The 45,430-nt window shown below is 60.0% G+C and carries 43 protein-coding genes and 1 tRNA gene; 25 read left to right on the forward strand and 19 right to left on the reverse strand.

What is annotated here, in order from left to right; translation table 11 throughout:
- Positions 1-823: 823 nt before the first annotated feature.
- Together LPA46_RS17110 and LPA46_RS17115 are read left to right on the forward strand one after the other, a co-directional pair.
- Positions 824-1,369, forward strand: a complete 546-nt coding sequence (locus LPA46_RS17110) for a hypothetical protein (protein WP_230893561.1) — start codon at positions 824-826, stop codon at positions 1,367-1,369.
- Positions 1,370-1,467: 98 nt separating this feature from the next.
- Positions 1,468-2,028 (forward strand): hypothetical protein, encoded by a 561-nt coding sequence (locus tag LPA46_RS17115; RefSeq protein WP_230893562.1) that lies wholly within the window; start codon positions 1,468-1,470, stop codon positions 2,026-2,028.
- A 10-nt stretch (positions 2,029-2,038) separates the two neighbouring features.
- On the opposite strand, the gene LPA46_RS17120 is transcribed toward LPA46_RS17115, so the two are convergent.
- Complete coding sequence (locus LPA46_RS17120; protein ID WP_230893563.1) at positions 2,039-3,214, reverse strand: MFS transporter; 1,176 nt, start codon at positions 3,212-3,214, stop codon at positions 2,039-2,041.
- 150 nt (positions 3,215-3,364) lie between these two features.
- Between LPA46_RS17120 and sod the strand changes: the two genes are divergently transcribed.
- Entirely contained in the window at positions 3,365-3,967 is a 603-nt protein-coding gene (sod, locus tag LPA46_RS17125; RefSeq protein ID WP_230888759.1) for a superoxide dismutase, read from the forward strand.
- A gap of 28 nt (positions 3,968-3,995) precedes the next feature.
- Here the strand turns inward: sod and LPA46_RS17130 are convergent, their stop codons facing one another.
- Complete coding sequence (locus LPA46_RS17130) at positions 3,996-4,451, reverse strand: DUF7522 family protein (RefSeq protein WP_230893564.1); 456 nt, start codon at positions 4,449-4,451, stop codon at positions 3,996-3,998.
- Positions 4,452-4,552: 101 nt separating this feature from the next.
- Between LPA46_RS17130 and LPA46_RS17135 the strand changes: the two genes are divergently transcribed.
- Positions 4,553-4,822, forward strand: coding sequence for a DUF5827 family protein (locus LPA46_RS17135; RefSeq protein WP_230893565.1), 270 nt, complete (start codon positions 4,553-4,555; stop codon positions 4,820-4,822).
- On the opposite strand, the gene LPA46_RS17140 is transcribed toward LPA46_RS17135, so the two are convergent.
- Together LPA46_RS17140 and LPA46_RS17145 are read right to left on the reverse strand one after the other, a co-directional pair.
- Positions 4,823-5,398 carry an MBL fold metallo-hydrolase gene (locus LPA46_RS17140; protein WP_230893566.1) on the reverse strand — a complete coding sequence of 192 codons (576 nt, stop codon included), beginning with the start codon at positions 5,396-5,398 and terminating at the stop codon, positions 4,823-4,825.
- Between the two features lie 75 nt (positions 5,399-5,473).
- Positions 5,474-5,812, reverse strand: a complete 339-nt coding sequence (locus LPA46_RS17145) for a cupin domain-containing protein (RefSeq protein WP_230893567.1) — start codon at positions 5,810-5,812, stop codon at positions 5,474-5,476.
- An 88-nt stretch (positions 5,813-5,900) separates the two neighbouring features.
- On the opposite strand from LPA46_RS17145, the gene thyX reads away from it, so the two are divergent.
- The 5 genes from thyX (at position 5,901) to LPA46_RS17170 (ending at position 11,055) form a co-directional block, all read left to right on the forward strand.
- Positions 5,901-6,644 carry an FAD-dependent thymidylate synthase gene (gene thyX, locus LPA46_RS17150; RefSeq protein ID WP_230893568.1) on the forward strand — a complete coding sequence of 248 codons (744 nt, stop codon included), beginning with the start codon at positions 5,901-5,903 and terminating at the stop codon, positions 6,642-6,644.
- Between the two features lie 209 nt (positions 6,645-6,853).
- Positions 6,854-7,828, forward strand: coding sequence for a transcription initiation factor IIB (locus tag LPA46_RS17155; RefSeq protein WP_230888765.1), 975 nt, complete (start codon positions 6,854-6,856; stop codon positions 7,826-7,828).
- A 130-nt stretch (positions 7,829-7,958) separates the two neighbouring features.
- Positions 7,959-8,033: transfer RNA gene (locus LPA46_RS17160), tRNA-Glu, on the forward strand.
- A gap of 206 nt (positions 8,034-8,239) precedes the next feature.
- The gene (locus LPA46_RS17165) at positions 8,240-8,440 is read left to right on the forward strand and encodes a DUF7835 family putative zinc beta-ribbon protein (protein WP_230893569.1); all 201 of its coding nucleotides are present in this window, start codon (positions 8,240-8,242) and stop codon (positions 8,438-8,440) included.
- Between the two features lie 170 nt (positions 8,441-8,610).
- Complete coding sequence (locus tag LPA46_RS17170) at positions 8,611-11,055, forward strand: PAS domain-containing sensor histidine kinase (protein ID WP_230893570.1); 2,445 nt, start codon at positions 8,611-8,613, stop codon at positions 11,053-11,055.
- Between the two features lie 42 nt (positions 11,056-11,097).
- Here LPA46_RS17170 and LPA46_RS17175 read toward each other — a convergent pair whose 3' ends face one another.
- On the reverse strand, positions 11,098-11,913 hold the full coding sequence (locus LPA46_RS17175; RefSeq protein WP_230893571.1) for a hypothetical protein: 816 nt from the start codon (positions 11,911-11,913) through the stop codon (positions 11,098-11,100).
- Between the two features lie 173 nt (positions 11,914-12,086).
- On the opposite strand from LPA46_RS17175, the gene LPA46_RS17180 reads away from it, so the two are divergent.
- On the forward strand, positions 12,087-12,986 hold the full coding sequence (locus tag LPA46_RS17180; protein ID WP_230893572.1) for an alpha/beta fold hydrolase: 900 nt from the start codon (positions 12,087-12,089) through the stop codon (positions 12,984-12,986).
- A 109-nt stretch (positions 12,987-13,095) separates the two neighbouring features.
- On the opposite strand, the gene LPA46_RS17185 is transcribed toward LPA46_RS17180, so the two are convergent.
- From LPA46_RS17185 to LPA46_RS17205, 5 genes are read right to left on the reverse strand one after another with little or no spacing between them, the layout of a single operon-like run.
- On the reverse strand, positions 13,096-13,857 hold the full coding sequence (locus LPA46_RS17185) for an ABC transporter ATP-binding protein (protein ID WP_230893573.1): 762 nt from the start codon (positions 13,855-13,857) through the stop codon (positions 13,096-13,098).
- Positions 13,858-13,859: 2 nt separating this feature from the next.
- Complete coding sequence (locus LPA46_RS17190; RefSeq protein WP_330166351.1) at positions 13,860-14,669, reverse strand: ABC transporter ATP-binding protein; 810 nt, start codon at positions 14,667-14,669, stop codon at positions 13,860-13,862.
- Positions 14,670-14,685: 16 nt separating this feature from the next.
- Entirely contained in the window at positions 14,686-15,873 is a 1,188-nt protein-coding gene (locus LPA46_RS17195) for a branched-chain amino acid ABC transporter permease (protein WP_230893575.1), read from the reverse strand.
- Between the two features lies 1 nt (position 15,874).
- Positions 15,875-16,810, reverse strand: a complete 936-nt coding sequence (locus LPA46_RS17200; RefSeq protein WP_230893576.1) for a branched-chain amino acid ABC transporter permease — start codon at positions 16,808-16,810, stop codon at positions 15,875-15,877.
- 8 nt (positions 16,811-16,818) lie between these two features.
- Positions 16,819-18,114, reverse strand: coding sequence for an ABC transporter substrate-binding protein (locus tag LPA46_RS17205; protein ID WP_230893577.1), 1,296 nt, complete (start codon positions 18,112-18,114; stop codon positions 16,819-16,821).
- Positions 18,115-18,285: 171 nt separating this feature from the next.
- Here LPA46_RS17205 and LPA46_RS17210 point away from each other — a divergent pair, with 171 nt between their 5' ends.
- Complete coding sequence (locus tag LPA46_RS17210; protein ID WP_230893578.1) at positions 18,286-19,116, forward strand: proline dehydrogenase family protein; 831 nt, start codon at positions 18,286-18,288, stop codon at positions 19,114-19,116.
- Positions 19,117-19,213: 97 nt separating this feature from the next.
- On the opposite strand, the gene LPA46_RS17215 is transcribed toward LPA46_RS17210, so the two are convergent.
- Entirely contained in the window at positions 19,214-19,678 is a 465-nt protein-coding gene (locus LPA46_RS17215; protein ID WP_230893579.1) for a GNAT family N-acetyltransferase, read from the reverse strand.
- Positions 19,679-19,844: 166 nt separating this feature from the next.
- Here LPA46_RS17215 and LPA46_RS17220 point away from each other — a divergent pair, with 166 nt between their 5' ends.
- On the forward strand, positions 19,845-20,063 hold the full coding sequence (locus LPA46_RS17220; protein ID WP_230893580.1) for a hypothetical protein: 219 nt from the start codon (positions 19,845-19,847) through the stop codon (positions 20,061-20,063).
- Between the two features lie 26 nt (positions 20,064-20,089).
- Here the strand turns inward: LPA46_RS17220 and LPA46_RS17225 are convergent, their stop codons facing one another.
- The gene (locus LPA46_RS17225; protein ID WP_230893581.1) at positions 20,090-20,812 is read right to left on the reverse strand and encodes a helix-turn-helix domain-containing protein; all 723 of its coding nucleotides are present in this window, start codon (positions 20,810-20,812) and stop codon (positions 20,090-20,092) included.
- Positions 20,813-20,972: 160 nt separating this feature from the next.
- Between LPA46_RS17225 and LPA46_RS17230 the strand changes: the two genes are divergently transcribed.
- Positions 20,973-22,490 carry an aldehyde dehydrogenase family protein gene (locus LPA46_RS17230; protein ID WP_230893582.1) on the forward strand — a complete coding sequence of 506 codons (1,518 nt, stop codon included), beginning with the start codon at positions 20,973-20,975 and terminating at the stop codon, positions 22,488-22,490.
- Between the two features lie 42 nt (positions 22,491-22,532).
- On the opposite strand, the gene LPA46_RS17235 is transcribed toward LPA46_RS17230, so the two are convergent.
- Entirely contained in the window at positions 22,533-24,971 is a 2,439-nt protein-coding gene (locus LPA46_RS17235; RefSeq protein ID WP_230893583.1) for a GAF domain-containing protein, read from the reverse strand.
- Positions 24,972-25,146: 175 nt separating this feature from the next.
- Between LPA46_RS17235 and LPA46_RS17240 the strand changes: the two genes are divergently transcribed.
- On the forward strand, positions 25,147-26,178 hold the full coding sequence (locus LPA46_RS17240) for a ferredoxin--NADP reductase (protein WP_230893584.1): 1,032 nt from the start codon (positions 25,147-25,149) through the stop codon (positions 26,176-26,178).
- A 33-nt stretch (positions 26,179-26,211) separates the two neighbouring features.
- Here LPA46_RS17240 and LPA46_RS17245 read toward each other — a convergent pair whose 3' ends face one another.
- Positions 26,212-26,646 (reverse strand): universal stress protein, encoded by a 435-nt coding sequence (locus tag LPA46_RS17245; protein WP_230893585.1) that lies wholly within the window; start codon positions 26,644-26,646, stop codon positions 26,212-26,214.
- Positions 26,647-26,851: 205 nt separating this feature from the next.
- On the reverse strand, positions 26,852-27,253 hold the full coding sequence (locus LPA46_RS17250; RefSeq protein ID WP_230893586.1) for a hypothetical protein: 402 nt from the start codon (positions 27,251-27,253) through the stop codon (positions 26,852-26,854).
- Positions 27,254-27,649: 396 nt separating this feature from the next.
- On the opposite strand from LPA46_RS17250, the gene LPA46_RS17255 reads away from it, so the two are divergent.
- Positions 27,650-28,024 (forward strand): DUF7522 family protein, encoded by a 375-nt coding sequence (locus LPA46_RS17255; RefSeq protein WP_230893587.1) that lies wholly within the window; start codon positions 27,650-27,652, stop codon positions 28,022-28,024.
- A gap of 12 nt (positions 28,025-28,036) precedes the next feature.
- Here LPA46_RS17255 and LPA46_RS17260 read toward each other — a convergent pair whose 3' ends face one another.
- On the reverse strand, positions 28,037-28,339 hold the full coding sequence (locus LPA46_RS17260; RefSeq protein WP_230893588.1) for a PadR family transcriptional regulator: 303 nt from the start codon (positions 28,337-28,339) through the stop codon (positions 28,037-28,039).
- 270 nt (positions 28,340-28,609) lie between these two features.
- On the opposite strand from LPA46_RS17260, the gene LPA46_RS17265 reads away from it, so the two are divergent.
- From LPA46_RS17265 to LPA46_RS17305, 10 genes are all read left to right on the forward strand, one after another.
- Entirely contained in the window at positions 28,610-29,080 is a 471-nt protein-coding gene (locus LPA46_RS17265; protein WP_230893589.1) for a pilin, read from the forward strand.
- 44 nt (positions 29,081-29,124) lie between these two features.
- A complete protein-coding gene (locus LPA46_RS17270; protein ID WP_230893590.1) occupies positions 29,125-30,885 on the forward strand; it encodes a hypothetical protein in 1,761 nt (586 codons plus the stop codon).
- Between the two features lie 125 nt (positions 30,886-31,010).
- Positions 31,011-32,204: an ABC transporter permease gene (locus LPA46_RS17275; protein ID WP_230893591.1), complete on the forward strand. Its 1,194-nt coding sequence runs from the start codon at positions 31,011-31,013 to the stop codon at positions 32,202-32,204.
- Between the two features lie 6 nt (positions 32,205-32,210).
- Entirely contained in the window at positions 32,211-35,456 is a 3,246-nt protein-coding gene (locus LPA46_RS17280; protein WP_230893592.1) for a VirB4 family type IV secretion system protein, read from the forward strand.
- On the forward strand, positions 35,446-36,582 hold the full coding sequence (locus LPA46_RS17285; protein ID WP_230893593.1) for a hypothetical protein: 1,137 nt from the start codon (positions 35,446-35,448) through the stop codon (positions 36,580-36,582). Before LPA46_RS17280 ends, LPA46_RS17285 begins: the two co-directional genes overlap by 11 nt.
- Entirely contained in the window at positions 36,560-39,622 is a 3,063-nt protein-coding gene (locus LPA46_RS17290) for a type IV secretory system conjugative DNA transfer family protein (RefSeq protein WP_230893594.1), read from the forward strand. Before LPA46_RS17285 ends, LPA46_RS17290 begins: the two co-directional genes overlap by 23 nt.
- Before the next feature lie 635 nt (positions 39,623-40,257).
- Positions 40,258-40,386 carry a hypothetical protein gene (locus LPA46_RS18910; protein WP_269073751.1) on the forward strand — a complete coding sequence of 43 codons (129 nt, stop codon included), beginning with the start codon at positions 40,258-40,260 and terminating at the stop codon, positions 40,384-40,386.
- Between the two features lie 134 nt (positions 40,387-40,520).
- The gene (locus tag LPA46_RS17295) at positions 40,521-40,658 is read left to right on the forward strand and encodes a hypothetical protein (protein ID WP_230893595.1); all 138 of its coding nucleotides are present in this window, start codon (positions 40,521-40,523) and stop codon (positions 40,656-40,658) included.
- Positions 40,655-41,974 (forward strand): transposase, encoded by a 1,320-nt coding sequence (locus LPA46_RS17300; RefSeq protein ID WP_230893596.1) that lies wholly within the window; start codon positions 40,655-40,657, stop codon positions 41,972-41,974. The genes LPA46_RS17295 and LPA46_RS17300 overlap by 4 nt, the downstream gene beginning before the upstream one ends.
- A 141-nt stretch (positions 41,975-42,115) precedes the next feature.
- Positions 42,116-42,487: a hypothetical protein gene (locus LPA46_RS17305; protein ID WP_230893597.1), complete on the forward strand. Its 372-nt coding sequence runs from the start codon at positions 42,116-42,118 to the stop codon at positions 42,485-42,487.
- A gap of 177 nt (positions 42,488-42,664) precedes the next feature.
- Here LPA46_RS17305 and LPA46_RS17310 read toward each other — a convergent pair whose 3' ends face one another.
- The 3 genes from LPA46_RS17310 to LPA46_RS17320 are packed head-to-tail and all read right to left on the reverse strand — an operon-like array spanning position 42,665 to position 45,300.
- A complete protein-coding gene (locus tag LPA46_RS17310) occupies positions 42,665-44,773 on the reverse strand; it encodes a type B DNA-directed DNA polymerase (RefSeq protein ID WP_230893598.1) in 2,109 nt (702 codons plus the stop codon).
- On the reverse strand, positions 44,757-45,023 hold the full coding sequence (locus tag LPA46_RS17315; protein ID WP_230893599.1) for a hypothetical protein: 267 nt from the start codon (positions 45,021-45,023) through the stop codon (positions 44,757-44,759). The genes LPA46_RS17310 and LPA46_RS17315 overlap by 17 nt, the downstream gene beginning before the upstream one ends.
- Before the next feature lies 1 nt (position 45,024).
- Positions 45,025-45,300: a hypothetical protein gene (locus LPA46_RS17320; RefSeq protein ID WP_230893600.1), complete on the reverse strand. Its 276-nt coding sequence runs from the start codon at positions 45,298-45,300 to the stop codon at positions 45,025-45,027.
- Positions 45,301-45,430 lie beyond the last annotated feature (130 nt).

The following is a 45,430-nucleotide window of genomic DNA, read 5'->3' on the forward strand; positions in this document are numbered from 1 at the left end:
CCTCGTCAAGGCAGTTGACGAGGAAGTTAAGGAGCTGGTCCTCGTGAATCTCACTGTCTGCTTGCTGGGTCGTAGACACACCTTCAGCAAGCAGACGTTCTAACTAAGCGGCTTTGTGATGTACTGATACTGGGATGGCCGCCGGTCTATTTTCCATTTCTACCGGTCTGTTCGTTATTCCCGGTATCGGGCTGAGTCTCAGTGGCTATCTCTGGTTCCGTCAGCGGGAGATGCGGTATCCACTTGCACTGTTGGTTGGGCTACTGGCTGTCGGTCTCTTATACGTCGTCCGTCAGCGATTAGACGTTATTATTCAAATTCCGCTCTTTGCGATTGTCGTTGTGGCCGTCTTCGTTCTGCCAGTTGTCGTAGTTCTCTGGGTTACTCACCATAGTCATCTGTAATTAGATACTTGTAGGTGGACCACTATGTAGGATTAATGTCACGAAAAGGGGTGGTTTTTCGACTCAACCTCATCATCTGGCTTCTATCCATCCTTATCGCGATGGAACTATGGCCAGTTCTACGCACGGGAAGGGGAATCGTAGTCATCTTAATCGTGACGCTGGCCGCCATTCTCTATTGGGGCCTTTATAAAATAGATTGACAGTCCATCCATCGACCGAGGGGCTGTTCCACGCCAAATACAGTTTGTGAGCACCTGCCTCGATGTGGTGCGTTGTTTCTGGAAGTACAGTTGCACCACCACTCAGTACAGATCTCCACAAGACACTTCCCCCAGTCGTTATTTTATTTTGAAGTGATCCGGAGAAGTATTGTATTGGCTGTTTCCGGGGTGATTCTACTATTGATCGCGGTTCGTATGGGAGGGCTCTCAACGGGCTATGGGCTCGGTCGAGCATCGGTACTTCTCCGCGTCGGAATAGCATACGCTGCACTCGGCATACTAACCGGCATCTTGCGTCCGACCACGGTACGAAAGCGGGTGTTGAACGCGATAGCGACGCTCGCCGTCGTCTTCGTCACCGGTGTCATAGTCATGTATCTCGATTTAGGAGTGTACCCGCCCGAATATGGCACGCCCCTGACTCTCCGCCGGCTGGTCGGCACACAGATGGAACTACTGCTCGTCACGCTCCCGGTTCCAGCAGGCTACCTCGCAGGACTCCTCGTGCGAGAACGAACAAATCTCGAAGCGGCAGGCCTCTTGCTCACCGCAATGGTCGTCGGGTTCGCTGGTGGAACGTGGATTTCGTTAGCCCGAGGGAGTGCCCCCGGCTTCACCCATTTCATATTCGCTGGAGCAATCCTCGCAACCACCGCATTCGCACTCCTCCCCCTAGTTGTGATGGCATGGCTCGATCGAGACAACCACAACATTTTGCGGCGCAATACGACGGGTGACTAGCAGTGGCAGCGAATCACGCGCAGCGCTGGCCAATTCTGCTAGTCGGTATCGGCCTCGCGATGGTGGTTTTCGGTGCACAAGCCACGCACTTTGCGAATTTGATCGAGTTCACGTACAGCGTGGAGGCGACAACACAGGCCGCAGCAACCGAAGCCGCCAACGCCTCAGACTCCGGTGTCGATGTCATCTACCACTTCACAGACCTTCCAGCAACCGCACAAGACGCCTTCCGCCAAGCACTCGAAGCCCCGGACAACAAAACCACGATTCGAGGCCTGGAACACCAAGTCACGGAATTAACGAGCGCAAGTGATACCACCGCACAGCCCGGGTACGGCCGCTACTACGTCGAGTATCAGGGAAGCTACTACGAATTCACGATTCGACAGCCGATGAATGTTGCCGCGTTGTCGTCGTTGCTCGGATATGCGTTCGCTGTCTTCGGAGTTCTCGTCGGGGTCTGGGGGAGTTTCGAACACGGGTCGACGACCCGTGCCCTACTCGCACACGTGAGTGGGGTCGTTTCCTTCCTTGTGGTGTACGGTGTGACCGGCTGGTGGGGGCTCAATACATTCCTGTCCCTCGTCGTTGTCGGCGCTGTTTGTACGTACCTCCCAGCGGCCGGTGTGTGGTCGGTTTATGGGACACTTCGTTCCTGAGTCCGCATATCTACGTACGTGAGGCCTGCCGGGCGACCTGCGTCCAGACGACGATTGCCCCGATTGCCGTGACGGCGGCAGCGAGCGTCCACGCGACGTCGTAACTGAAGCCGTCGACGACGAACCCGAACAGCGGCGGCGCGGTGATGCCGCCGAGGTTCAGCATGGTCTGACCGCCCGCGGTGGCAGCACCAACTTCGTCGTCGTCGACAATTGTGGTCATCGTCGCGTAGTAGACGCCGGGGAACCCGAGAATGAACAGCCCCAGAAGCGCGAACGCGACGGCCGACGTCCACGGCGTCTCTGCGATGGTGACGCCGAGGAAGCAGACGGCCGCAAGGACGCCTTGCGCGGTCAGTACGAGCGCGGGGCCGCGGGCGGGCGAGCCACCGAGCCGGTCGGAGAGTGCGCCACCGACGAGCCGGCCGATGCTGCCCGCGACCTGGACGCCCGCGAGGACGGCGCCCGCGAAGCCGGCGGCGACGGCGATGGATTCAGTCATGTGGAGGACGACGTAGCCGGTCGTCGTGAACACCGTCGCGCCGAGGAACAGGCCGGCGACGATGAGCCCTCGGTACGCGGGGTCGTCGAGGAGTCCGCGGACGTCCGGCATCGAGAGTGTTCCGGAGCCGGTCGTTCCCTCGTAGCCGGCGGCGAACGCGGCGGCGATGACGACGGCGATGCCGGCGATGACGAGGAAGCCTGCGCGCCAGCCGAAGCGGGTGGCGGCGATGCCTGTGACGAGGAGTGCGCCGAGGCCGGAGCCGCCGGTAACGCCGACCTGTTTGACGTTCATCGCGAGGTTGCGGCTGCCCTTCGGGGAGACGGCGACGATGGCGCGGTTGGTTGCGGGCATCGCGGTGGCGTACGCGAATCCGAGGACGACGAGCGCGGCGAGCAACAGTGGGAATGTCGGCGCGTACGCGACGCCGATGCATCCGACGGCCATGCCGAGCAGCCCGACGATCATCACGGGTCGTTCGCCGTAGCCGTCGACCGCGGCTCCCGTTCCGAAGAGGAGGACGGTGTAGCCGAGCATGATGGCAGTGACGACCGTGCCGGTGAGCGCGCGGGAGATGTCGAAGTCGCTGCGGACGAAGGCTGTCGAAGCGAAGATGGCGTAGAATGCGAGGCTCGCGGTGAACTGCCAGCCGGTCACGAGGCCGACGCCGCGCCATGAACGCATACGCGTTCGTCGCAGCTCCGGACGTATGTGAGTAACCATCCAAACTGCGGGCAAGCGGCGTCATTCGCCGGTTTTCGTGGTAGGTGCTAGCAAAGATGCCACAAACGTTTAACACGAACCGCTACGATGGTTCTGGCGGGTGACCGCACCATGAGTGACTACGAACTTCCACCGCTTCCGTACGACTACGACGCACTCGAACCGCACATCTCCGAACAAGTAATGACGTGGCATCACGACACGCACCACCAGGGCTACGTCAACGGCTGGAACTCCGCCGAGGAAACCCTCGAAGCAAATCGTGAAGAGGGCGACTTCTCGTCGTCGCCGGGCGCTATCGGGAACGTGACCCACAACGGCTCCGGGCACATCCTGCACTCCATCTTCTGGAACAACATGAGCCCGAACGGCGGCGGTGAACCCGCCGGCGCGCTCGCCGCGCAAATCGAGGAGGACTTCGGGTCCTACGACGCCTGGAAGGGCGAATTCGAGGCCGCAGCCTCCGCTGCCGGTGGCTGGGCGCTGCTGGTCTACGACAGCCACTCCGAGCAGCTGCGCAACGTTGTCGTCGACAAGCACGACAAGGGCGCGCTCTGGGGGTCGCATCCGATTCTGGCGCTGGACGTCTGGGAGCACTCGTACTACTACGACTACGGTCCCGCCCGCGGCGACTTCATCGAGAACTTCTTCGAGGTCGTCGACTGGGACGACGTCGCGGACCGCTACGAGGACGTCGCTGCGCGCTTCGAGTAGCGTCACACATCCGCCGTTTTCTTTCGCGTCAGTCGTCGTCGGGAGCCACGGGTGCGAACGCACCGGCACCGTACTCGTCGGCGAGGTCGTGGACGATGTCGGTGAGCGCGCCGAAATCGTAGCCGGTGTCGTTCGAGTCGATGCCGACGACGACGCCGACCTGGGCGTCGTCGTCCGTGACGAACGTCCGGAACAGCTCCCACGTGTCGAACCCGCGGTGCGTGTACCGGAACTCCGAGTAGTGGAGGAGGTTGTACGTCTGGCGCGTGACGAAGCCGTAGCGTTCGTTGTCCAGATGTTTCTCGACGGCGACGTCTTCGATGCGTTCGGCGACGTCCTCGCGGAGGTACAGCGGCTGTTGAGTGCGTTGGTCGAGTACCCAGACGTCTCGGAGGGTGTCGCCGAGTGCGTCGCGGAGGGCGTCGACTAGCGCGGCCTTCCCTTCATCGAGAGCCGACTGTGACTGCGTGGCGTACGTTGTCATACGGACCGCTCGTCCGTGGTTGCGCCCGACGCTCAGATAAGCGTTCCCCACGGTCGATTCGCCACCGGGGGTTTTTTCGTCGCGACGCACGCACGTCGAGTATGCCCGTTCCGAAGGACGACTTCGAGACCTTCCACCCGTGTGACTTCTACACGCCGGCGGAGCTCCTCGACGAGGACAAGATGTACACCGTCTACGAGATTGCACGCCTCCTCCAGGACTTAGAGCCCGACGCGGAACTAGACCCGAACACGGAGAACGTGCTTCTCGACTGGGCGATTCCGTGGATTATGAACCACAGCGACGACCTCGTCGTCGCCGAACCCCGCGAGGAGGAAGAACCCGGCTACTACGGAATCGATACCGAATAACTACTGCTGTCGCGCGGCTTTTGCGGCGAGTTCGATGTTCTCGATTGCGCCAGTCGTGACGCTTGGACCGTGGCCTGCGTGCATCACGTCGAGGTCGTCGACGACATCGAGCACGCGGTCGATGCTTCGTAGGAGTGTGTCACGGTCGCCACCCTCCAGATCGGTGCGGCCGAACGCGCCATTCGCGAACACGAGGTCCGCCGCGAACAACACGCTCGCGTCCTGCGAGTAGAAGACCAAGTGATGTGGCTCGTGACCGGGCGTATGTAGGGCCTCGTAATCGTGGTCGCCGATAGCGACGGTGTCGCCGTCCGCGACTTCGTGGTCCACGCCGTCGTCGCTGGTGTCGAAGCCCCAGGCGTCGACGTCGAAGGCGGCTTTGACGTCATTGAGGTTGCCGATGTGGTCGGGGTGGGGGTGCGTAAGGAGTACTGCGTCGAGGTCGTCGACGTGTTCGCGGACGGCACTGACAACGTCGAAGTTCGCGCCCGGGTCCACGAGCACTGTGCGGTCGCCCTCCACGAGGAAGGCGTTGCTCGTGAACGCGTCGACGCCGGCAGCGAGATTGGTGGCCATACACTGGCTACGCTGTCCGACACTTAGGGGTTGGCGGGACGTGAACGCGAGGAGAAGCGCCTGCGGTGGCTGTCGCTAGCGTGGTGCGCCGACGAGCACGAGCTCGGAGTAGTGGTCGCGGTTGCGAATCTGACGAGTCTCCTCTGGGTCAATGCGGATGGCTTCGCGTTCGTCCAGGGAAACAGTCGCGTCCCCGAACTCCACGTCGACACCGCCCTCGACGACGTAGTAGACTTCCTCTTGGCCGGAGTCGAGGTGGTCGTGTTCCATGCCCTCGGCGTTGGGTTCCATCGTGAACAGCGTGAACGCCACCTCCTCGGTGTCGAGGGCGTCTTTCATTCGGAACATCTTCGCGCGCGCTTCGTCCGGCAGCGCCGATTCGGCGTCAGCTATCGTCGCCTTCTGGTACGGCATACCCGGAACTGGGGCAGGCCGGTACTTCTGGTTAGTGGCCGTTGGGTTCGGAGCGCTTTTGTCGCCGGCGCGAGCATCCACGTTCAACATGCGAGTGCGTCTTCTCAACGCGACCGACGACCCGGAAGAACTCATCTGCCGGGGCGCGCGCAACGACTACATGAGCGGCTGGGTTGCCGAACAGGACTTCGAGGAAGTGATGGAGGGCGTCGAGGGTGATGATATTGAAGAGCAGAAAGCGAACTTCCTCGCGAAGCTCCTCAAGCGCGGGCACTACGGGCCCTTCGAGCACCCGAGCGCGACGTTCGCCATCGAGGGGATGAGTCGGTCGTGTATGGCGCAGCTCACTCGGCACCGTCACGCGAGTTTCGACGTACAGTCGATGCGATACGTCGCTTTCGACGAGGTTGATCCCGCGGACGTCGAGGAGGGTGAGATGGTGGTGACGCCGCCGTCGGCGACCGACCCGGATTGGATTGGCCGTAATCAGAAGAACGCGGAGGTCGACGAGGAGACTATCGAGCAGCGCGAGGAGATTTTCCAGCAGTCCGTCCGGCAGTCCGTCGAGGATTACCAGGAGTTACTGGAACTCGGGATGCCGCCCGAGGACGCACGGTTCGTCCTGCCGATTGGGACTGAAGTGAACGTCGTCGTTACGTTGAATCCGCGGTCGTTGATGCACATCGCGGACATGCGAGCGGCCGCGGACGCCCAGTGGGAGATTCGGGACCTTACCGAGCAGCTGTTGGACCTCGCTGCGGAGTGGTGTCCGCATACGTTCGACTACTACGAAGCGGAGATGAAACACCGGAAGAACCGCCTCGCACCTTAATTGTCGGTTAGTCGCGGTCGGTATTTTCTCTGGCGTTGTCGCTGTGGTGTGTTCGCTGCCCGAAAATTTGCTGGGTATAAAAACCACTCGGAAATATCGATTGTAGCACTTAAGAGTGGCGCAAACTTTAAGTACTAGGGTCCCTTACCTATAGTTATACTGGGTGCCCGGGAGCCCACTGCGGACAACATCCCGGAACGGAATTCAACATGAGTACGAAGACAATCCAACAGTACAGCGGAACGGCACAACACGAGACAGACACGACTGAAACCGAACACGAGCAGACCCACACCTGCCCCGAATGTGGCGGGTCCCTCCAACAGGACGAGACCCACGGTGAGACCATCTGTGTCGACTGTGGCCTCGTCGTCGAAGAAGACGACATCGACCGCGGCCCCGAATGGCGCGCATTCGACTCCAGCGAGCAAGACGAGAAATCCCGCGTCGGCGCCCCCACGACGAAGCTGATGCACGACAAGGGACTGTCGACGAACATCGGCTGGCAGGACAAAGACGCCTACGGCAACAGCCTCTCGTCCAGTCAGCGCCAGAAAATGCAGCGCCTGCGCAAGTGGAACGAGCGCTTCCGCACCCGCGACAGCAAGGAGCGCAACCTCAAGCAGGCGCTCGCAGAAATCGAACGCATGGGGAGCGCGCTCGGGCTGCCCGAGAACGTCCGTGAGACCGCCTCGGTCATCTACCGCCGCGCCCTCAGCGAAGACCTGCTCCCCGGCCGTAGCATCGAAGGCGTCGCATCCGCGGCGCTGTACGCCGCCGGCCGCCAGGCCAACCACCCGCGCAGCATCAAAGAGGTCGCAAACGTCAGCCGCGTCGACGACATGGAGTTCAAACGGACGTACCGCTACATCGTCCGCGAACTCGGCCTCGCCGTCAAGCCCGCCGACCCCGCTAGCTACGTCGGCCGCATCGCCTCCGAACTCGACGTCGAAGACCACGTCGAACGCCGCGCCCGCGAACTCCTCGACACCGCCGAAGGCACGGGCGTATTCAACGGCAAGTCTCCGGTCGGCCTGGCCGCCGCAGCCATCTACGCTGCCGGCCGCCTGACCGGCACCCGCTCCACCCAGGACGAGGTCGCCGCCGCAGCCGACATCAGCACGGTCACCATCCGCAACCGCTACCAAGAGCTGCTCGAAGTCGCCGACACCACCTCGGCCTAACGCTCTCCGAGTCGTTCGGTAGTGTCGCTGTCCCTCGATGGATTCCCGAGGCTACGTGTGTGTCACTGTCTCAGCGTGCAGCCGAGACGAAACCGTTATTTGTACACCTCGGCTACGAAAGAGTGGACGCGCTCCGTTGGTGTAGTCCGGCCAATCATCTTGCCCTCTCACGGCAAGGACCAGGGTTCGAATCCCTGACGGAGCACTTCTCTGTAACCCACATCGACCAGCAACGGCCAATCTATTGCTTCAACGCTTGACTCTGGTTTGTTGCAGATTGCTTTAATCCATCTGTGGTTAGGTTCGTTGTAGGTGCTGTGTGATCGGGCATCGCCGTGGCCACACCCATCCTAACTGTATAGGCATACACTGGAAGGGGGTGGGTGGATATTGTTGAGTTGGGTGAGTCCGATGGCCAGTAAAAACGTTCAGTCCGATGCAATCACGGAAGAGTGCACAGCCTGTGGCCGCGAGCAGCCCCACAGCGTCACAATCGATATCCTCACGGAAAGCGACAAAGACGAGAACGCGTCGTTCTCCCGAGAGCCCTACCGCGTCGCAGAATGCCAGGCCTGCGGCACCACCACCAAAACCCGCATGAACAACGTCTAGCGTGGCCGTCTCCCGACCGCTGGAATACGCTCTTTGACGACGGCAGTCCGTTATTGATTCGCTGGGACGTTCGCTTCAATCCACTCGCGCCACCTCGGTAGTCGGCGGCTCGGAGACTGAACATAGATTGTAGCCATAATGGTTATCCACGCGTATTTGGTGCTACACGTATGGGGTCGTCAGGGTCTACGCCGCACATTCCGCCGGAAGACGTCGAAGGTGTGTTTGCTCGATTAGACGAGGCGACGACGCCGCTTTCTACACGCGAAATTGCAGCGCGACTCGACTGCTCGACCAATGCTGCGGAACGGACCCTGCGAGACCTCGCTGACCGTGGTAGCATCCAGACGAAACAGGTAGCGGATTCCACGCGCATCTGGTGGCAGTCCCACGAGCAGCAATCCCCACGCAATCGGACCGATACGCCCGAGTTCAGCGCGTTCGTGAGCGCAGTTCAGGACTACGCGATTTTCATGCTCGACCCCGACGGCACCGTCGCGAGCTGGAACACGGGCGCCGAACAGATCAAAGGTTACCGTGACGACGAAATCATCGGCGAACACTTTTCGACGTTCTACACGCCAGCGGACGTCGACGATGGTGTGCCTGGGGAGAATCTTGAGGCTGCGCGGACGGCGGGCCGCGTTGAGGACGAGGGGTGGCGCGTCCGCAAGGATGGGTCACGGTTTTGGGCGAACGTCATTATCACAGCGGTGCGCGACGATGACGGTGAACTGCAGGGGTTCACGAAGGTCACGCGGGATATGACCGAGCGCCGCGAGTACGAACAACAACTCCGGCGGGAACGCGATCAGACCCAGCAACTGCTTCGAACGGCTCCAATCGCCATCTCGGTGAAAGACGCCGACGGCGAGACGATTATCGCCAATCAGCGAGCCCAAGACGCCCTTGGGTTGTCCAAGGAGGAGATTCTGAACAGCCCCGAGAATGCCGACGAGTGGGCGGTCTACGATGCAAACGGTCGCCAGCTCCCGTCGGATGAAATGCCGTCGGCTCGGGTGTTGCAGACGGGTGAGCCAGTCTTCGATGAGGAGGTCCGTATTGACTCGCCGGCCGGTGACCGCATGCAGTTCCAGATTAACGCCGCGCCGATCCGTGATTCTGATGGGTCGGTCGAACGCGTGATTACCGCTGGCAAGGACATTACGGAACTCAAAAAGCGAGAGCGACAACTGGAACAACGCAAGACGGCGCTGGAAACCGAGCTCAGCGAGATCCTCGGTCGCATCTCTGATGCGTTCTACGCACTCGACGACGAGTGGCGGTTCACGCATCTGAACGACCAGGCCGCCGACATCATGCAGCACTCTCGAGAGGAGTTACTCGAGGAGGTGATTTGGGATGTCTTCCCTGACTCCGCGGGCGTCTATCGGGAGCACTTCGAGCGGGCGATGCGCACACAGGAGCCTGTCACGTTCGAAGTACACGTCGGTGGATTGGATTCGTGGCTGGAGTTCAACGTCCACCCTTCCGAGACGGGGGTTTCGGTGTACTTCCGTGATGTCACCGACCGGAAGACGCGCGAGCAGACGCTCTCGAAGTACCGGACCATCGTCGAGACCGTCCAAGACGGGATTTACGTGAAAGACGAAGACGGCACGTTCACGATGGTGAACGACGCGTACGCCGAGTTAACGGGCTACGAACGCGAGGAGCTTGTCGGCGCGCATGCATCACTGGTTGTTGATGAAGCCACGATCGATCGTGCGACCCAGCAGAAAGCAACCGCTAGCGATGTGGGCGACGCAACGGTGGAAGCACCCATTGAGACCGCCGATGGTGAGCGGATTCCGACGGAAGCGTCGTTTGCAACCATCGAAACCGAGGACGGTGAGACCGAACAGGTTGGGGTTGTCCGCGATATCTCCGACCGGAAGGAGTACGAGCGGAAACTCGAAACGTCGAACGAGCGCCTCGAACAGTTCGCGTATGCGGCCTCGCACGACCTCCAGGAGCCACTGCGAATGGTCTCTAGTTACCTGCAACTCATCGAGGACCGGTACGGCGACGAGCTTGATGAGGACGGCCAGGAGTTCATTAATTTCGCCGTTGACGGTGCTGACCGGATGCGTGCGATGATCGATGGATTGCTTGAGTACTCTCGTATCGAGACGCAGGGCAATCCCTTCGACACCGTCGACTTAGACTCGATTCTGGCTTCGGTGCGTGAGGACCTCCAATTACAGATCACGGAGAGCAACGCGAGCATTACCGCTGAGCCGCTACCGCGGGTGAACGGTGACGCCGACCAACTCCGGCAGGTCTTCCAGAACCTCGTCGAGAACGCCATCGAGTACAGCGGCGACGAGCCACCAGAGATTACGATTTCGGCGGAACGAGCCGACGACAAATGGCGGGTCGACGTCAGCGACAACGGGATTGGTCTCGATGCGGAGGACTCGGATCGCATCTTCGAGGTGTTCGAGCGCCTCCACAGTCGCGACGAACACCCTGGCACCGGGATTGGCCTTGCACTCTGCCAGCGAGTTATCGAACGCCACGATGGCGAAATCTGGGTCGAATCGACGCCTGGCGAGGGCGCGACCTTCTCGTTCACGCTCCCCGCGACGAATCCGATAGCCCCCAATCGGTGAGTGGCTTCGATGGGGATGCCTGCCGGCGGTTCGAGGTGAGCGCTACCATTTGGTGATGCTTTGGTTGCTGTCGTGGAGGTCGTGGACGATTTCGTTGCAGTGCGTGCATTTCCAGACGCCAGCGCCGAGGGATTCGAATCCCTGGCCGAGTTCGTTCTTGTGATCGTCTCCCCAGACAACGCCACAGGCTGGGCAGGTTCCGGGATAGTATTTTGACTGCGAGGATTCTGTGGGTTGTTTCGTCGGTTGGTTTACGTACTGTTTGTGCTGTTCGACGGCGCTGGCGATTTCGCGTAGTTGCGCTTCGGTTAAGGTCGCTTGGAGTGCTTGGAGTTGCGGGCGAAGCGCTTGGAGTCGGGTGGCGATATAGCTTGGAGTGCGTGGTTCGCTGTCCTGTAATCGGTGGAGTGCTGCGACTCTGGCGTTGAGGTGATAGTATTCTTGGAGGGTCATGCTATAGGTTGCGTAGATGATGCGTCGGCGGAGTACGGCGCGAAGCTGTGGTCCTGAGACCGGGGCGTTTAGGATAACGTCGTAGTCGTTGACGAGTTCGTTCGCCAGTGGCTGGGATTCGATGACGAGAAACTGGCAGAACGGATGCCGGACCAGGACATCCGTTCGGAACTGCTCGAAGGCCTCGTCGAGGAGGTTGTCGAATAGGCAGACGACCGCAGTCGTCTCGTCGAATGCGGCGTATGCTTCGGCGGGTGTGGCGGCGAAGGTTGTGTTGACGTTCGGTAGCGACGCAGCGAGGTTTGATTTGATGTCGTCGAAATTGGTGACGAACAAGACCGTGACTTCATCGAACATCGCCGTGACGGCGTCAGTCTGGCCTCCACCCCCATCTACGGGGGACATAGATATACGGCGAGAACCTAGTCATAAAACTATTCGCTCGGCGGTATCAGGTGTGAGAACTTTCTTCGAATGAGGGAATTGGATCGCTCTAGCCAGTTGAACACTCAGATTTTCTCGGGGGTGCTTTACGTTCGTGGAAAATAATTAACACGCAACGTGTGGTAGATGGAGACATGGGGGTGGGAACCAGCGAGAAGATCGATGCGGAACTGTTAGCGGAACCAACCGCGGAATCCGTGTACTGGGAGGTGAATAATGTCGAGTTACACGTGGTCACAGCTGGCAACGAGGGTGACCCAGTCGTCGTCTTCTTACACGGGTTTCCCGAGTTCTGGTACAGCTGGCGCGAGCACGTACAGCCGTTCGTCGACGCCGGATACCGTGTCCTCATCCCGGACCAACGAGGCTACTATCTGAGTGAGACGCCATCCGGAACTGACGCCTATCGGATCAGTCTGCTCTCGGGAGACATCGCTGAATTACTCGAGAATACAGGTGCTGAACCAGCACACGTTGTCGGCCACGACTGGGGAGCATCCGTCGCCTGGGACCTCTCACTCCGGCACCCGGATGTGGTTGACCGGCTCGCAATTCTCAACGTACCGCATCCAACGGTCTTCGTCGAGACGCTCACATCCAGCGTGCAGCAGATGCGAAAGAGTTGGTACATGTTCTTCTTCCAGCTGCCGTGGATTCCCGAGTGGTACATGCGTCGAAACGACTACGCGTTCCCGACGGCTGCCCTCCGCGGAGCGCAGGCGGGGACATTCTCCGAAACGGACCTTCGCCGATATCGCGCTGCGTGGGACCGCGGTAATTCGTTGACCGGGATGATTAATTGGTACCGGGCGCTGTTTCGACACCGCGAGGACCCGCCACGAGAGACCGTGAGCGCGCCGACGCTCGTCTGCTGGGGTGAACGCGATCAGTTCCTACTCACCGAGATGGCCGCCAAGAGCCTCGACTACTGTGACCAGGGTCGTCTCGAACGGTTCCCGGACGCGACTCACTGGATTCACCACGAGCAACCAGCACGTGTCACCGAAGTACTCTTGGACCACTTCCAAGCCTAAATTGCCCGGGAGAGAAGTTTCGGGAAGTATTGAGAACACCGATGCGCGGAGGCCGTCCCGCACACCGGTTGTCTCAGCGGCTACCACCCAGTGAGACGTACTGACTGGGTTAGCCGCCGAGGTAGAGCTGGGACACCTCGTCGTTGTCGAGGAGGGAGTCGGCGTCCCCGTCGAATCGGACGGTTCCTTGGTCGAGGACGTACCCGCGGTCCGAGATGCCGAGGCCCTGTTTGGCGTTCTGCTCGACCATCAGAATCGCCGTGTCCATCTCGTTGACGGCTTCGACGTGCTCGAACACCTCTTGTGCCGTGTTCGGTGCTAACCCCGCCGACGGTTCGTCGATGAGCAACACGTCTGGCTCCATGACCAGTGCGCGAGCGAAGGCAAGCACTTGCCGTTGACCGCCGGAGAGTGTTCGAGCCTTCGCGGTTCGCTTCTCGTCCAGCAGCGGGAATCGCTCGTAGAGGTCGTTGATGACGTCCTCTAAGCCGCTACGACGAGCGACACCGCCCATGCGGAGGTTCTCGTCGATGCTGAGCGAGCCGAACACGTTGTCGGTCTGTGGGACGTACCCGATGCCTTCTCGAACGATGTCCTCGGGGGCCATCCCACCGATGTTGTCGCCGTGATAGGTGACCGTTCCCTCCCACGGGTCGAGCATGCCGAACACCGTCTTCAGCACCGTCGATTTCCCGGCGCCGTTCGGCCCGATGAGACAGACAATCTCGCCGGGGTCGAGGTACATCGAGCAGTCGTCGAGGACTTGGACGTCGCCGTAGCCGCTGTCGACGCTGTCCAGTTCGAGGACGTGCTCGGTAGCCGGGTCGCCAGTCGTGGTCGCGTCGTCAGTAGTGGATTCGTTCGTGCTCATGGTTAGCCGCCGAGGTATGCGTCGATGACGCGGTCGTCGTTCTGGACTTCCTCGGGGGTGCCCTCCATGAGGACGCTCCCGCGGTCGAGGACGATAACTGGGTCCGCGAGACTCATCACGAACTCCATGTCGTGTTCGATGAGCAGGAACGTCGTCCCCTGCTCGTTGAGTCGCCTGATTTGCTCTGCGAGTTTCTTCCGTAGCGTCGGGTTAACCCCCGCTGCGGGCTCGTCGAGCAACAGGATTTCGGGTTCAGCCAGCATCGCCCGCGCGAGTTCGACCAGTTTCATCTGCCCGCCCGAAATCTTCGTCGCGGGCTGGGTTGCTAAGTGGTCGATCTCGAAGTCTTCGAGAATCTGTTCGGCGTCGTCGAGGTTCTTCTGCTCGCGTTCGCGCACTGCCTCTGGGTCGGTGAACAGTTTCACGAACGACTCGCCGGGCTGGTTGCGTGGCCCGACGAGCATCGCCTCACGGACGGTCATGCCCTCGAGCTTGCGTGGGGTTTGGAACGTCCGGATGAGGCCGTGGTCTGCAATCTCGTACGGTTCGAGGTCGGTTACGTCGGTGCCGTTCACTTCGACGCGACCGCTGTCGGTCTCGTAGAACCCCGAGATGAGGTTGAACAGCGTCGACTTGCCGGCGCCGTTCGGCCCAATCAGGCCGGTGATCGTGCCACGTTCGACCTCGAAGGTGGCGTGGTCGGTCGCGACGAGCGCACCGAAGGACTTCACTAGGTCGTCGACGCGGAGCACAACGTCATCTTTGTCGACGTTCGCTGCGACTGCATCGGTCTCCGATTCGGTCTCGGCCATCTGTGATGCTTGACTCTCAGTCATTCGTCTCACCTGCCTTGACGTCACGAACGCCGGTGTCCGGTTTTTCTGGGGCGTTGTCGACGACGCTCGGCCAGATCAGCTCGCGTTGTGGCGGTAACACGCCCTGCGGGCGGAAGCGCATGAGCAGGACGATGAGCACGCCGATTAACAGCAATCGGAGTGGCGCGACGTCGAAGGGAATCCACTCGAAGGCGTTGAGGAACCGCGTTCCTTCGCGGATGGCGACGATGACGAACCCACCGAAGAGCGCCCCGCGGTTCGAGCCGCTGCCGCCGAGGATGACCGCGACCCAGACGTAGAACGTCGTAATCGGGTTGAGGTCACCGGGCGAGACGTAGAGGTTCAGGTGCGCGTAGAACACGCCAGCCAGCGCCATGACGAGGCTGCCGAGCACGAACGCCTGCATCTTGTAGTGGTAGGTGTTTTTCCCGAGCGCGCTGGCGAGGTCTTCGTCGGAGCGGATGGTTCGGAGGACGCGACCCCACGGCGAGCGGTGCGCGCGCTTCAGGACGAAGTAACTGCCGGCGATGAACGCCAACACGAGCGCGACGTTCAGCAGCGCGCTCCAGAATGACTGCCCAAGGACGAGTTGGCCGCCGGGAAGCCACGAGATGACGATGCCGGGCATCGTCTGCGGGAGGGTGTCCAGGACCGGCCAGCCTTCGAAGAACGTCGGGATGCCACGGAGGCCAGCGCTTCCGTTAGTCACCTGGTCTTCGTTGAGGATGATGATGCGGACGACTTCCGCCAGGCCGATCGAGGCGATGGCGAGGTAGTCCGCGCGGAGACGGAGTGTCGGGATGGCGATGAGTAACGCGAGAATCGCCGCGAGCACGAGTGCAACGAGCAACCCGACGACGGGCGCGAGGTCGCCAGCCAGTGGCGATGAACTCGAGGACGCCAGCGCCGTGCCGTACGCGCCGATGCCGAAGAAGGCGGCGACGCTGAAGTTAATTAGGCCAGTGTATCCCCACTGCACGTTGAGGCCGAGCGACATGAGCGCGTACATGCCCGCGAGCCCGAGGAGGAACAGGAAGTACGTCGGTGCCAGGCCGCCGGTGAGCAGACCGAACAACAGCAGGCCCACGACACCAATAATGAACGCTGTGACGCCCTGTTCGGCGCGAGTGAGGCCACTCCAGTATGCTTTCGGGTCGGCGGCGATGGAGCGAAGCGACATCTCAGGTCGCCTCCCCGGCGATGCCGTTCGGTCGGACGAGCAGGACGATAACCATGATGACGAACGCGATGGCGTCCGCGTACTCGATGCCGATCCCCCACGAGTTGGGCACCAGCGGGAGCACTGCACCCAGGTCCGACAGAACCGGCGTGAGCTGGTTGATCATCCCGATGAGGAGCCCGCCGAGCATCGCTCCGTAGACCGACCCGATACCGCCGAGAATGACGGCTGCGAAGATGATGAGCAATAGATTGAACCCCATCCGTGGTGCGAGCCGGCTGAACAAGCCGAGGAACACGCCACCGGCGCCAGCGAGCCCGGCGCCGATAACCCACGTCCAGAGTTTGATGCGGTCCGTTCGGATGCCGCTGACGCGCGCGAGTTCGGGGTTGTCTGCCATCGCACGCATCTTCCGACCGAGGTCGGTGTACTGCAAGAGGACGTGCAGGCCGCTCACCAGTACGACCGCGGTGACGACGATCGCGACGTCGTGTTCGGTGACGCGAATGCCGTACGGTACTAAGGCTTCGATCGGGCGGCGTGCTGGGATGCTGTACCGCGTGAAGTCGGCACCGAAGCGCATCTGGATGACCGCCCGGTAGATGAACGCAATCCCGATCGAGGTGATGAGCAGGCCGATGGAGCCGACGTCCATCCCATCGTAGATGAGTTTCTCCGTGACGACGGCCAGCGCTGCGGCTGCGACAATCCCGACGAGGAGCGCGACGAAAAAGCCGTACGGTAACCCGAGCACCGTTCCGCCAAGGCCGCCGATGGCGCCGAAGGTTACTAACGCCGAGTAGGCGCCGACGGTCATCGTGTCGCCGTGCGCGAAGTTGGCGAAGTCAGCGATGCTGTACACCAGCGAGAGGCCGATGCTGCCGAGGACGATGATGCTGCTGAACACCAGGCCGCTGGCGATGAGGTCGAGTACCATCTGTTAGCTTAGGACTCGATGAAGCCGACGGGTTCGTAGCTGTGGTCCTGCACTTCCAGGATTTGCAGGAAGCCAACGGGGTCCCCGTTCTCGTCGAAGTCGATGGGGCCGCTGACACCCTGGTAGTCGACGTCGCTGGGCCCACCGCCATCGGCGAGGATGTCGTGGGCTGCCTGGTAGGAGGTTACCTGTTCGCCCTCTGGCCGAGTGACGTCACGGACGACGTCGCTGAGTGCCGATCCGGTGAACTCGTCGGCGGCCTGAATCGATAGTGCGGCCGTGATGACACAGTCGTAGGCGTACGCCGACCACACGGTCGGGGATTGGTCGTATTCGGCTTCGAACGCCGAGACGTAGTCCTGGTAGTTCTGCTGCTCGACGGGCGCGGACGGCACGACAATCGTCATGCCGTCGATGCTGCCCTCCGGCGTGTTGTTCAGGACGTTGTCGCCGGAGACGGAGTCTGCGCCGTACAGCGGCGCGTCGTACCCGCTGGAGTACATCTCGTTGACCATCGTCGCGAACTCGGCCTGGTAGGTGATGAACAGCCAGGCGTCCGCGTCCGCGCCGTTCATCTCGCTGATGACGCCCGAGTAGGACTGCTGGTCCTGGTCGTGGGGGTTGTTGTACGCGACGTCGCCGTCCCAGGCGTTGACGAAGGCGTCGGCGAGACTCTGCCCGTAGTTGTTGTTGACGTACGTCAACGCGACGCTGTCGTGGCCGTCCTCTCCGATGAGGTTCGCGAGGGCGGTCGACTGCGTGCGTCCGGTCGGGGACATCCGCAGGAGTCCCGGGAAGTCCGTCAACCCGAGTCCCGTGGAGTTCTGGCTTAGCTGAACGACGTCGGTGTTCTGAATGACACTCTCGTAGATTGCCAGTGAGACGCCGGAACCGACTGAGCCGATGAGGAACGGGACGCCGTCCTGGTTGACGAGTTTCTGGGCTGCGGAGACGCCGCCCGAGCTCTCGCTGCCGGAGTCCTCGACGATGATGTTGAGGTCGCGTCCGTTGACGCCGACTTCGTTGACGTCGGCGAGCGCGAGGTCCTTCCCGCGTTGGTTGCGTTGGCCGAATGCCGATAGTGAGCCGGTGAGCGAGTCGACCATGCCGATCTCGTATGGGCCAGTGTTCCCGCCGCCGCTGGTCGTGGTTTCGCCGCTGGTGGTACCGTTGCTGTCGGTGGTCGTTCCGGAGTCGCCCGTCGTCGAACAGCCGGCAAGTCCGACGAGCCCTGCGGCACCTGCGCTGCCTGCGAGCTTGAGGAGCGTCCGCCGGTCGATCTCTGTTATGGTATCTCGTGACATGCGTCTTCACTGTAAGTCATACCAGCAACAGGTGTCAATTGTAGCCCTACCATGGTCGGGGACCACCCAAATCCAACCGAGATACCGCCAAAACAATAAAATTCGACTACTTCTTATCAGTAATATTTGGTTGGGTCCTGATATAGGATGGTCCAGTATCTACGAACCAATATGATACCGCCAATCGCCAGTAACTTCGTCGCCGGCGAGACACCCGAGGCGGCGATGGACCACGTCGACGACATCAACGACCGCGGCGTCGACGGCATCCTGAACCTCCTCGGCGAACACTACGACGAACGAGCCAACGCAGACGCGGACGCAGACGCATACATCGACCTCGTCCACGACCTCGCCGACCGGAATACCGACGCCTGCATCTCGATCAAACCCAGCCAGATCGGCCTCAGCATCAGTGACGACGCCTTCGAGGAGAACCTCGCACGCATCGTCGACGCCGCCGACTGCTTCGTCTGGATCGACATGGAAGACCACCCGACAACTGACGTCACTCTCGACGCCTTCGAACGCCACGCCCGCGAAACTGAGGGCAACGTCGGCGTCTGCATCCAGGCGAACCTCAAACGCACCAGGGACGACCTCGAACGCCTCGCCGACCTCCCCGGCAAAGTCCGACTCGTGAAAGGCGCCTACGACGAACCCAACGACATCGCCTACAAGAACAAAGCACGCGTCGACGAAGCCTACGAGGAATACCTCACCTACATGTTCGAAGCGTTCGACGACGGCATCGCCGTGGGGAGCCACGACCCACAGATGATCGACCTCGCGACAGAACTCCACGACGAACACGGCACTCCCTTCGAAATTCAGATGCTGATGGGCGTTCGCGAACAAGCCCAATTCGAACTCGCCGCGGAAGACTACGACGTCTACCAGTACATTCCCTACGGCAACAAGTGGTTCTCGTACTTCTACCGGCGCATCCGCGAACGCAAAGGTAACGCCCTCTTCGCCCTCCGTGCCATCATCGGGCGTTGACTCTCGCCTACCACCGAAGCTGTGGACTTTCCGCTCGCAATACTGTTCTGAGAGTTTGGCAGCGTCAGTCCACCACTGGGTTTGGTCCGGGCTAAGTTCACTCAAGTGGCAGTGCGTACTCGACCTGCTTGGCTCGAAACCCGACGTTTCGGTAGAACCGTCGGGCCGCCTCGTTGTGCCACTCACACGAGACCTTGAGGTGGTCACATCCCCACTCTTCGGCCAACTCTTTGACGCGTTCGACGACTTGCGTACCGTAGCCGTCGTTCCGGTAGCCCTCGTCGATGAAGAGGTCGACGAGGCGGAGATACTGGGAGTACGTCCGGGATGGGTGGGTGCCCTCTCGAAGCGTCACGTAGCCGATCGGGTCGTCTTCGTGAACGACGAGATAAATCGTGACTGCCGGGTCGTCCAGCAGTGAGTGGAAGCCGTCGGCAGCGTCGTCGCTATCTGTGTAGGCGAGTTCGTTCAGGTCGTCGTATGCTTCCACCGATGTGGCGAGAGTGAACCAGCGTTCGATGAGGGCATCAAGGTCGTCAGCGGTGGCCTCACGAAGCTCCATACATGGACTCCTCGATTTTCTCGCATTAATTTAGTGACGAACTTCGAGTTCTAGGATACTGATCCCCTCCAATTCCGCTATGACCGACGACGCTCCTGAATGCAGGAGACCCGAGTGAGCTGATTGCGTACCAAGTATTTTGGAATCCAACGGAATATTCTCGGACATGAATCTTACCGCGCTCTCTCTCGGTGTCTTCTTGGTTGCGTTTGCCGGCTACATGCTCAGTGACCCGGTTAACCGAGCGCGCTCGTGGGTCCCCGTAGAGGAGTGGGAGCGGAACCCATCGGCTGCCGAAGAAAAACAGCGATTTCGGACGATGATCTACGCAGGTGCGGTTGGAATCACCGGCCTGTTGTTCGTCGTGCTCGGCCTAGCACTGTAGCGCGCTGCTGAACGTAGGCGGGACACTCATGGGTCGAGGAGTTTGGCTTCGGCTTTCCGGAGGTGTTCCAGCAGCGTCGTCTTTGAGACGCCGAGGTCGGACGCGAGTTCGCGTGTCGAAGTCTCGCGGGGCCACTCGTAGTAGCCGGCCTCACGGGCGTGCTCGATGGCTTCTCGTTGCTGGGTGGTGAGTGTGTCGAGGCGCTGGTCGCGTTCGGTGCTTCGACCGTTCTCGGCCGTCGTGATTGAGTCAACGGTGACCTCGGCTCCTGCCTGCTCGCGGACCTTGTCGAGGGCGGTCTGGATTTGCGAGCGGTCGTCGACGAAACAGACCTGCCATTCCTCGCGGCCGTCCTCGATGCGGACCGGGGCGCTGTGAACGAATCCGTGTTGGAGGAGCGTCGGACAGACCATGTCGTTGGGATCGTATTCGAGGAAGAACTCTCGGACGACGTTGCCTGGGGCGTTGCGCTCGCGGCCGAATCGTTCCTGGAGTTCTGAGAGGTCCCCTGAGTGTTCGGAGTCGCGGATGGCGTCCAGCAGTTGCTCGACTTCGTCTCCAGTGTCACCGAAGGCGGTGAACAGCCCTTGGACGGTGCCGGGGTGGTTGCCTTCTGTCGTGGGCGAGTTGTAGATTGCGTGCGCTAGCACGCCGCCGCCGGTCTGGCTGGTCGCCTCGATGGCCCAACAGTTCGGGTGCCAGAGGTCGAGTGTCAGCCGTGTCGTGGTCGTTTGATCGGCGATGGCCATATGTTAGTATTCTCCCGAGTAGATATCCATGTGTCGGATTAACAAAGATGGGGGCGACCATGGTAACCTACTTAAGTACGGGTGATTACGGCCGAGATAGTGACCCCACCCGTCCATGGTAGGACGGGTACTTTGGAGGGTATGCGAACTTCTCCCAGTAATGGCAGAGCCATACCAGCACTACATCGACGGTGAATGGGTATCCGGCGACGGGACCGAAACCTTCGAAAGCACAAACCCCGCGACAGGAGAGACACTCGGCGAATTCCACCGCGGAACACCCAGCGACATCGATCGCGCAATTACGGCCGCCGACGACGCCTACGAAGAGTGGCGCGAACTCTCCCGCATCGACCGCGCGGAGTACCTCTGGGACGTCTACCACGAGCTCCGAGAACGCACCGACGAACTCGGCGAAGTCGTCACCAAGGAGTGTGGCAAAGAGATTAGCGAGGGGAAAGCCGACGTCGTCGAAGCCGCACACATGGTCGAGTGGGCGGCCGGCGACGCCCGCCACCCGAAAGGCGACATCATCCCCTCGGAAATCCCGAGCAAGGACGCCTACATGCGCCGGAAGCCCCGCGGCGTCACCGGCTGCATCACGCCGTGGAACTTCCCGATCGCCATTCCCTACTGGCACATGGCCGTCGCGCTCGTCGAAGGGAACACGGTCGTCTGGAAGCCCGCCGAACAGACGCCGTGGTGCGCCCAAATCGTCGCCGAGATGTTCGAAGAGGCCGGGATTCCGGACGGCGTCTTTAACATGATTCAGGGCTTCGGCGACGCCGGCAACGCCATCGTCGAAGACGACCGCGTCCCGACAGTCCTCTTCACCGGCTCCGCGGAAGTCGGCCACAAAATCGCGGGGAAACTCGGCGACGAATCCGGCCGCCGCGTCGCCTGCGAGATGGGTGGGAAGAACGGCATCGTCATCACTGAACAAGCAGACCTCGACATCGCTGTCCACTCCGCGGTGATGTCGTCGTTTAAGACGACTGGCCAACGCTGCGTCTCCAGCGAGCGGCTCATCGTCCACGAGGACATCTACGACGAGTTCAAGGAGCGTTTCGTCGAGGTCGCCGAGAAGGTCGCTGTCGGCGATCCGCTCGAGGAGGATACGTTCATGGGGCCCGCGATCGAAGCCGAGCACGTCGAGAAGATTCAGAAGTACAACGACCTCGCCCGCGAGGAGGGCGTCAACGTGCTCGTCGACCGCACGGAACTCGGCGACGAGGAGATTCCGGAGGGCCACGAGGACGGCCACTGGGTTGGTCCATTCGTTTACGAGGCTGACCCCGATGCTAACCTCCGCTGTACCCAGGAGGAAGTATTCGGCCCGCACGTCGCCTTACTGGAGTACTCCGGGGACATCGAGCGCGCGGTCGACATCCACAACGACACGCCCTACGGCCTGGCCGGTGCCATCATCTCTGAAGACTACCGCCAGATCAACTACTACCGCGACCACGCCGAAATCGGGCTGGCGTACGGGAACCTCCCGTGCATCGGCGCGGAAGTCCAACTACCGTTCGGCGGCGTCAAGAAATCCGGCAACGGCTACCCGAGTGCCCGCGAGATCATCGAGGCCGTTACTGACCGGACAGCCTGGACGCTCAACAACTCCAAGGACATCGAAATGGCCCAAGGCCTCTCTGCGGACATCCTCACAGACGACTAGCGAGTAACTTTCCTCGATCGGCCGGGGATTTCCCTGCGGTTTCTAGTTGGTGCCGGTGATTTCGAATCGGGCACCGCCTGTCGTGCTCTCCGTGATGGTGAGCGTCCAGTCGTGCGTGTCGACGATTTGCTGGACGATGCTCAGCCCGAATCCGGTTCCATCTTCGCTCGTTGAATAGCCGGCCGTGACAATCTCTGATCGCTCTTCGGCTGGAATTCCCGGACCGTTGTCCTCGATGTAGAATCCATCAGAGAGCTCTCCAATAGTGACTGTCACGTCGGAACCGCCGTGCTCGATCGCGTTCCGATACAGGTTCTCTAGGAGTTGCTGCAGTTGACCGCGATCGGCATGCAGCGTCTGATCAGTATTTGTCACCAATGTTGCCCCAGCAGTTTCGACGTTCTGCCAAGCGGCTTCACAGCAGGCCGCAAGATCAACGTCCGTCCCATCGATCGCTTGCGTGCCTTCGTGGGCTAGCGTCAGCAAATCCTCAATGAGTCGGTTCATTCGGTCGTGTGCCTGCGCAACCTGCTCAAGATGCTCGCTATCTTGTTCTTCACGAGCGATTTGTAAGTGTCCGTCAGCAATCTGGAGCGGATTCCGCAAATCGTGGCTGACGATGCGCGTGAACGCATCAAGCCGCTCGTTTTGCTGTTGGAGTTGTTGTTCACGTTCCGTCTGTTGTTGGTTTCGTAGTGCTCGATGGACGATGTCGGCAACATCGCTCGCAAATTCGATTTCGTCGTCGATCCATTCCCGTGGCCCACCCTGGTGTTCGTGACAAATCACCCCGATTACCTCTCCTTCCGATCGTAGCGTCCCATCCAGTAACGCACCAATATTGTTGCGAGACACGTACTCGGATAACTCCGAGATGCGGGTATCCGCATCCACATCTTCGACCGCGATCGCCTGACTAGATTCTAACGCGTCAAGGTACACCGGGTACTCACCGATCGCTAACTCCTGACCTCTAGAATGCGCGTCCGCCCCACGCTCATACTGGTCGGCACACGTGAACGTCTCCCCGTCGTCATCTAGCAGCCAAACATTCACCCGCGGCACGTCTAACACGCCTGCTGCGGTTTCCGTAATTCGGCGGACAGCCTCGTCAAATTCACCACTCGTTACTGCATCATCAGATGCGAGTTCCAGGAGCGTCTCGCGTTGCCGGTGAAACCGTTCCTGCCGCCGTCGCTTCTCAGTTACGTCCTCTTGGAACCCAACGTAATTCTTGACGACCCCTTCCTCGTTGCGGACCGGTGCAATTGAGACACGATTCCAGAACTCGGACCCATCGTTCCGATAATTCCGCAGTTCAACAGACACCCGCTCCTCAGCGTCGATCGCTTCCCGCATTGCCGCTACCTTCTCATTATCAGTCTCTTCTCCCTGTAGGAACCGACAGTTCCGGCCAAGAATCTCGCTCTCATCATACCCGGTCAAGTTCTGGAAACTCTGGTTCGCGTAGATGATCGGGTTGTCATCTTGACTGGGGTCAGTAATTGTAATCCCAACCGGTGCTTCATCCATCGCGCGCTTGTTCCGCGCGAGTTCCATCTCGTGCTGTGTGCGCTCGATAGCAGTCGCCAAGACGTTCGCAACCGTCTGCACGAACGTGACGTCGTGTTCGGAAAACGGCTTGCGTGCTGTCGTGTGCGTCCCCAGCACGCCCCATGGATCCTCGACATCGCCGATGATGACGCTGATCCCACTTCGGACATCGTGCTCAGTTAGCAGTGGTGGGCCCTGGAATCGCTGTTCGCTTGGCAGGTCATCAACGATAACTGGTTCCTCCGACTGTAAGGTGTAGCCCGCTTGTGATCCGAGGCTGTCGCTGACGGTTGCTTCGCCGACCAGGCCATCTTGCCAGCCGACACCCGCTCGCAGGAATAACTCACTGGACTCTGGGACGTACTCCAGGACTTTCGCATACTCATTATCAAGCGCGTCCGCAACAGCTGCTGTTGCCGCCTCAAACAATTCATCCAAGTCACCACCCGCGAGCGCCTGCCGGCCAAGCTCAGCGACGACTTCTTGTTGCTCAATCCATTCCTCCAGGTTGGTCTCTGCGCGGTGCTGGCTGACGAGATTCATCACCCGATTCGCCAACACAGTATACTGGTCAGTTCCACCCTCCTTCTGCAGATAATCAGATACCCCCGCCGAAATCGCTTCACTCGCAATCTCCTCGGACCCTTTCCCAGTGTACAGAATGAATGGGATTTCCGGGTAGTCCTCACGAACGGCTTCCAGAAATTCAACGCCGTTCTGCCCCGGCATGTCGTAGTCGGAGATGATGCAGTCAAAGTCGCCCGTGGCTAACTGCTCTAAGCCGTCGCTGGCAGTCTGAACGGTCGTCACATCAAGGCGGTCTTCTGCACGAACGAGGAAGGTCGCGGCTAGCTCGGCAAAGTCAGGATCGTCATCAACGTGAAGCACATGGATTGTCTCGCGCCCGAAATGGGTGGAGGCCGTCATTACACATCCTCCGCGCCTGTACCGTAACAAAGTTACTGCACCGATCTCGCTGACCAGCCAGTCCGGCGAACCGGACCTACCCGGTGGTAGCGTAATTCGAGGATTCCAAGTGAGCGGAGGGATCTGCAGTTCTGACTCCCCAACGTTCACATACGCCTCTCTCCTTCGCTACTTGATGACAATTCGGGAGCACAACTCCCAGCACGAACACGCACAATCGCTCCCGTTAATCTCGGAGTCGGCGACGGTCACGTCCGTGGATGCGATGGACCGCGACCGAAGGAGCGAAATCCGACGCAAACTACTCGCGCTGGGCAAACGACACGGATTCGAGGATACGATTCCAGACACCGGGAAAATCGATTGGACTGCCGTCTTCGAGGCCGCCACGACTGCCAATCGGCGACTTGCGCCCCAGATTGGCGCGTTTCGCGACCGCTACGAACGCGCGCATCCCGCACTCGTCAGCATCACTCTCGACGTGGACAACCCCGTCAAATTCGCTGCTGGTCAGTATGTCTCACTACGGTACAACGGTCGAACGCGGCCGTACTCCGTCGCCAGCTCACCGAATCGGGACGACCTCGAACTCTGCATCCGACGAGTTCCGGACGGACGACTCTCCCCAAAGCTCTGCGACGACCTCTCGGTTGGTGACGAAGTCACAGTTCGTGGGCCGAATGGCCATCTCCTCCTGGAGAACCAATCGAAACGCGACCTGGCATTCCTGGCGACGGGAACTGGCGTCGCCCCGATGAAGAGCATGATCGATTACCTCTTCGAGGACGGCCGCGACGAGTACCAGGGCGAACCACGCGACATCTGGCTGTTCCTCGGTGCCGCCTGGGAAGACGACCTCCCCTATCACGACGCCTTCCAAGAGCGCGCAGCCACCCACGACAACTTCCACTACGTCCCCTGTCTCTCCCGGGAATCATGGCTCGCAGACTGGGCTGGGGAGACAGAGTACATCCAGGACGCGCTCCTGAAATACGTCGAAGAACGCGCGCTAGATGACGCCGTGTTCGGACGGCACATCGCGGAGATGCTCCGCACCCAGCCCGATGTCGAAATCGAGGCGCGAATCGACCCCCACGAACTGGAGGTGTACGCCTGCGGTATCAACGCGATGGTCTACAGCCTCGAAACCGCAGTCACGCGACTCGGCGTCCCCACCAATCACGTCCACTGCGAAGGATATGGGTAGCCGAGTCACGGCTTTCGCCGTGGAAACGGACTGCTATCGAACGATAGTAACTGGAACGGGTGCGCGTCGAGTGACGGTTTCGGCGACGCTTCCGAACAGCACCCGGCCGACGCCGGAGCGACCACGACTCCCCATTACGATGTGGTCGATATCCTCGTCTTCGACCGTTTCGATGATCTTTGCAGCGGGCTTCCCTGTTTCGAGTCTGGTTTCGAAGTTGATGCTGTGCTCGCTTGCCGTCTCACCGTATTCTTCGAGTAGTTGCTCGGCGCGCTCGTGCTGTCGCTTTGCTTCCGCTTGATACCCCTCGTAGTCGAAGTATTCGTCGTCGCCGTACGTGTACGTACTCGCCGGATTGAGAACGTGGAGAATCGTCACCTGCGCGTCGGGGTGGTTGTCCAGCACGTAGTCAAACGCTGCCTCCGATTGCGGTGACCCATCAACTGGAACGAGAATATGCTGGCTCATACGTCCAGGTGACTCGGGACCCCCATAAGTTCTCATTCATCGTGCCGACTTGCACCACGAACCTTTCGGGATTCCCACCACTCAACCCTATGTCGGAATCAAGTCCAAACTGTGTGCTTCATGCTTTATCCACAGCTAACGTCGTAGGTGTTCGACTCACACTCCTTCGAGTGGGTACATCCCGCCAGAAGTGTCTGTGACGCCCTCACTCGGTCTCGCGGATTGTTGCTTTCGCACGTTGGCGCTTCTCGACGATCTCGTGGACGCGTTCCTTCTTATCCTCAATATCCTGTTGGTCACGCATCCAGTACAGATCGGTGTAGAACGCAACGAGTGCCTCAACTTCATCGCCTGAGAGGTGGCCAATATCGTCGGCGTTACTCTCGTAGACCACCGGCCTTTCGACCGTCTTAGTGAGTGTTTCGTAGTCGCCGCTCTCGGCCATCTCGTCAATGTACGATAATGCCGAGAGTTCTGTTTTGAAGGCGCGGCGGAGATGCGCGAGTGCTGCTTGACGGCGACGCCAGAACAAAAAGTACGATCCTGCGATTGTTGCGACCGCCCCGATGATACTCCCCAGAATCAGTCCTGCAATCGCGCCGGCCATAACTACATCTCCTCGCGTTTGCAGGAAAGCCCTGATGGCCTCTATTAATTACGTGAAAAGGTGTGTCGCCGGCCTTCCTCATGGTTCGAGGAAGCAGGGTGGTGACAGACTGTATGGCGACAGCGGTCTCAGTTCTGGCGCCAAGTCGACGACACGAACGTTGTTTACCATCCGAGTAAGGTATGTTTTTCGACCATTCAAATACTTGCCATAGGCAGACGGGTACCGTCTTCAGCGCCCTTCCATCACAGAGTTCGCTTGCTCGCAACAACATGCGAAACATCGAGGTAGGTACTCGCGGACTGCGTCTCCGATGGTGCTTGGAATATCGCTGCGGGTTCCAGGCTGTTGAGGGAGCCGTGAGGGCTATCCGGACGGCAGCAGAGTCTCCTAGATGTGCCAACGCATTCCTACCAGCATCTCGTCGAGTTCGTACAGCAACAAGGAGGAGAGTACTTCCGGACAGCAGTCTCGTTCACCGCCGACGACTGGGAGATTATCTACCGACGGGACGATCTTCCTCGGGAGCGCGCCGAGGAGCGCAGCGCGGACATCGTCGATGAAGCACGACGCCGAACGCCGCTACGAAAGCAAGAGAGCCCATTCGGCGCCTTCCACGCCTCGATTGAACTCTACGAGAATGGGGTCTTCGCGGTTCTTCGTGATGGCCACTCAAGCGGCGTCGTCATCTCCTTGGAACGTGCTGCTGCACGAGATCTCGCGTCCTTCATCCACCGCTGCGAGCGCATCCTGAACCGTCCGGACCAATAGCCCGTCTCGCGCTCACGCTGAATTTGAATCAGTGTGTTCGTCGGTGTGGTTGGGGAAGTCGTCTGCAGTAGCGGTTGGGTCGTGGAGGTATGTGCGGCCGAGGTCTGTAATTGCGTAGTAGTCGTTGCGGTCGGGGTCGCGTTCGATGAGATTGTTGGTTTCGAGTTTCCAGAGGCGGCGGTTAACTTGCGAGTACGAGATTGCGGTGTCGAGGTTGGTGTGGATGACTTTCGGGGTGGCTGCGATGTCGTGATCGTCGAGCCATTCGAGGACAATGTCGTCGACTTTGCTCATCCAGGGGACGCGAGGGCGCATGTTCTCCACGGGTATGCGTGAGTAGTTAATGCCTGTGGGTGGGTTTCTCTTGCATATCTACATATGTATTATACGCGGATTCATAATCTCGGGTTTAAACATCTCCGGTCGATACTAGGCTGGCACAGCATTCGAAATGGCAACAACGCGGCATCTCCCCATCGGGCAATCTGCAGTCCACGCCCGGACTGCCAGACCACCAGCCCTCCATCGAATCCATCAGACGACCGTACCTGACGGAATGAGGTGTCGCGGGACGCTTTCACTACCATGAGCAAACGCAGTCACTCCACGACCACGGAATCGCCCTCCAACAACTCCCCCAGTAACACAAATACACATACGACTCTGCTTCGACGCGTTGCCACGCAGGGCTCAACCTGGAGCATCCAGGTTGCCGTCGGCATCGCGTTTCTCGCCCTCGCTGTCGGGCCAGCAGCAGCCGCCTCAAACGTCGGCAGCGTGTACTGTGACACCGGCGTCGCAACCGGAATTGACCTAATCTTCGGTGCCGTCGCCGGCCTCGGCCTCCCAATTACTGGGCTCTACACCGGGAAAGCAGGCCTCTCATACATGACCGCTGGCGGCAACCCCGAGAAGAAAAACAAAGCCAAAGACCAACTCGTCATGTCCGGCATCGGCTTCGGCATCGTCGTCCTAGCGTTAGTCTCGCCCGAACTCATCGACAACGTCGGCTCCCAGATGGGCTTTGGCTTCTCGGAGTGCGTCAAACCATTCTAACCCCCACCACCAGCGCGCATCCTGCCGGCTCTCCCTGATCGCCCATGCCCTCCACGCACCCACGGTTGCTCGCCGTCGCAATCATCGTTTTGCTCGCCAGCACCATCGCTGGCATGCCCGCAGCAGCCACAAGCACACCCCAGCCCGCAAACGCGGACACAGCAATCCCACCGAGTGGCCCGCCAGCCGGCATGAACAACAGCACGTTCCAGCGACTCTGGTCGGGCGACACTGACACCGGCTCAGTAAAAAACACGACGACGGACCAAGAACGGACGTCCGAATCGGCGTTCATGGGTCGGCTCGCGGACGCGACGGATATCCCATTCAGCCAGCCACCTGACGCAGCGGGGGCGTGGAATCGCGATAACTTCCCGACGTATACGCCGGGTGATGCAGACACGTCAGTGCATCCGGCTGGCGCATCGCTTGCTGACGGCGTCTACATCAAGGACGCCTTTGCGAGCATCTACGCTGTCCAGCCGTCGACACGCCTTCACCGGGATGCTGGAACGACGCAGTATATTTCGCCGTCCGGGACGGTGCGCGCGGTCAGCGACTATCGCGTCGTTGCCCCGCCACCAGACCAAGACGGTCCGATCCGCAGCCAGCACGCACTCAGCAACCACCGCGTCGACCGAGTTGTCCTTCGCGCTGACGGCCACCAACTCGATACTGGACGTGGCCACCAAGCAACGCTATCATACAGTACTCTCAACGGGTCGGTGACGCTGACCGTTGCAGCGACGATTACGGCCGACGTGCAGACGGTGACACGAGAGTGCTCGCAGTGGAACGAAACAACAGCGGCGTGTACTGGATCGTGGACGGAAACCTCCGACACTCGTCGAGTATCGAAGACCGTCTCAACGACTACGGACGCGACCGTTGCAAGCACCGATGCATACGATGGGGTGAACGTCGCGTTCAGCACGCGCAACGAATCTGCCGGCGCTGTCGTCCACACGCCCACGCCGTGGACGTCACTCTCGATTGGCGAGAGTACGCGTGCGCACAGCAACTGGTGGTTCTACACCGCGACCACGCCCAGCTGGCAGCCCCTCGAAGCCAGCACCGCCACCGACACATCGCGCACGCAGTCTCAGGCACGCCCCCTCCAAGTGCATGCCTATCCCAGTCGCGGTGCTGCATACAGCCCCAGTAAAACCGCCACGGACCAACCGTCGTTGGAGATCGCTGCGACCTGGGGTGAGACGCGGTCTGGGCCACAGCTCCCTCCAGCGATCGATATTGAGCCAGCAGCCACGTACACGAACACCGGGTCGATCGCTGTCACCGCAGACACCCCCGACAAGACGAGTTTCGAGTCGGTCACAGTCTCTGGAATTGTCGCTGGGCAATCCACGACACTCAGCATGGATGACCAACGGACCGTACGGGATACCTCGCTTGCGCTCAACGTCCGGGAGCGCAACGCGACACATGCAGTTGTCACGGCGGAAGTAACGGGGACAACGCAAGGGCAGCCGGTGTCGACGGGGTCAGTGACAATTAGCGGGCAGCGCGTCCCGCTCAACGAGACAGGACAGGGTGTTGCGACGATCGCGGACCCGCCGTTGCTCGTGCATGCCACATACAACCCCCAAGCCTGGTGGAAGACACAACAGCCATACAGTCACGCGTCCGCCACCGCGAAGGCATCACCGACGATGCCGAGCATGCAGCGATTCATCGACCTGGGTGTTGTGACCGTCCTGTGGTTTCTGCCGGTTGTATTGCTCGTTGGCGGGTTTGAGTACGTGACTGGCGGTGACCTGCTCGGTCTCATTCCCCGAAACTCATGACTTGGACACAACGCACTTCGCTGGATCGCTGGACGGACTCGCAGCCACCCTACGCCAAGGCATCCGCGGCGAGTCCAACAACCACCAGACGACTGCAAAGCCCTGGCCTGGGTGGTGATTGCTAGATGGGGTGGTTCGAAGAACAAGTCCAGGACGCCATCAGGGACGTCCTCACCGCCATCAAGGACGCCCTCCTTGGATTCACGAACGAGATCTTCCGTGCGATCCTCCGACCGATCGTTGGCGTGCCGGCGCCACGGTCGAACGACCAGTATCTCGTCGCTGGCACGCCCGATAATCAGCCCTGGCAGGATCTCTACGCGGATTTCTACATCCAGTACATCCTCCCGCTGACGATCATGTTACTCATCGTCGGCCTGGCGTATCTCGGGGTGCGTGCAGGCTCGATCAGTCAGTATCGACGCAAACGCCTGCTGCGCCGCATCGGCCTCGTATTCCTCGGGTCGTTCGTCTGGTTCCCACTGGTGTCGCTGCCACTGCAGTTCGTCAACGCCATCGGCGTGACACTCGCGCCAATCAACGATATGGCCGCAGACTTCGGCGCGCTCATCGAATCCTCCGTCGGTGGGCTATTCGTCGTCTTGGCAATTGCGCTGTTGGCGACCAGCCTGTTGTTGGTCGCGGCGTTCGTCTACGCGCTGCGCTGGCTCGCCATTCTCGTGTTGACGCCACTGATGCCGTTGCTTGGCGTGTTCTGGGCGCTGGATGTCTGGCCGCTCAGCCCGGCGTCGGAGCTGGCGCGACGTGCGGCCAGCCTCTATCCAGGCTTACTCCTGTCGGGGCTGCCGGCGGCGGTGTTGTTCCGCGTTGGCTGGCAACTCGATATCACCGCGAGTGCCAGCGGGCTGTTCTCGTTGTTCCTCGGGCTGGCGTTGATCCCGGCGGCGTGCCTGGCTTCAATTCTGACGGTGTACTGGTCGTCCCCGGCAATCAAGACGATCGCTCGCAACAGCGTCTCGAAGCCAAATCCACGTTCGGCGGCTGCTGCCACCAAGCAGAGCGTTGGCGCGACCGCGCGAGGTGCGCGCAACGTCCATCGCGGCCTCTCCGAGGACGCCCCCGGTGCGATCACGCAAGACGGCCGGACGGTCGGGGATGGTGGCTCGCGTGCCTACCAGGTCGGGGAGGGCGTCAAAGCGACGAAATCGCATGCTCGACAGTACCAGAATCTTCGGCAATCCGAGACAGGGCGAATGCGGGATAAAGCACGCGAAGATGCGAGTCGCGCCACGGCAATCGCGAAAGCGCGCTCGAAGCAAGCACTCCGGAATACGAAGCAATCGATCTCACGCTGGTAACCACGTATGAGTACGAATTCAACGAATCACGATAGTCGCGCACGACGCATTCATCACGCCCTGGGTGGCACCACCGCGTTCTTCCAGGGGTATACAATCGGCGAGCTCATGCTGTTCATCGGCACCGCCCTCATCACCCTGGTTGGGGCTGCCCTCGTCCCTGCCACCCTCACGCTCCCCGTTATCGGCGGTGGGGTGATGATTGGACTGTCGCTCGGGTTATTGCATAAGGTCAAACCCGGTTACTTGTGGTTAACCGAGTGGCTAGGCGCTCGCCTCACGTGGGCACTCAAAGACGACGCTTACACGCATGGCGATGCTGACAGCAACGTCCGGTATCTCACGCGCGTCAATCGCGTGCTGCCACATGCAGTTGAGCGAACGGATGGCGCGCTCGTCGGCGGGATGCAGATCGAACCGGCGAACATGGCGTTAGAAGACCAGCAAGCCTGGTCGAACGCCATCCAGTCCCTCTCGGAATTCGCGAACTCAACCGTTGAGTTCCCCGTCCAAGTCTACATCACGAGCCGTGACGTTGCCGACGGTGATGTTGTTCGCGAGCATCAAGCCCGCCTGAGCGACGGTGACGTGCAATCCCGGCCGGTCTTGGAGCGGTTGCTTGAGGAGTCGATCGCGGATAATACGGACGCAGATGGTGCGGTCGACCCGGATACGGCGACGATTCGGGAGTACTACCTGCTGACAGCGGTCACCGAGGATGACATTCAGGAAGGGGCACCGACCGGGGATAGCGTCCTGGGGTATCTCGCGGATGTCCCTGTCATTGGCGGGGTGTTCGAGCGCTTCCAGGGCGAGGAGTTGTCTGCGGACGAGCGCGTGCGGTTGCAAGAGGAGAAGTTGGAGGCGCGACTTGGGCAGCTGCGCCGTGGCGGGACGTCCCTGTATCGGTGTTCGATGACGCCCGTTGATGGCTATGATCTTGCTCGCGTGACGACGGAGTACTGGACTGGCCACACCCAGTCATACGCAGATCTTGCGGACGCACTCGGGACGTTCCCGGTGGTCTCGCATGGGCTGACCGAGCGCGTCTCGACGACACCGAATCCCGATGACGTGCTTGCAGCAGCCGCCGACGACACAGCGAGTGACGAGGATCTCGCAGCAGCGTCTGGCGAGACGCCTACGGGCGGCCTTGCCAGTCCCGCTGAGCGCCAGCAGTCAGTGATTGCACCGTCGTCGGTGGACTGGCAGCCGACGTACGCCGTCTTGAACGATGAGACGTACGTGCGGACGTTCTGGGTTGAACAATTCCCTGAGGAGCCAGCTGACGGCATGTTCGAGCGCTTGCTGCTGGCGACGGACCTCAACGCCGACATCAGCATGCACGTGGACCCATTCGATTCCCAGTCCGCCGCGGACATGATGGCGGACTGGATTTCGGACTTGAAGGTCACCCAGCACGACGCAAGCAGTCTGAAAGCCGAGGACCTCCAGGCTGACATCGACCGCGGGAAGCACATGCGGTCGCTCGTTCGCGCGAACAAAGCCTCGTTCTACCGTGGCGGCGTCTTCATTCGGCTATCCGCTGACTCGAAGCAAGCCTTGGATAGTCAGTCCGCGCGCCTGCGGTCGATCGTGCGTGATGCACCGGCGAACTCCACGCTGAAGGTCGCGAATCGCTGGCAGGAACGTGGCCTTGCAACAGTTGCGCCGCTTGGCCGGAATGAGCTCGGCCACGACCGAATGTCAACCATGACAAATCAGGCATTCGGCGCGATGTTCCCGTTCAGTTCGAACTACCTCCGCATGGACGACGGCATCGAATACGGCACCCACGGCCACAACGGCAGCCCTGTCCGCATCAACCCCTGGGAGCTGGAAACCGGGCATAGTGAACTAGTCGTCGGAATGCCTGGCGCCGGGAAAACCTACGGCGGGATTATGCGGCAACTCCGCACGATGAAACGCCGCCAGGACACGATGCTCGTCCTAATCGATCCCGTTGGTGGATTCCGTGGAATCGCGGATGCAATGGACGCCAAAACCATCTCCGTCGGTGGGGACACCCAACTCAACCCACTCGAGATCCGGGAGACACCCCAAGCAGTCTTGGATGCAGACGGCAGCGTCTCGCCGCTAGCAGCGAAAAAAGACGAAGTGCATGCAATCCTGGAGAACTTCCTCGACGCCCGCGACATCCAGTTAGGCACGGAAACCGGCGTGCTCTCCTATGTGATTGATGAGGCCTACCGCCAGGCCGGCGTCCACCCTGGTGACATCTCGACGCACACGCCCGCGAATTCACCGACGATGACCGACGTCCACGACATCCTCTCGGATATCGCCGCCAACCCCAGCGAGCATAATATCGCGGATTCGGAATCCGCCCAACAGCGCGCCGCCGAATACGCCGACGAACTCGCGATTGCCCTGCAGCCGTTCCGCGAGGGCGGCGCCTACGACAATCTCGCCGCTCGCTCGGATGTCGACATCCTCGAGGGCGACAACAAGGTCGTCTATATCGACCTGGGGCAGATCGAAGGGACGGCGTCGGGGATTGACCGCCAGACGTTCCTGATGCAGTTGCTGCTCTCGACGGTCTACCAGCAGGCGAAACGCACCGACCAGCACGTCGAGTTAGCGATCGACGAAGCCCACTACCTCTTCGAGGATCAGGCGAACTTGGACTTCCTCGAGACGGCGTTCCGCCACCAACGGCATGCTGGCCTGCGCATGGTGTTGCTCTCCCAGACCGCCCAGGAGTTCTACGAATCAGAGCAAGCGGAGAAGATTCTGGGGATGTGCCCGATCAAGGTCTTCCACAAACTCCCGGATCTCGACGACGACATCGCGGACAAAATCGGGTTGACGCGCGAGCAACGCCAGTACATTCGGCGTGCCGACGCTGGCAACGACGCACTCGGGTATAGTCAAGCGCTGGTGCGCGTCGAAGAACACGGCACCTACCCGCTGCACGTCGCCGCTGACGCCTTCGAGGACCACGTCATCGCCTACGAATCTGATGACCGCGAAATCATCCAGGACGCACTCAACAAGCAATCACCGCGAGATGCTGCATTCCAAGATACCCTCCAGGCCGAAGCCCAGACAAACGCGTTGGTGAATCGCCTCGATGTCGACCCTGAACGTGTCGAGCGCATCCTCGAGGATGGGTTCACCGACGACGAACTCATCGAAACCGTCCTCGCCGGGCTCGGCGATACGCCAGCGAACGGCACGACTGGGGAACGTGGCGTTCTCTCAACGGATGGTGGTCAGGATGCTGAATAAGGCTCATCGCCTGGTCTTCGGCCCGCCAACCTATAGCGCTGCCCAGATTACGGCCAGTGAACCCCTCGAGTATGCTGTCGAAGACACCTGGGGCGTCCTGTTGCGAGTGCAGCCACACACGCATTCGGCCGGCATCCAGGACGCCGCCGGAATATACCGGAGTCTGCACGACGTCGAGACATCCTTCTGGGGATCGAACCAGAGCGACTCATACTCGTTTGAGACGTGGTTTGCTGATGGTTCCCTGGAGTTCTACGTGCACGCCCCGACGGCGGCGGCCGCGGACACGCTCCAGCGTCGCATCGCCACTAACTACCCCAATACTGGTATCGAACGCGTTGAGGCAGGGTACGGCCTCCCACAAATCAAGCCCGGTGAGTACGTCGCGGGGGCGCGTGTTTCGACGACGCTTGGCTCGTATTATCCGATTCGCGACCACACGAACGAGGGCTTCGACACCGACCCATACGGTGAACTTACCCGTGAGATGCTCGGCGACGAAGGTACTCGCGTCGTCACTCAGGTGGTGTTCCGGCCCGCGAAACCCTCGTGGACAAGTGGCTCCCGCCTCCGCCAGGATAGCATCGATGACATCGCTAATAGTCTCCGACAAGGCACCTCAGTTGGATGGCTGAACCCCCGAACGCGGCCACCAAGTACCGCGGATAAACGTGCGGCGAAGATCCTTGAACACGAACGCGACAAACCCGCCTATCATACCACGATTCGCGTTCTCGCGGTTTCGCCGTCGAAGCGAGACGCCAAAGCCCGCACACGGGGGGTTGCCAATATCTTCGAAACGCAGTACAACGGCATCTCCGAGCAGGGCTTGGAAGCAACGCCAGTCTGGCATCGTGATGACGATGGCACGGTCGCTCGGCTTCGCGAGTTCGTCGAGGAGATGGCAACCCGACAGTATACGCCCCAGCAAACGGTGTTGACCGTCGACGAATTGGCTGGGGTTGCGCACCTCCCAGAAGGAGATATTCCGACGCCGAATCTCGACCAGAAGACAACCGAGGACAGCGACCGGGTGTCGGCCAACGACAACCAGTACCACTTCGAAGAAGCCAGCCAGGCTGATGGTGGGTTGGCGTCGCCTGATGGAGGCCACGACCGTGTTTGACCGTATTCTCAACCGCGATACGTCCGTTGAATCACGCGACACCCAGCCAGACAGCGATTCTCCTAAGGACGATGAGCGGCCAGCCGGCGAGTCCGAACGCCAAACAGACCAAGATAGCGACGACGCCAGCCCATATTCGATTACTGAGACGAGTACGGACTCCGTTGGTGACATCGAAGTGCGAGCGCAGACCATCGACGAAGGCGTTGTTGCCGGAGCCGACATCCGGACGATGTTCGAGGTGACCCCCGGGGCTGGACCACAGACGCTCTGGCTGGGCTACCAGAAAGACCCACACCGTGGCTTCCGGGAAGCCGGGCTGCCATTCAATTCGTTGTTCCGGCATCTCTGGGTGAGTGGCACCACCGGGTACGGGAAATCCACGATGCTGGTCAATAGCATGACCCAACTCGCGAATAACGGGCATGGCTTCGTCTACGTCGACCCGAAAGGCCAGGACTCCCGCGACCTCCTCCGGAAACTCCCCGAGCATCGGTTGGATGACGTTGTATGGGTTGAACCCGGGAACCTCGATCGAGAAGACACGGTTGGGTTGAACTTCCTCGACATCCCCAGTGGTGACTCCGCTGTCAGTCGCGAGGAAGAGATTGAGACACGCATTGAGACGCTGAAAGCCGTCCTGAGTAATGGCGAGTACTGGGGGATCAACATGGAGTCGATCACCGAATCGATGGGGCGAGCAATGCTGCAGTCGGATACCCAGTATTCGCTCATCGACATGTACTATATTCTCCTGGAGGCTGACCGACGGGAGGATTTCGCTGAGACTGTCGAGGATCCCTACCTGCGAGAATTCTGCGAAGAGATCGCTGGGATGCCCGATAAGACGATTCGGCCGCTGGTGAAGCGGCTGAAAGCCTGGGTGGAGAGCCCAGTTATTCGCCAAATCATCGCGCACAAGGAGAGCACGATTAACTTCCGGGAGATCATCGACAACGACCGCATCGTCATCGTCCGCACACCCATCGAGAATTCCTCGGTCAAGCAGATGGTCTCGCTGGGCGTGATGCGCCAACTCTGGACGGCCATCCGCCAGCGCGCTTCGAATCAAGACGGCCAGCCAGACCCCTACTTCTTGTTCTGCGACGAATTCGACGATATTGCAAGTCCAAACCTCAACTTGGAGGGGATGCTTGCCAGAGCACGCTCCAATCGGCTCTCCGTGACGCTGTCCTGCCAGTATCCCTCGCAATTGGATTCGTCAACGCAGGATGCCGTTCGGAACAACTGCGATACCACCCTCGCATTCTCAGTGAACGCCAAGAGTGACGCACGCGTCCTCATGGAACGCTTCAAAGAGTACAGCGCCGAGGACTTGCTAGGGACGGGGCGCTACCAACTCTGGACGAAACTCCCCCGCGAAGATAAGAGCTATTCCAATCCCGTCCGCATCAACACCTTCCCACCCTATCCCCCACGCCGCGCAACTGAAGCCATCGATGCCATCATCGACGCCAGTCTCGCAGAACACGGCACACCCCAGCTAACGGACACAGAAATCCAAGAACGCCTTGCAGACTCGAAGCCCACAGCGAACACAACGGTTGGTTCAACGATTACCGCGGAGCTTGCAGCTGCCGTTCGTGCCGTCCAACTCCGCGAAAGCGTACGGTCAACCAACGACTGGGTGGATACCACGGCCGTTGTAGCGGAACTTGATCGCCGTCAATCGCTTATCGAAGAAACGTTCGAGTACGACGATGCCGAGCTGCCGAGAATTTGGCGTGCCTCGTCCAGACTCGACGTTACCACCGAAGGCAACGAGACGAGCATTCGCCTGACCGAGGAAGGTGAACGCGTCGCCGAACCAAATACCGGCGAGGTGCAGGCTGCAGGCAGTCACAAGCACGACACCGCCCTGCAACAGATTGAGGCAGAGTTGACAGCCCTCGGGTTCACCGTCTCGATACTCACGCAGGACGGCAGCGAGAAACCAGATGGCCGTGCTACCCATCCAGCGTTCGCGGAGGCGTTTGCAGTTGAGGTAGAGACGACAACACCGGGGAAGCCGGCGAAAGTCCTCACAAACCTCCGGAAAGCACAGCAAGCAGGCGAAATACCGCTGTTCGTCGTGCAGTCGGATGACAAAGACACCTACTGGGCTGAACGTGTCGAACAAACCCTCAACTCACCGGTCCGGAATCTCCAATCCGGCGAGATGCGGTTCTACACGACCGACGAGAACGTGACATTCAACGGCGGTGCAACCGAAGAAGGCGGTGTCACAGCCGTTCGCCCCACCTCAGATGGTGGCTCACAGAATATCTGGACACGCCAGAGCGGCGACATCGTCCTGAAAGATGCGGACGGCACGGAATACCTCCGTGTTGAATCATTAAGTGAGCTGTCGAAAGGACGGCTGCCAGCCGTCTATAGTTACGACGCAGCAGCCGAGGAGTACGCCGTCTACGAACAAGGCAACAGCCACCTCTACGAGTCAAAGGAAGCATTCACCGCCGACTGGACCCGAATCAAACGCCCATTCATCCCCCAAGACGTGCTTCCATACCCAGACTACAACGACAGCCAATACGCCATCCTCATCCTTCAGGACCAGACGGAATCACACATCTACCGTGACGACGAGACGACCTCCCTCGCATCACTACCGGAACTGAACCTCTCGGCCACCCCGAACCAAGCGAACCCCGATCAGAATGCTATATCCGACGTGGCTGACCCGAACGAAGCAAACCAGGATGCAGGAGTAGAGCGAGACATCTCAACGCCGGCTTCCGAGACGCCTGAGTGGAAGCACGATCCCGAGGCAGCGATAGCGAAGTTCGCGAACGAACATCTCCGTGAGTCACCAGGCAGTGAAGCCCAAACCGCGAGAGTCTACGAGGCCTATGAGGCATGGGCGCACGAACACGACATCTCACCGGATTCGAAAAACTGGTTCACTCGCCGGTTAGAAAACCAGATCGACCTCGAGCGGACGACCGAATATCGGGATGGCGCAACAAACCGATACTACGCGGGGATCGAACTCAAAGAGCCCGACGAGTCGGAAATCTAACACCGTCTTACAGCAAATCCACCTCTCCAAAGACAGGCTTCGACTTTCAAGCAGCAAATCCAACGAAAACGACCCAGACAAACCCTCGGAACAGATATTACAGCATTCATCCCGCCATATAGTATTCCTAGCAGCATTCCTAGCAGCATTTCTCGAAGATAGATGACCGCTCTCCCGAAGAAACAAGAGAAGCACCTCAGAACATACAGCAAAGTCCGACTAGTATAGACGGGGGGTACCTCGTTGGAAATCACTCTAGTCTGGCGAGCGCGAGCGATGGATTTGTTCGAATTCCAAGTATGGGATGAGGAGTGGGATTGATGGGTGGCTGACGGTGCAAAAGAACGCGTTCTGGTGCCAGTTTTGACATCGTCCTCCAGGTTCACGCGGAGGAGGATGCCAATTGAAACAGTATCGGGGTGGTCACCGCGATGGGACCGCCAGCGCTAGGTAGCAAGGGCCATTTCCTTGCGTGTGGATTGCTGTTGCGGGATTCTCCTGCGTTGAGGGTGAATGTAAGTCGACTCTCAGTACAGATTTTTCTTTTAATCTTGTCGCACCGGACACTATCGGGTCTAAGGTTCATTTAACCCCTGAGAATTTAACTAGTGGGGACAAATACCGGGTAGACAATAATGAAGGGGGAAGAATTAAGCAAAGAGGCGCCGGGGCGGATGGTGTCCTACGGGAGAGACGCCTATTACAAACCGAAGCCACTGCCACCGGAAGCGACGCTTGCGTTCGACGAAGAGTTCTATCTTTAAGCAGCGAGAGAATCCCGCCGTTCACGGCGGGCGTGAATCGCGTCACTCGACTGCGCAAACCACAAGCGACAGTTCCCTGAATACCCCACGCCAACACGAATCTTTAAGGTACGAGGAAACGTACGGAAAATCGGATGCGAGTTGACATCGCCATCGACCGTGGAAGCGACCTCCACGAACGAGTGAAAGAATATTCCCGAGAGAACGGCCTGCGAATGGACTTCGCATATGCCGAACTCATCGAACAAGGACTCAACGCTGCTGAAGAATGAGTGAAGAGTGCAAGACGCTCGAAGCGTATCTTGCCCCACTCACCCAGCACAAGCAGCGTAAGCTCCACGACGAACACGACCGATACGAATCGTTGCTCCGTCGCAGCTTCAATGGCGAGTGCGACACGATGACTGCCGTCAACGGGGTCGTCACTGGTGAAGACCTCAACTGGCACTCGAAAAACGCAATCAAACAATACGTCCCAAACCTGCTCGATGAGGACACGTATGATGCGAGTCAACTCGCAGACACCCATCCAATCCGCTACGCGAACACCGCAGCCGTCTTCGACCACGACGACGACCGACACTACGAAATCTGTTGGGAAGTCCCGCTCCCCGGTCGCGGGACAAATTTCTGGATACCACTCCAGTTGAATCCCGAGCAGGAAGACTGGTGGCATTCTCTGATCGACGACGAAGACGACAGCGTGTGGGCGGGCGAACTCCGCGTACAACGCGACGGTGATAGATGGGTGTTGCACGTCACTGCGAACTACGAAGTCGAACCAGACCACTCGTGTTCGTGTGACAGTGATGGCGTGACCCCTGTCGGCTTTGACGTGGGTGAGTCGAAACTCTTGGTGGGCTGTGCCCTCCGAGACGACACGCCTGTTGATCCGTTGTTCGTTGATGGTGGTCGTGTCCGACACCTTCGACAGAAACAAGCCTCTGCCGAAGACCGCTTGAAACCACGGTACGCCTCAAAACTCTTGGACGATCTCGTGTGGGGGCGGTGGCAAGACGCCATCGAAGACGAAGTAGAGAAAGCCTCACATCGGGCCGTCGAATACGCTTCCCAGTTCGAGAATCCCGTCATCGTCCTCGAATATCTCGACGGTATCACCGGCGAGGATATTGGGAAGTACTGGAACCGACGCCTCGGCAAGTGGCTGTTCTCCCGTTTACAGTCGCGTATTGAGGATAAGGCAGCGGAACACGGGATTGCTGTGGAATACGTGCATCCGCACCACACGTCGAAAACGTGCCATGCGTGTCAACACGTTGGTTATCGGTCGCATCAAGGCACGTTCAAATGTACGAACGAGGCATGCTGGGTGTCGGAGTACCAAGCGGATCTGAACGCAGCAGCGAACATAGCTAATCGGCTAAATCCGTGGGGAGAGAGCCTGCCTTGGAAAACGGTAGGCGATGACTCGCCACAGAGCGGGGGCCAGTGGCAGGCCCACCAAGACACGTCACCGAGCGAGGGACTCCCGTCCGAGAGGCGGGCTTCCGATGACAAGGGTTCGTCTAGCTCACCAGCGGTGGGAGCGGGGGCGGAGCCGGAGACCGGTGACGCGAACACGTCTTGAAACCTCAATCCAGCAGTTTGCTGGTATTCCACCTGCGGTGGAAGCCCCGCCCTTCAGGGCGGGCGAGGATGTCACCTTGAGGCACCGAATCTCTACCTCAGCGAGTACTTCAATCGATTCAAAGCGACGTACGTCGGCCGGATGGAAGCGGTTCGGAAACGGGGCGAGTGGGAGCAGTGGGTCGAATTCTTCGTGACCGCTGTACGGCATCAGGCTGAGGAATCGCTACGCCGTTTGCGTGAGCTACGCGAACTCCAGACCAGGTACGAAGAGACGTACAGCGGGGAGGCGAGAACATCTGCAAAATTGGCGTGTACGTTGTTCGAGCAACCGTATCTGACTGCTTCACTCGTTGAGGAGCTGTTCGATGTATCCAGCCCGACCGCGTATCGAGCCATCAACTCCCTGGTTGCGGATGGGCTTCTCGAAGAGACAACCGGGAAAGAGCGGAACAAAGAGTACCGCGCGAAGGAAATCTTCGACATTCTCGAACGGCCGCCGGAAACGTACTGACAGCGGTGTTAGCGGAAACCCGCCCCTTCAGGGGTGGGAGGAAGTCAAGGGAACGTGAATCGCCTTGGGGATCAAGCTCCGGTGCTTTCGCGTGGACCCTGTTCTATCTAAATCGCGATTATACTAATCTAGATTTTACTATTTTATCTCGATAGCCGTTCACGGCGGGCGAGGATGTCACTTGGAGGTCGGCTGTGGGAGCGATTGTTGGTGGCCGTCGTCGAGGACAGTCTTGACGTCCGCTGTCGTATACCTGAATGGTCCGAGGACGCCAGCGGCCGCTCGGATCGCCAGTTGCGTGTAGAATGCGTTGTCGTAGCAGTCGGGCTGTTCGGCTGTGAGGGCGACGCGGTCGCGTGAGGTCTTGTCGTCGTCGACGACTACGTATGCGACGTCTTCTCCGGGCGAAATTCCCCCAACGTTGTCTTCGGCGCGCTGGAGCGCGGCGACGTTCCGCGTCGCCTGGCTGTACTCATCGGGTGTTTTCGTCACACGATTCGTGATTGCTAGCTTGCTCGGATCCACGCGGCCAGCCTGCAAGTCCTCGACAGCGCGACTGACGCGTTCGAGGACAGCTTCGACGGAGCGTTCTTCGTCATAGATGTTGATCAGATCGTGCTGGAAGTCGGTAATCCAGGGTGGGGTGCTGCGTTGGCGGCACTCGATCCCACGATACTTGTATTCGCCATCTTGCTGGCGGCCGAAATACTTCGTGAGCGCCCCATCACGGCCGTCAGTGGTTGGGCAGAACGCTACCCACTCATAGAGGCCTTCGTGCTCTAATTCGATCCCAGTCTCCATCGAGACCTCGTTGGCGACAGCCTCGACTGGCCGCGAACTAGTATCGGGTCGTGGCTGCACCCAGATTGAATCGACGATGCCGTGGATGATTCGGTAGCCTGCCGCCTCGAACGCTTCCTTGGCGTCAAGGAGGATTTCGCGGGCGTAGGCGTTGATTGCTTCGTGGGCTTCGATCCGCCCGAATTTCGCGTTCGAGAACCCTTGGTAGCCGAAACAGGAGACAAGAATCCACTTCAACGCGGCTGAGCGCTCCTCAAGCGTATTGATGCGGTCGGGGTCGTCACAGCTTGCGATCTCAGCCTTCATCTGCGCGCGGTCATCGATGATTGGGCCGAGAACCTCGGGTAGATACCCATCCTCGGGGCAGATGCTGTACCCGAGCCCGGGGACGTCGTCGCGGTCGCGGTGGCAGTCACAGCGGACGGTTTCGGGGCTGATGTTGTACTCGCGAATGATGTTCGGGTACAGCGAACTGAAATCGAGCTCGTGGACATCCTCGTGGACGCCGACCATGGGTTCGAATGTGAATCCGCCGCGGTCAGCGTCACTAAGTTGGGTTGCTGTTTTGAATCGCTCTGTGCGCCACGACCGCCATGGAACAAGGACGTCGTGATTGGCGGCGTACTGGATTTGGATTGCGGTGAGGATGTTCCCGATGCTCGCCCACGCTGCCTCTTGGAGTGGCTTGCCTGACCGCTTGGCGAGATCAAGGATGCCGTGGAGGCCGGCTTCACTGAGGAAAAACGAATTCGACTCATCGACGATTGCGCGACCTGGGATGCTGTATCGGGCTGGGGAGTGCCCCACCCGGCCATAACTCTCGTACGTCGATTCGCCGGCGCGCTTCGCGTAGCCAGATTGGCGGCCGAGTGCGTACCGATCCTCGCTGACAGGAGCTGCGTCGAACAGTCGTGGAATTAGGTCAGCACTCGATACTTGGAGGACATCCGGGTTGTCCTCGCTGATGCGTTCAGCGACGTGTGTTGTGACTGTCTCTGGGTCGTTTTCGATGGTCTGGTCGCCGACTTCGACTGTGGTGAGTCGTTCAGCGCCAGCTACCTGTGCGCGCGGCGCGGCGACACGCAAGACCGTCGGCTCACGGCTCGGCCGGGGTGATTGGGTGGTTTCGAGGCAGTACCGGAATCCGGGCGCAAAATCGACGTTATAACAGCGGAATCCGCCGGGGCGGCCGTGGCGTGTGACTTGCTGCGCGAGTTCGTCGACACCCGCGAGCGTCGTTACGTCTACGCGGAGCACCTCCTCATGGCTGTGTCGCCACCCGGGACGACGCTCCACCCGTGTAATTGTCTCGACGAGTGGATGGTCGTCGAGTAGCGGCCGGACTGCGTCGAGGTTGTGGCGGTCATCAGTCCCCACGTAGAACGTCGGCGTGTACTCGTCGTCGACGGTTGCTGTGGCCCCACGCTCGGTGAGCGTCCACGTTCGGACGCCACCATCCGGGAGGACTTCAATCGTGTACGGCATCAGTAGTTGAGTCGAGGCGTGCTTCAAGGGCGTCTAGTTGGTGTTGCTGGGCGAGACACACCGAGAACAACATCACCACAGCCGGATCGGGATGCGAGAGGTACCCACCGGCGTCAGCGTGCTCGCGGGCGTACCCCCAGAGCGTGTCGAACGTCTCCTGGTGGCGGTGGCGAAGCGCTCGCCGATACGGCTGCCACTCATCCTCCATGTGGCCAAGCGTATCACGGAACGTCGGGTTAGTGCGCCCCAACTCAGACCACCTCGCCGGGCGCAGGGACGTCACGGTCGGCGGCCGCATACAGCGGCTGGCGACTGTCGAGGACGTGCTGCCAGTACGCAAGCGTCGTCTGCACCCACCCATCGCCAACATCGTAAACGAGCGTCTCGTGATCGCTCCCCTCAAATCGCGGGCCACACTGTGTCTCCCGATACGTGAGCGTGTCAGCGGCAAGTTCGCTGACTGCAGCGCCAAACTCGTCGTCTCCGGTGCGCGTGACCAGCACCGGAATATTGTACTGGCGTGGCACGCGAGCTATAGTAACCGGTAGAACTTTTTACTCAGAGACAGTTGCAGTAGCTAGTGAATCATCTCGACGAGATCTCCGTCGAGGAATTGCAAGACGCTCTCGACAACGTGGACGGAAAGAAGCCGACACA

Source organism: Halobacterium sp. KA-6, assembly GCF_021029015.1.
Taxonomy (GTDB): domain Archaea; phylum Halobacteriota; class Halobacteria; order Halobacteriales; family Halobacteriaceae; genus Halobacterium.

Excerpts from the sequence above, each read along its gene's own strand:
- LPA46_RS18910 (WP_269073751.1), top strand. The coding sequence starts at position 40,258 with ATGAAGGGGGAAGAATTAAGCAAAGAGGCGCCGGGGCGGATGGTGTCC.
- LPA46_RS17165 (WP_230893569.1), top strand. The coding sequence starts at position 8,240 with ATGGCCAGTAAAAACGTTCAGTCCGATGCAATCACGGAAGAGTGCACA.
- LPA46_RS17295 (WP_230893595.1), top strand. The coding sequence starts at position 40,521 with ATGCGAGTTGACATCGCCATCGACCGTGGAAGCGACCTCCACGAACGA.
- LPA46_RS17270 (WP_230893590.1), top strand. The coding sequence starts at position 29,125 with ATGCCCTCCACGCACCCACGGTTGCTCGCCGTCGCAATCATCGTTTTG.
- LPA46_RS17135 (WP_230893565.1), top strand. The coding sequence starts at position 4,553 with ATGCCCGTTCCGAAGGACGACTTCGAGACCTTCCACCCGTGTGACTTC.
- LPA46_RS17195 (WP_230893575.1), bottom strand. The coding sequence starts at position 15,873 with ATGTCGCTTCGCTCCATCGCCGCCGACCCGAAAGCATACTGGAGTGGC.
- LPA46_RS17140 (WP_230893566.1), bottom strand. The coding sequence starts at position 5,398 with ATGGCCACCAATCTCGCTGCCGGCGTCGACGCGTTCACGAGCAACGCC.
- LPA46_RS17310 (WP_230893598.1), bottom strand. The coding sequence starts at position 44,773 with ATGCCGTACACGATTGAAGTCCTCCCGGATGGTGGCGTCCGAACGTGG.
- LPA46_RS17210 (WP_230893578.1), top strand. The coding sequence starts at position 18,286 with ATGATACCGCCAATCGCCAGTAACTTCGTCGCCGGCGAGACACCCGAG.
- LPA46_RS17240 (WP_230893584.1), top strand. The coding sequence starts at position 25,147 with ATGACAATTCGGGAGCACAACTCCCAGCACGAACACGCACAATCGCTC.
- LPA46_RS17285 (WP_230893593.1), top strand. The coding sequence starts at position 35,446 with ATGCTGAATAAGGCTCATCGCCTGGTCTTCGGCCCGCCAACCTATAGC.
- sod (WP_230888759.1), top strand. The coding sequence starts at position 3,365 with ATGAGTGACTACGAACTTCCACCGCTTCCGTACGACTACGACGCACTC.
- LPA46_RS17215 (WP_230893579.1), bottom strand. The coding sequence starts at position 19,678 with ATGGAGCTTCGTGAGGCCACCGCTGACGACCTTGATGCCCTCATCGAA.
- LPA46_RS17220 (WP_230893580.1), top strand. The coding sequence starts at position 19,845 with ATGAATCTTACCGCGCTCTCTCTCGGTGTCTTCTTGGTTGCGTTTGCC.
- LPA46_RS17110 (WP_230893561.1), top strand. The coding sequence starts at position 824 with ATGGGAGGGCTCTCAACGGGCTATGGGCTCGGTCGAGCATCGGTACTT.
- LPA46_RS17145 (WP_230893567.1), bottom strand. The coding sequence starts at position 5,812 with ATGCCGTACCAGAAGGCGACGATAGCTGACGCCGAATCGGCGCTGCCG.
- LPA46_RS17190 (WP_330166351.1), bottom strand. The coding sequence starts at position 14,669 with ATGGCCGAGACCGAATCGGAGACCGATGCAGTCGCAGCGAACGTCGAC.
- LPA46_RS17130 (WP_230893564.1), bottom strand. The coding sequence starts at position 4,451 with ATGACAACGTACGCCACGCAGTCACAGTCGGCTCTCGATGAAGGGAAG.
- LPA46_RS17155 (WP_230888765.1), top strand. The coding sequence starts at position 6,854 with ATGAGTACGAAGACAATCCAACAGTACAGCGGAACGGCACAACACGAG.
- LPA46_RS17275 (WP_230893591.1), top strand. The coding sequence starts at position 31,011 with ATGGGGTGGTTCGAAGAACAAGTCCAGGACGCCATCAGGGACGTCCTC.
- LPA46_RS17205 (WP_230893577.1), bottom strand. The coding sequence starts at position 18,114 with ATGTCACGAGATACCATAACAGAGATCGACCGGCGGACGCTCCTCAAG.
- LPA46_RS17170 (WP_230893570.1), top strand. The coding sequence starts at position 8,611 with ATGGGGTCGTCAGGGTCTACGCCGCACATTCCGCCGGAAGACGTCGAA.
- LPA46_RS17305 (WP_230893597.1), top strand. The coding sequence starts at position 42,116 with ATGGAAGCGGTTCGGAAACGGGGCGAGTGGGAGCAGTGGGTCGAATTC.
- LPA46_RS17265 (WP_230893589.1), top strand. The coding sequence starts at position 28,610 with ATGAGCAAACGCAGTCACTCCACGACCACGGAATCGCCCTCCAACAAC.
- LPA46_RS17260 (WP_230893588.1), bottom strand. The coding sequence starts at position 28,339 with ATGCGCCCTCGCGTCCCCTGGATGAGCAAAGTCGACGACATTGTCCTC.
- LPA46_RS17200 (WP_230893576.1), bottom strand. The coding sequence starts at position 16,810 with ATGGTACTCGACCTCATCGCCAGCGGCCTGGTGTTCAGCAGCATCATC.
- LPA46_RS17235 (WP_230893583.1), bottom strand. The coding sequence starts at position 24,971 with ATGACGGCCTCCACCCATTTCGGGCGCGAGACAATCCATGTGCTTCAC.
- LPA46_RS17300 (WP_230893596.1), top strand. The coding sequence starts at position 40,655 with ATGAGTGAAGAGTGCAAGACGCTCGAAGCGTATCTTGCCCCACTCACC.
- LPA46_RS17290 (WP_230893594.1), top strand. The coding sequence starts at position 36,560 with ATGGAGGCCACGACCGTGTTTGACCGTATTCTCAACCGCGATACGTCC.
- LPA46_RS17245 (WP_230893585.1), bottom strand. The coding sequence starts at position 26,646 with ATGAGCCAGCATATTCTCGTTCCAGTTGATGGGTCACCGCAATCGGAG.
- LPA46_RS17120 (WP_230893563.1), bottom strand. The coding sequence starts at position 3,214 with ATGCGTTCATGGCGCGGCGTCGGCCTCGTGACCGGCTGGCAGTTCACC.
- LPA46_RS17250 (WP_230893586.1), bottom strand. The coding sequence starts at position 27,253 with ATGGCCGGCGCGATTGCAGGACTGATTCTGGGGAGTATCATCGGGGCG.
- LPA46_RS17185 (WP_230893573.1), bottom strand. The coding sequence starts at position 13,857 with ATGAGCACGAACGAATCCACTACTGACGACGCGACCACGACTGGCGAC.
- LPA46_RS17280 (WP_230893592.1), top strand. The coding sequence starts at position 32,211 with ATGAGTACGAATTCAACGAATCACGATAGTCGCGCACGACGCATTCAT.
- LPA46_RS17175 (WP_230893571.1), bottom strand. The coding sequence starts at position 11,913 with ATGTCCCCCGTAGATGGGGGTGGAGGCCAGACTGACGCCGTCACGGCG.
- LPA46_RS17230 (WP_230893582.1), top strand. The coding sequence starts at position 20,973 with ATGGCAGAGCCATACCAGCACTACATCGACGGTGAATGGGTATCCGGC.
- LPA46_RS17180 (WP_230893572.1), top strand. The coding sequence starts at position 12,087 with ATGGGGGTGGGAACCAGCGAGAAGATCGATGCGGAACTGTTAGCGGAA.
- LPA46_RS17225 (WP_230893581.1), bottom strand. The coding sequence starts at position 20,812 with ATGGCCATCGCCGATCAAACGACCACGACACGGCTGACACTCGACCTC.
- thyX (WP_230893568.1), top strand. The coding sequence starts at position 5,901 with ATGCGAGTGCGTCTTCTCAACGCGACCGACGACCCGGAAGAACTCATC.